Origin of the sequence: Mesorhizobium sp. LNHC221B00, assembly GCF_000502935.1 — a bacterium.
Taxonomy (GTDB): Bacteria; Pseudomonadota; Alphaproteobacteria; order Rhizobiales; family Rhizobiaceae; genus Mesorhizobium; species Mesorhizobium opportunistum.
On record NZ_AYWR01000005.1, the window covers coordinates 172,461 to 230,131 of the forward strand.

The window sequence follows — 57,671 nt, forward strand, 5'->3', positions numbered from 1 at the left end:
CCCCCCATCTGCCGACATTGCGCTCTGCATCGATCTGGTCGAGTGCTTGCCCGGCCTCATCGAGCTTGTCGCCCGACAGGACGGGAACAGCGAGCTGGAGCGCCTCGCATTCGAGCAATTCGCGCACCGCGTAGATCTCTGTGATTTCGGCACTGTCCATTCGGGCGACATGTGCGCCCTTGGTCGGGTGAATGGACACGATGCCCTCGGCCTCCAACTGGCGAAGGGCATCACGGATCGGCATGCGACTGAACCCGAACCGTTCGGCCAGATCGTCCTGGCGCAGTGCGGTGCCTGCCTTCAGGGATCCGCTGGCTATGGCTTCGCGCAGGACATTGGCGACCTGCTCCGCCACCGTTTGCGGTCTCTCGATCAGGCCTTCCACAAATCCGCGCAAACGATGCTCCCGCTTCATCCGATATCCAGCCTAATGGAAAACCGCTTTTGCGGATATAAGTATCCTCGTGTACAGGATAGCTAGCCTGGCTTCACGGTGGCTTCGGAAGCGGCATCGTGGCGCGCGCCTATACCGCGGCGGGTCGCCCACTGGCCGGGGTCGGTACAGCGCTTGCCGGCTCCGTATACCGCATACGCATGCGCAGGAACGGCGCTTCGATGCAGGTGTAGCTGAGATAGCCGATCGGAATCGTCGCCATGAAGCACAGGCCGGACCAGAGGCAGGCAACATAGAAATTGCTTATGTTCATGACGTTCGTATTTATGAACGCCGCCAGTTGCATGACGAAGAACAGATGCAGGAGATAGATCGAATAGCTGTAGGCTCCGGCCTTCTCAAGGATCTTGAACGGCAGGCTTGTGCGATTCCTCGAAAAGCTGGTGTCGTAGTAGGCGATGCCGAAAGCATAGGCCGCGGCCTCCAGGGTCGGCAGGATGATCCATATCGGATGCGGCGACGGATAATGCTCCAACTGATAAAATCCGCCGGCGGCATCGAACCACCAGAAGAAGACCGAGAATGCGACGAGAACGGCTAGCGCCAGCCAGTGCCGATCCTTCGCATAGGCACGGAGTTGAAAAGCAAGAATGCCGGCCAAAAACTGGTCCACGTGGCCTATGATGGTCCAGGCTGCCGCCGACTGCACCTCGCCGATGTGCACATAGAGCGCCCACCTCAGCAAAATCGCTCCCGCGATGAACAGCAAGGGCGCGAACGGAAACCGCCTGGACGCCATCAGCAGGAACGGCAGCAAAATGTAGAAGTGGGCTTCCACGGTTATCGACCAGCCGCCATTCGGAAGGGTGGGAAAAATCAACCCTTTTCCGACATCGGTGAAGTACTCGCCCAGAGGCTGACCTGCGAGATCCCTGCGGCAAGCCTCGATGGCTATTACGGCCAGCAGAAGCGGAAGCAGCCTCAGCGCCCGGTTGGCAAAGAAGGGCAGGTAGCTGACCTGTTTTCCATCAAGAAGCTTGGCGAACAGGTAGCCGGAGAGCGCCATGAACAGTGAAACGCCGGTGATCCCTTCATCCAGAAGGCTGAAGATTGGCAGAGCCGGCACAAAGCCATAGGGGACCGGCCCATCGGGAGACTGGTGAAGAAAATGCCAGGTGAAGACCAGAAAAGCCGCCAGACCGCGAATATGGTCCAGCGCCGGATAATGTTCTCCAGTCGAAGACTTCATTGATTCAGACCAACCGCCCTGCGCCCTGGACGATCGTCGCCGCATTGCCTTGCCTGTACCTGAGCCAGCAACGGCACCGCAGCAAGTATACCTCGCCCACGACTCCTATTTTGCCAGCCTCCCGTTAATTTAGACTTCTTACTTTTTGGGGAAATTTACCCCGACGCGGATCGGCGACCGAGCAGCCGCCGACCGAAATCGTCGATGTACGACGGCTCTTCAGCCGGGGCTTCCCGCAATGTGCGGACCGTCGCGGTCTACATGTTGTCTGAGCACAATCGCTTTGCTCAATCGACCCGCACGGCCACGACGGCGGCACAGTCGCCGGCCTTGACAAGCCCGGGAAAATGCCGCGCCGCCAGCATGCCGGACATCTTCGCCCTGATCTCCTGCGGGGCGACACCGGTGCGGCCGACGGGATGGATGCGGGCCAGCACGGCCCCCTTCTCCACCGGCTCGCCGAGATCGACCATGGTTTCGACCATGCCGTCGTCCTCGGCGAAGGAGAAGCAATCGCCCGAGGGCATGTCCAACCACTGTGTCTGGCTCTTCTCGACCGCACCATCGACAATGCCGGCGTGACGCAGCACATTGAGGACGCCGCGTCGCGCGATGCCCACGGTTTGTGCGCGCGAGGTGCCGCCGCCGCCAAGCTCGGTGCTGACGAAGACCTTGCCCATCTCCTCGGCCGCTGTGTCGTACATGCCGACGGCATCGATCTCGATCATGCGCATCGAGAAGGGGGCGGAAAACGCGGCCACCGCGTCGAAAGCTTTCTGCTCCAGCGCCTTGTCGGGCAGAGTGTGCGCGGCGCAAAATGGCACGAAATCGAGCGTCTTGCCGCCGGAATGAAAGTCGAAGACGATGTCCGCGCGAGGAAGCAGCTCCCGTTGAAAATAGTCGGCGATCTTCTCGGTCACCGTGCCGTCCGGCCGGCCGGGAAAGCTGCGGTTCATGTTGCCCTTGTCGATCGGCGAGGTGCGCGTGCCGGCGCGAAAGGCCGGGTAATTCATCGCCGGCACGATGATCACCGTGCCGCTGACGGTTTTCGGGTCGAGCGTCCTGGCGAGATCGTACAGCGCCAGCGGACCCTCATATTCGTCGCCATGGTTGCCTCCGGTCAGCAGGGCCGTCGGTCCCTTGCCGTGGCGGATGACGCAGATCGGGATCATCACCGAACCCCAGGCCGAATCGTCGCGGCTGTAGGGCAGGCGCAGAAAGCCATGCTGGACGCCGTCGCGATCGAAATCGACGGTCGGCGCGATCGGAGAAGGGCGAAGACTGGACATCGGTTTCAATCCTTCACCACCAGCTTGCGCGGCACATTGGCCAGGCACTCTACACCGGTTTCGGTGATCAGGATGGATTCGGTGATCTCCAGTCCCATCGTTTCAAGCCAGAGGCCGGTCATGAAATGGAAGGTCATGCCGGGCTTGAGCTCGGTGCGGTCGCCAGGGCGCAGGCTCATGGTGCGTTCGCCCCAGTCCGGCGGATAGGAAAGACCGATCGAGTAGCCGGTGCGATTATCTTTGACGATGCCGTATTTCTTCAGGACGGCGAAGAAGGCATTGGCGATGTCCTCGCAGGCATTGCCGGGCTTGGCGGCAGCGAGGCCGGCTTCCATACCTTCCAGCGTCGCCTTCTCGGCATCGAGGAATTCCTGCGTCGGCTTGCCGAGGAAGACGGTGCGCGACAACGGGCAGTGATAGCGGTTGTAGCAGCCGGCGATCTCGAAGAAGGTGCCCTCGCCCCGCTTCATCGGCTGGTCGTCCCAGGTCAGATGCGGCGCCGAGGCGTCGGCGCCCGACGGCAGCAGCGGTACGATGGCCGGGTAGTCGCCGCCAATACCGTCGACACCGCGCGTGCCGGCATCATAGATCTCGGCGACGAGATCGCATTTGCGCATGCCGACTTCTATCTTGTCGACAATGCGGTGGTGCATGGCTTCGACAATGCGGGCGGCCTTGCGCATATAGTCGATTTCGGTCGGGCTTTTCACCGCGCGCTGCCAGTTGACCAGGGCGGTGGCGTCGACGAAGCGGGCATTGGGCAGATGCTTCTGCAGCGCGGCAAAGGCGGCGGCGGAGAACCAGTAATTGTCCATCTCGACGCCGATGGTGAGCTTGCCCCAGCCGCGATCGGCAAGCACTCCGGACATGAAATCCATCGGGTGCCGCTCGGTCGACTGCACGTAGTGGTCGGCATAGCCGACGATGTTGTCATGGGCGAGATAGGCGGTGCGCTTGGCGCCATTGGCATCCTGGCCGCGGCCATACCAGACCGGCTCGCCAGATGGCGGCACGATGACCGCCTGATGCACATAGAAAGACCAGCCGTCGTAGCCGGTCAGCCAGGCCATGTTGGACGGGTCACTGACGATCAAGAGATCGACGCCCTTTGCCTCCATGGCTTTCCGGGTCTTGGCGAGGCGTTCCGCAAATTCGCCGCGCGAGAATTTCAGGTTTGGTTGCATTGTTCTTGATCCTCGTTTGTTGGGCCTGGAGCCTGTTTCAACGTCGTTGAATCCGGCTCCAGGTAACTTTTTGTTCGAGCACGATCTTCTCGGAGAACCGGCTTCCGCTTTTCCGGATCCATGCTCCTGCGGCCAGCATCAGCTTTCGAAAATGGTGCCGGATTTGGCCGCCCGCGCCCGGTCGCGGGCGAGCGTGGCGATCGCCGTGTCCTGCACGCCGGTGCCGGTCAGGTCGGCAATGGTGATGTCGCTGGCTGAGCGACGGCCGTGCATTGCGCCTGCGATGATCTGGCCAAGCTCGGTCACCTCGGCATCGGCGGCCATCACGCCCGCCGCGATGGCATGGTGGAGCTCGCCAAGCCGCCGTGTCTGGCGCGCGCTGTCGGCGACATAGAGATCGGCCATGCGCAGGATCGCCGGTGCGATCTCGTTCTTGTGCTCGGCGTCCGAACCCATGGCGGTGATGTGCTGGCCGGCGGAAAGGAAGCCCGCCTTGATCAACGGCTCGGTCGAGGGCGTGGTGGTGACGATGATGTCGGCGCCGGCAGCGGCCTCGGCCGGGTCGGGTTCGGCACGAACGACAATGCCGAGTTTCTCACTCAAGGCGGCCGCGGTCGCCACTGCCTTGGCGGCATCGCGCGCCCAGATGCGCGCCTCGGTGATCGGCCGCACGAGCTTGAGCGCTTCGAGTTGCAGTCCGGCTTGCACGCCGGCGCCGAAGATCGCGGCGACAGATGCATCGGGACGCGACAGATGCTTGGCCGCGACCGCGCCGGCGGCTGCCGTGCGGACATCGGTGAGATAGCCATTGTCGAGCAGTAGCGCTTCGACCAGACCGGTCCTGGCCGACAGCAGCACCATCATGCCGTTGACGGAGGGCAGGCCGAGCTTCGGATTGTCGAAGAAACCGGGGCTGATCTTGATGGCGAAGCCGTCAATGCCGGGCACATAGGCGGTCTTCACGTCGACCTCGCCGCGATGCTCGGGGATGTCGAGGCGTAGGATCGGCGGCATCGCCACCGGCAAGGTGGCGAGCGCGCGAAAAGCATTCTCGACGCAGGCGACGGCGTCGAGATCCAGCATCACGATCTGGCGCAGTTCTTTCTCGGTGAGGATCGTCATGCGGCTCATGCGGCGCGCTCCACCATTGCGTCACCGCAGATGATCTTGCGGTGCGTGTCCATGTCGATGTTGCGGCCGGAAAGCAGAACAAGCACCGGCCCGTTCGGCTTGACCTTGCCGGCGAGCAGAGCAGCGATACCGACCGCGCCGGCGCCTTCGACGATCTCACGCTCCCGCGCATAGGCATGGCGGATGCCCTCGGCGATTTCGTCTTCGCCAAGCAAGATCACATCGTCCAGCAGGTCGCGGCACATGGCGAAGGTCAGCCGGTTGTCGAGGCCGATGCCGCCGCCGAGCGAATCCGCCAGCGTCGGCAATTCCTCCACCGGCACCGGCCGACCGGCATCCAGGCTCGCCTTCATCGCCGCGCCGCGTGCCATCGAAACACCGATCACTTTCGTACCTGGGCTGACTCCCTTGACGGCCGCGGCGATGCCCGAGGCCAGGCCGCCACCGGAGAGCTGTACGAGGACGAGAGCGGCATCCGGAACCTGGTCGATCATCTCCAGCCCCAGCGTGCCTTGCCCGGCGATGATCGCGGGATGGTCGAAGGGCGGAAGCATGACCAGTCCCTCTTGCGCCACCAGCCGCTCGACCTCCTGCTGGGCGTCGTCCTGGCTGTTGCCGATAATGCGGACCTCCGCGCCAAGCCGGCGGATTTCGTGGAGCTTGTTGCCGGGCACCAGCCGTGACATGCAGATCACCGCACGCATGCCTTCGAGCTTCGCGGCATGTGCCAGCGCGCGGCCGTGATTGCCGGTCGAGGCCGCGACGACGCCGCGCGCTTTCTCCGCGGCACTTAGCGAAGCGATGGCATTCGAAGCGCCGCGCAGCTTGAAGCTGCCGGTGATCTGGCGGTGCTCGAGCTTGAGGTGAACCGGCACACCCAGTTGTTCGGAGAGACCCGGCGAACGCACGGTCGCCGTGCGCTCGACCTTGCCGGCAATGCGCTCACGCGCGGCACGGATATCTGCGAGAGTGACTGTCGCCATGATCGTCAATCGCGGGGCAAGGGCAGCGTCATCAGACGGCCGAATTCGGGATGGGCTGTCTCATCACCGCAAAGGCGCAGGCAGTTCCAGGCACTCGCCTGGTTGCTGGTCACCACTGGGCGGCCGATCGCCTGTTCCATGCCGGTGACCGCGAGCGCACCGCGCAGCGCCGTGCAGGAGACGAACAGTGCGTCCGCCCGCGCGTGCGTTGCTTCGCGCGCGAGCTCGACAAGCGCTGCCGGGGGGATACGGGCCATCTCACGATCGTCCTCGAAGCCGAGACAGGTGAAGCTGGCGATCTCGAAGCCACGGGCGGCGAAATAAGCCGCCATGGGCCTGGAGGTTTCGACCGTGTAGGGCGTGAGGATACTGATCCGGCGCGCGCCGAACGCGTGCAGCCCGCGCACGCCAGCCATCGGCGGCGTGACGATGGGAACGCCGGGCTTGGCGGCCTGGATCGCCACCTCGATCTCGGCATCACCGATCACCACCGAGGCTGAGGTGCAGGAATAGCAGATGGCGTCGAGCGGCTCGTCGGGCAGGATCAATGCCGCGCCCGCCGTCAGCGCCGGCTGCATCTTGCGCAGGTTCTCCGGCGTTGTCGGATTGGCGTAGGGAATGCGCGCGACATAGACTCCGATGCGCTCGCTCGCCACCATGCGGCGAAAATCCGGCTCACTGGTGTGATCCGTGGCCAGGATGATGAGACCGACGCGGCGCGCCATCGGGCGGTCTTCAAGCGTCGGCCGGTTGGGCGCGACCTTGATCTCGGGTAAGGGCTTCATCAATTATCTCTCGATCTTGCCGTAGCGACGTTCCAGCCAGCGCAGCAGGATAACCGAGCAAAGACTGATGGCGAGGAAGAAAGCGCCAACCAGCGTGATCGGCTCGATATAGCGATAGTAGGTGTTGGCGACGCTTTTCGCCTGGTTCATCAGTTCCAGCACGGTGATCGCCGACAGGAGAGGCGTTTCCTTGAACATGGCGATGAAATAGTTGGCCAGTGCCGGGATCATCGGCGGGATGGCCTGCGGAATGATGATATGGCTCCAGGTCTGCCTGCCGCTGAGATTGCACGCCTTGGCGGCCTCCCACTGGCCACGCGGCACATTGTCGATGCCGGCGCGGTAGACCTCGGCCGTGTAGGTGCCGTAGTGCAGCCCGAGCCCGATGACACCGGCGACGAGCGGCGGCAGCAGGATGCCGATGTCAGGCAGCACGTAGAAGATGAAGTAGAGTTGCACGAGAAGCGGCGTGCCGCGGATGAATTCGGCCGCCCAACCGACGGTGCGGGACAATGCCTTGTTGGGCGAGCGGCGCGCCAGCGCGATGCCGAGCCCGACGATCGCCGCCAGCACCGAGCCGAGCAGCGTCGCAAGGATGGTGATCTTCACCCCCTGGATCAGCGTCGGCAGGATCTGCCGGACAAAATCCCAATCCCATTCCATCAGAAAACCCCGGCCATCAGCGAACCCCGGCCATCAGACGCGCACTCCGTCGAGGCCGCGCGCCATGCGGCGCTCCAGCGAGCGCACGCCCAAAGAGATGAGCAGCGCCAGGATGAAATAGATGATCAGGATGGTGGTGAAGGGCACCATCGTGTTGCCGGTCTGGGCGCGCACCACCTGCGCCTGGAAGGTCAGGTCGGCAAGCGAGATCAGCGAGACGACCGATGTGGCCTTGAGCAGTTCGATGGCGTTGTTGCCGAAGGTCGGCAGCATCACCAGAAATGCCTGGGGCAGGATAACGTGGCGCAAGCCTTGCCAGCGGCCGAGATTGAGCGCGATGCAGGCCTCATGCTGTTCGCGGCCGATCGACTGTACGGCGCCGCGCACAACTTCGGCGGCATAGGCGCCGACATTCAGGCCGAGCGCCAGCACGCCCGCCTGCAGCGGGGTCAGTTCGAAACCCACCAGCGGCAGCACGAAATAAGCGAAGAACAACTGCACGAAGATCGAGGTGCCGCGAAAGAATTCGATATAGGCGGTGGCCAGTGCGCGCAGCGCAAAGAAGCGTGACAGCCGCCCAAGGCCGGCAAGAAAGGCCATGACCAGGGCAAGCACCGACCCCATCAGCGTCAGCTCGATGGTGACAAGCGCTCCCTGCAATATCAGGCCGAAATAGCCGGACCACTGGGTCATTAGGGTTCCAACGTTAGCGGTTAGCTTCCTTCTCCCTGTTTCACGGGGAGAAGATGCCGGCAGGCAGATGAGGGGCAGCGCGAACTTACGAAGGCATGGCGCCGCCCCTCATCCGTCACTTCAGGCCACCTTCTCCCCGTGGACGGGGAGAAGGAAAAAGTGCGCCCTACTTCGCCGCGCAGAGCTTGTCGCGTGTCGTCGACATCGCGGCCGCGGCCGAGAAGCCATAGGGCTCGATGATCTTGGCGAATTCGCCCGACTTCTTCATCTTGGCGAGCTCGACGTCGAAGGCATCGCGCAGCGCCTCGTCACCCTTCTTGAAGGCGGCGCCATCGCAATAGACCGGAGCACCCTGCACCGGCGCGATGACTTCGAGGCTAGGATCGTTGGCTTTCTTCATCAGGTCGTTGATCGACAGAACCGGCAGCGAATAGGCGTCGATGCGGCCGTCCTGCACCATCTTCAGGCCGCTCTGGCCATCCGGGACGACAATGACGCGTTCGCGCGGAACGCCGGCGTTGAGCGCCAGCTTCTCTTCGGTGCCGCCACCGGGAGCGCCGATCGTTGCGGACGTGTCCTTGGCGACGTCTTCGTAGCTCTTGAAGCCTTTCGGATTGCCTTTCTTCACCAGCATCGCTTCGGCGTCGCACAGCACCGGCTCGGAATAGGCGACCGCGGCGCAGCGCTCCGGCTTCATGAACAGACCAGCGGTGACGACATCGAAGCGGCCGGCCTGCAGGCCGGGGATCATGGCGCCATATTCCGAGATCGAGGCGACGATGTCGCCAACGCCGAGACGCTTGAAGATCTCGCGCGCCACGTCGGGCGCGGCACCCGAAACCTTGCCATCGGCGGCGACGGCCGTATAGGGCGGCTCATTGGCGATGGCGACACGGGCGAAGCCCTGCGACTTGAGCTGCTCGAGCTTGCTGTCGTCGGCCGAACCCGCGGTCGAGGCCGCCAGCACCGCGGTCAGCGCAAGGCCGGCGACGCCGGCCAGAATGCCAAGTTTCTTCATTGTTCCCAACTCCTTGTTTCGTTTTCTTGGTTTGGCTGCGGCAGCAGCGCCGCCGGTTTCTGGTTGATTTCGGGACGGCTTCACAGTCCCGGGCATAACGGTCAGACGCGATGTCCGGCCGCGATGATCTTCTTCAGGAAGCCTTGCGTGCGCTCCTGTTTGGGATGGCGGAAAATCTCATCGGGCTTGCCCTCCTCGACTATTCTGCCGCGATCGAAGAACAGCACCCGGTCGGCGAAATCGTGGGCGAAACCCATTTCGTGCGTAACCAGAAGCATCGTCATGTCGGTCTCGGCGCAGAGCCGCCACAGGACGTTGAGCACCTCCTCGACCAGTTCCGGATCCAGCGCCGACGTCACTTCGTCGAACAGCATGATCTTCGGCTGCAAAGCGAGTGCGCGGGCGATCGCCACACGCTGCTTCTGGCCCCCGGACAGTTGCGCCGGCATGGCCTTGGCCTTGTCGGCCATGCCGACCATATCGAGCAGTTCCATCGCCCGCTTCTCGGCGGCGGCGCGCGGCGTGCCCTTGGTCAGCATCGGCGCCAGCGTCACATTGTCGATGACGCTCTTGTGCGGAAACAGGTTGAAGAGCTGGAAGACCATGCCGATCTTCTGGCGCATCCGGGTCAGATGCCGTTCGTCGGCGGGCAGCAGCTGACCGTTGCGTTCCATGTGGTAGAGTTGTTCGCCCTCGATCTGGATGTGGCCGCCGTCGATGCGTTCCAGGGTCATCAGGATGCGCAGGATCGTCGTCTTGCCCGAGCCGGAAGGCCCGATCAGCGCCAGCTTCTCGCGCGGCATGACCTGCATCGACAGGCCGTCCAGCACCTTGAAGGTGCCGAAGCTCTTCGAAATGGCATCGACCTTGATGATGGGTATGGATGCGGACAAATGAATTTCCCCGTGTTGGAGAAGCCTGTGCCCCTAACGATGCGGAACGCGCCAAATCATGTCAATCAGGAAAATAATATCATGACAATTATTCCGATTGCGCATGTTTTCCGGTCAGTCGAGGCTGATTTTTGTGCACGTCATCGTCCCAAAACGGCTCGCCTCTTTAGGCGACGTGCTCAGATTGCAAGCAGCAGATGCTCCGGATCGCCAAGCAACAGCTTGGTGACAACGCCGAGGCCGGCGCGCAGTTCCCCTTCCGTGGTAGAACCCAGTGAGATACGCACCGCCGGATGCCACGGCGCATCCGAAATGCGGAAGGATGTACCCGGCGCAATCGCGACGCCTCGCAGCCGCGCCTGGGCGACAAAGCTTTCCTCGGCCCGATCGGCCGGCAGTTCCAGCCAGATGTGCAGCCCGTCATGCCGGGCACGATATTCGACCCCAGCCAAGACCTCCGCCGCGATATCCAGCCGCCGCCGCAACGCCGCACGCTGCCAGCGGACGAGCTCAATCGCCGTGCCGTCGGTCACCCATTTGGTGGCGATCTCGGCCACCAGCGGCGTCGCCATCCAGTTCGACACCAGATGCCGGTTGGCAACGGCGGCGACATAGCGGTCGGGCGCGGCGAGATAGCCGATGCGCAGGCCGGGCACGGTGATCTTGGTGAAGGAGGTGACGTAAAGCGTGCGTTCCGGGGCGAAAGCGGCGACCGGCGGCGGCCGATCCTCGACCAGCGGACCCAGCACATCATTCTCGATGATGGCGATGTCGTGCTTGCGGGCGACCGCAGCGATCTCCTCTCGCCGCCGCGCGTCCATCAGGGTCGCCGTCGGGTTGATCACCGAGGGCTGCACGAACACCGCGCGGATGTCGGAGAGCCGACAGGCTTCGTCCAGCGCTTCGGGAATCAGGCCATTGCCGTCGATGGGCAGGCCTTCGAGGTTGAAGCCGAGATAGCGCGCCAGCGGCACCAGCGTGTGGTGGCCGATCGCCTCCGTGGCAACCGTCGAGCCCGGCGGCGCAACGCTCATCAGCGCCACGGTCATGCCGGCGGTGGCGCCATTGGTCAGGCTGATGTTCTGCGGCGAGACATCGAGGCCGCATAGCTTCAGCCATTCGACCGCCACCGCACGGTGGCGTGGAAACACCATGTTGGGCCGGAACGACAGCGCCGAACTCGACGGCAGATTCTCGGCCAGCCATCCCAGCGCCTGCTTCAGCCGTTCCAGATGCATCGGCTCGCAGACCGGCTTCAGGATCGAGAGGTCGATGACCTCGCCGAGGCGTTCGGGCAGATAGGGCGGCTCCGGTTCTCGGCGCTGCGTCTGGACGAAACTGCCACGGCCGATCTCGCCCGAGATCAGGCCGCGCCGGATCAATTCCTCATAGGCGCGGCTGACCGTCTGCACCGAGAGCTTGAGATCGTCGGCCAGCCGGCGATGCGTCGGCAGCCGGGAGCCATTGGCCAGGCGCCCGTCATGAATGGCGCGCGCGAACTGGTCGGCCAGCGACTGATAGGCCGGCCGCCGGATGAGCGCGGGATCGGGTTGCCACAATGTCATGACTTATTAGAGATCGAAATCAGTGCAATTGACAATCGAAATAATGCGCCGTCATGGTACTGGCGACGAAAAAGTGGGCCGTGATGACTGCTGCGAAACTCGACGCGATCGATCTCAAAATCCTCGACGCCATCCAGCGCGACGGCCGCATCACCAAGCTGGCCCTGGCCGAGCAGGTCGGCCTGTCGCCGACGCCATGCTGGATGCGGCTGCGCAAGCTGGAGAAGGCGGGCATCGTCTCGGGCTATCATGCCCGGATCGCCATGCGTGTCGTGGCGCCCGTCGCGACCGTGCTGATGGAGGTGACGCTGGCCAGCCATCGCCAAGCCGATTTCGATCGCTTCGAACGCGTCATCCGCGACATACCGGAGATCGTCGCCTGCTGGTCGGTGGGCGGCGGCGTCGACTATGTTGTGAAGGTCATGGCGCGTGACATCGATGCCTATCAGCGGCTGGTCGACGGCCTGCTGGAGCGCGAGATCGGCATCGACCGCTACTTCACCTACATCGTCACCAAGACGGTGAAGGAGGAAATCGTTCTCCCCGTGGCCGACCTGCTGCCGGCGTCGTCATAGGCCGGACAGATTGTCTGCCAAGGCGGCAGAATAGAGAGACTCTCTCTCCTTCAAGGCATGCAAACAGCCTCTCTGTCTCCCGCTGGCAGGTAGTCTTTCCGCATAGTCCGAACCGGGAGGCCTCGATCATGTCCGCGCATTTCGCCCGCTCGCATCGCCACGAAGCGCTTGATCGCCTCGCCGACCGCCGGCTGCTGCGCGAGCTCGCCTATGTCGAGGGGCACTGGACGGCGAGCGAAGCCGCTGAAAGCTTTGAAGTCACCGATCCGGCCACCGGCGCGACGGTCGCGTTTGTCGCCGCGCTTGATGCGCAGCAAACGACAAAGGCAATCGATGCCGCCGCGCGTGCCTTCCCCGCCTGGCGTTCGCTGCTGCCGCAGGAGCGGTCCAATATCTTAAGAAAATGGTTCGAGCTGATCATCGCCGCGAAAGACGATCTTGCCCTGCTGATGACGCTGGAACAGGGCAAGCCGCTGCGGGAGTCGATTGGTGAAATCGACTATGCCGCCTCCTTCGTCGAGTGGTATGCCGAGGAAGCAAAACGCCTCAACGCGGAAAGCGTCACCAGCCACCTGCCGAACGCGGAAATGATGGTGCGGCGCGAACCGCTTGGCGTCGTCGGCGTCGTCACGCCGTGGAATTTCCCGTCGGCCATGCTGACCCGCAAGGCGGCGGCAGCACTTGCCGCCGGCTGCACCATCGTTGCGCATCCGTCCTCGGAGACGCCGCTGTCGGCGCTGGCGCTGTCGGAACTCGGCGAGCGCGCCGGCCTGCCCGCCGGCGTCTTCAACATCATCACCGGCAAGGCCGCGACGATTGTCGGCCGCATGTGCGAGGATCCACGCGTTCGCGCCATGAGCTTCACCGGTTCGACCGAGATCGGCAGGCTGATCGCCGCACAGAGTGCGCCGACGATGAAGCGCCTGGTGATGGAGCTTGGCGGCCACGCGCCGCTGATCGTCTTTGCCGATGCCAATCTGGACAAGGCGGTGAGCATCGCCATCGACGCCAAATTCGCCACTTCGGGCCAGGATTGCCTGGCCGCGAACCGCATCTATGTCCAGCGCCCGATCCATGATCGCTTCTGCGCCGCCTTCGCCAGGCGCATCGAAACATTGCGGACCGGCAACGGCCTTATTCAGGAAACCGACATCGGGCCATTGATGCATGAGCGCGCCGTCACCAAGGTCGAGGAGCAGGTCGCCGATGCCATCGCCCACGGCGCGCGCTGCCTTGTCGGCGGCAAGCGCCATCGGGCCGGGCCGCTGTTCTACCAGCCGACATTGCTGGCCGATGTGCCCGACGAGGCGCTGATCATGCGCGAGGAAACCTTCGGCCCGGTTGCCGCCGTCACACCTTTCGACAGCGAGGACGAGGTGATCGCCCGCGCCAATGCCACCGAATACGGCCTCGTCGCCTATGTCGTGACCGAGAACGGCGCCCGCCAGCAGCGCATGGGCCGCGCGCTCGACTACGGCATGATTGCCGTCAACCGCGTCAAGATTACCGGCGCGCCAATCCCGTTCGGCGGCGTCAAGCAATCCGGCATCGGCCGCGAGGGCTCGCGCCACGGGCTCGAAGCTTTCACCGATCTGAAATATCTCTGCCTGGACGTTGCATAAGATGTATCGATATTCAGGTGATGCCGGCCTGCAAATGGCCTGGCCTGAATCTCAACACATCTTAAGTCGCGTCCAGCCATCCCTTAAGGAGTAAAAAAATGCTCGATCAGTCCAACGAACTCGCCGCCTGGGATCGCGATCACTTCTTCCATCCGTCGACGCATATGGGCACGCACGCGCGGGGCGAATCGCCGACGCGCATCATGGCCGGCGGCGAAGGGGTCACCGTTTGGGACAACAATGGCAGGAAGAGCATCGATGCCTTCGCCGGCCTCTATTGCGTCAATGTCGGCTATGGCCGGCAGAAGATCGCCGATGCCATCGCCACCCAGGCCAAGAATCTTGCCTATTACCACGCCTATGTCGGGCACGGAACCGAGGCCTCGATCACGCTGTCCAAGATGATCATCGACCGCGCGCCCAAGGGCATGTCGAGGGTCTATTTCGGCCTCTCCGGTTCGGATGCCAACGAAACCAACATCAAGCTGATCTGGTACTACAACAATGTGCTTGGCCGGCCGGAGAAGAAGAAGATCATCTCGCGCTGGCGTGGTTATCACGGCTCGGGCGTGATGACCGGATCGCTGACCGGGCTTGATCTCTTCCACAACGCCTTCGACCTGCCGCGCGCGCCGATCCTGCACACCGAAGCGCCCTACTACTTCCGCCGCGCCGACCGCTCGATGAGCGAGGAGCAGTTCTCGCAACATTGCGCCGACAAGCTCGAGGAGATGATCCTGGCCGAAGGCCCCGAGACCGTCGCCGCCTTCATCGGCGAGCCGATCCTCGGCACCGGCGGCATCGTGCCGCCGCCCGCCGGCTATTGGGAAAAGATCCAGGCCGTGCTGAAAAAGCACGACGTGCTTCTGGTCGCGGATGAAGTGGTGACGGGCTTCGGCCGATTGGGCACCATGTTCGGTTCCGACCATTACGGCATCAAGCCCGATCTGATCACCATCGCCAAGGGCCTGACCTCGGCCTATGCGCCGCTGTCGGGCGTCATCGTCGCCGACAAGATGTGGCAGGTGCTGGTGCAGGGTTCCGACAAGCTCGGCTCGCTCGGCCATGGCTGGACCTATTCGGCGCATCCGATCTGCGTAGCCGCCGGCGTCGCCAATCTCGAACTGATCGACGAGATGGACCTGGTGACGAATGCCCGCGAGACCGGCGCCTATTTCCGTGCCGAACTGGCCAAGGCCGTCGGCGGCCACAAAAATGTCGGCGACGTGCGCGGCGACGGCATGCTGGCGGCGGTCGAGTTCGTCGCCGACAGGGACGACCGGGTGTTCTTCGACGCCTCGCAGAAGATCGGTCCGCAGGTGGCGACGGCACTTGCCGCCAGCGGCGTCATCGGCCGTGCGATGCCACAGGGCGATATTCTCGGCTTCGCGCCGCCGCTCTGCCTGACCCGCGAAGAAGCCGACGTCGTCGTCTCCAAGACCGCCGATGCGGTGAACAGCGTTTTTTCCAATCTGTGAAATCGACCATGAATGCCATGACCAGAACCCTTCCCGCCACCATGGCCGCCGTGCTGCTCACCGGGCACGGCGGACCGGAAAAGCTCGTCTACCGCACCGATGTGAAAGTGCCCGCCCCCGCCCCCGGCGAAGTGCTGGTGAAAGTCAGCGCCTGCGGGATGAACAACACCGATGTCTGGGTGCGCCAGGGCGCCTATGGCACGGAAGAGGACGCCGCCGCCGTGTCGACCTGGCGGCGCCAGGGCAACACGCTGACCTTTCCGCGTGTCCAGGGCACCGACACGGTGGGCATCGTCGCTGCCGTCGGCGAAGGCGTCTCGCCGGATCGTGTCGGTGAACGGGTGATGGTCGATTTTTCCATCTACAACCGCGACGACGATTCACTGGCCGACATCGACTATATGGGACACGGCCGCGATGGCGGTTACGCCGAATACCAGACCGTGCCGGCCGAAAATGCGCATGTCGTCGATACGGAGATGAGCGATGTCGAACTCGCCACCTTCTGCTGCGCCTACCTTACCGGCGAACAGATGCTGGAACGCGCCGGCCTGAAAGCCGGCGAGCGCGTGCTAGTCACGGGCGCCTCGGGCGGCGTCGGCTCCGGCATCGTGCAGTTGGCACGGGCGCGCGGCGCCATCCCGTATGCCGTCGTCGGCAAAGGCAAGGAGCAGGCGGTGCGCGACATCGGCGCCGAGGCCGTCATCACCCGTGGCGTCGCCAACCTGCCGCAAGCCGTGGCCGAGGCGACCGGCGGCAAGCCGATCGACGTGGTGGCCGACCTCGTCGGCGGCGCGACCTTCAACGACCTGCTGCGCATCCTGAGGCCCGAGGGCCGCTATACCACCGCAGGCGCGATCGCCGGTCCGGTCGTGCAGCTCGATCTCAGGACCATGTACCTCAAGCAGCTGCAACTGCACGGCTCGAGCCAGGGCACGCGCGCCGATTTTCGCCGCATCGTCGGATATATCGAGGCGAAAAAGATCCGGCCGCTGGTCGGCGGCGTCTACAGGCTGTCCGATTTCCATCGCGCGCAGGCCGATTTCATCGCCAAGGATTTCGTCGGCAAGCTGGTGGTGGTGCCCGACGCGGTCGCGGAGCAATCGGCGTAGCTCCCGAAATCCAGGCATCCTCGCTTCTGCCGTCCTCCTACCGCTGCCATAACGGGAATGGCTTGCAGTCCAGCCTGCAAGCCGTCACAAACAGTGACGCCCGCCGCGCCGCTGGTCCGGGCCTCCGGTCACAGGATACAGGCGAGAATGACAGCCCGAATGATAGTGCTCGATGCCAAGCCGCTCGGCGTCGCGGATGTCGCCGAGATCGCACGCCGCAACGCCCGGCTCATGCTGGGCGAGGAGGCGATGCGCCGCATCCGGGCGAGCCGCGCCCTCATCGAGCATCTGACGCAGCTCGGCAAGCCGATGTACGGCGTCACCACGGGCCTGGGCGCCTGTGTCGACACACCGCTGGCGCAGGCCGACCTGATCGCGTTCCAGCACAGCGTGCCACTCAGCCACAGCATGGGCATCGGGCCCGCCCTGCCGACCGAGGCGGTGCGGGCGATGATCACCGCGCGCATCTCAGGCATGGCGGCCGGCGGCACCGGCACCTCCGAGCGCGTGGTGATGGGCCTTGTGGCGGCGCTTAACGCCGGCGTCCATCCGGTGATCCCCACCTGGGGATCGATCGGGGCGGCGGACCTTGCCCATCTCGGCCATATGGCAAGGGCGCTGGGCGGCGACGGCGAAGCGGAATTCCGGGGCAGGATCATGCCGTCCGCCGAGGCGCTGGCACTGGCCGGGCTCGAACCGCTCGACCTGCGCGAGAAGGACGGCCACGCCATCATCGTCGCCAACAGCCTGTCGACCGGAACGGCCTGCCTGTGCCTCGAGGATGTCGGGCATCTCATCGACTGGGCGCTGGCAGCGGTCGCCCTCAACTATGAGGCGTTCCGTTCTTCCCTCACCGCGATCGACGAGCATGCGCTGGCCGCACGGCCGGCCTTCGGCCAGCGCGAGATCGGTGCCCGGCTGCGCAAGGAACTGGCGGGAAGCGGCCTGTGGAAGGACAAGGCGGCACGGCGCCTCCAGGATCCGCTCAGCTATCGCTGCGTGCCCCAGGTCTGGGGTGGCCTGCTCCACGCGTTCGAGCAGGCGCGGCTGGCGACCGAGATCGAACTGACCCACTCAGGCGACAATCCTGTGATCCTGGCCGCGGGCGAGCGGGTGATCTCGAACGGCAATTTCGATCTCACGGCGATGACGCTGGCCTGGGAACAGCTTGGCCAGGCGCTGGCGCATTGCGCGGTCGGCATCGCCAACCGCGGCATGAAGCTGATGTCGCCGATAACTGCCGAACTGCCGCGCTTCCTGTCGGCCAGGGGCGGCAGCCGCCAGGGCTATGCCGAACTGCAGAAGCCGCTGGCCGCGCTGGAAGCCGAGATCCGCCATCTGGCCAATCCGATGTCGCTCAGCCCGCTTGCCGTATCTGACGGCATCGAAGACCAGTCGTCGATGGCGCCGCGGGTGGTGGCCAAGACCGCCGAGATCGTCAAGCGCATGCGCTATCTGGTTGCGATGGAGCTGATCTTCGCGGCGACGGGCGTGGAGTTGCGCGGCGTCGTCGACAGCATGGGCGAAGGGCCGCAGCGGACCTTTGCCGCGGTGCGCGCGCTCGTCAGCCCGCTCGATGACGATCGCGAGGATGAGCGCCGACATGACCCGGGTCGCGCGCATGGTGGCTGGTCCCCGGTACTGAGCCGGCGGTCGAGCTCGTCGTGGTTTTGAACGCGGCACCGGCAGATCGAGACTATTGGTACGGCCCGCGGAGATTCAGGTTCTCCGCCAGGAGGCAGAACCGGTCGATCAGCCGGACAAGCTCTTCGCCTTGTTCGGCCACGATCGTGCCGCGCTCGGCAGGTGCGACGTCCGAGAGGGCCTGCCACAAGCGGCTTTGCCGGTCACAGACATCCGCCAGTTCGGAGCATTCGCCAGAGGTCAGTTTCAAGATGTGATCCGCCGTCACCGGCCCGATGCCAGGAGGCGTCGTCGCTCCAAGGGAAAGATAGCCGGGTGGCACGGTGCCTTTTGCGTTGGTCACCGATTTGCGGCAGATGACGTCGAACAACTGGTCGACGGCCTGCTTGGCGCCGGCGACGCGCGAGGGATGGTCCGTATCGGCCGCCGCATGCGGCAGAAGTTCAAGCTTGCCGGCATGCTTCCCGACGAGATCGAGATAAGGCAGCATCGGGCCTGAGAGACTTCCGGTGGAAGCATCGCTGAACAGGTCGGCGTCGATTGCGGCATGGCGGATCCGGCCGGACGACAAGGCGTCATCGAGAGCCTCAACGTCGACAAGCTCGCCACGATCATAATTGACCAGCACCGCGCCACTGTTCATGCGGCGCAAGACATCAGCGCCGACGAGGCCGGCATTGACGTAGCGGCCGGTGTGCGCATCCTGTTTGCCCAAACCGACATGAACGCTGAGCACATCGGCGCCTTCAGCCGCATCGCAGAGGTCTGGCGCGAAGGCAAAGCCCTCGGCTTCCACCCAGTCCCGGTGCCGCGGCCGTGCGTGGATCACCACGCGCATGCCGAAGGCGCGGGCGAGCTTGGCGACCTCGCGGCCGATATTGCCGTAACCGATGATCGCGATTGTCTTGCCTTCGAGCTTCTCGGTTGGGAAATCGCGCAGTTCCCTGCCGGTGTCGAAGGCACCGCGCGCTACCCGCTCATGAAGCGTGTCGACCGGGAGGTCCGGCAGCACTTTCAGGATCGCCTTCATCACCATCTGCGCCGTGGCACGGCTGTTGATGCCGGGTGTGTTCATAAGCACTGCCGTGCCGCCCTCGCCGCTGCCGCCACCCCAGGAGCGCGAGCCCATATTGCCGGTGCCGGCACCGATCCGCACGCCGGCCAGCGGAAAAACGGTTTCCGCGGGAAGGAAAGTCGCGGCGGCGATGACGGCGTCATAGCGCCCGTCGCCGGCGGCCTCGATCAGCTCTTCGCGCGTGCTGAGGTCCGGCTGGTAGAAGAAATGCACGCGGCCATGCTCAAGACCCGCTTTGTCGCCAAGCGCGCCTGCGTGGAAGCGGCCGCCCTTGGCTTCGATATGGGCGCGCACTTCGCCCGCGTCCGGCTTACCGTCGGGACCGAAGCGCAGGCCGACCAGATCGCAGATCAGCATGGCGTAGGCGCGTTGCGGATCGATTGGGTTCGTGGCCTGTGTATTCGCGTTCGCTGTCACGTCGTTTCCCCATGCAAGAACGGAAAGGCCTGCCGTTACAGCGGCACGCTCTCAATCAGAACCTATCCGCCCGGAAGGGCCTCAGATCGATCGCTGGCGGCAAACCCGCGGCTAGCTGCGACACGATCTAGAGGCTGGGTCCCAATTCGATCGCGCTGCCGTCGCTGAACCGGGATTGGCGGAACCTGTGAAGACTGTGTCCCGGCTCGTTTCCCTGGACGAGGTCTGACACGACGCGGCCCATTCCGGGTCCGATGCCGAAGCCGTGACCACTCATCCCGGTGGCGATAACGAGACCCGGAATTTCGACGGCACGATCAACTATGGGCACGACATCCGGCATCGCATCGATCATGCCCGCCCAGCTCGCCTTGAGCGGCACTGTCTTGAACTGCGGGAAAAGTGCGGTGAATTCGCGGTCGATATCGCGCAGCGCGGAGGCTTTGGGGGCGGGATTGAGGATACGCATCCGTTCGAACGGGCTTTCCTCGTCCGCGTTCCATTTGCGCGGGGTCGACCAGCTGTCCGGATAGCCTCGCGGCGCCGCCGGCAGGTAGCGGATGCCAAGAGGATTGGCCATCAGGGCGGGAACATATTTGCGCGCGTGACGAAACGCGTCAGGCCCGACATAGAGTTGACTGGAGCCTCCCGATGCCAGCGTGTAGCCGCCATCCTGCCTGCGCCGGAATGCGATATGCTCGTCGGCGACGGCACCCGAATGGATTTCAGGCATGGGTTGGGTCGCGGCGACCGTCGACCTGACGCTGAGCTGCGGGATCGAGACGCCATGTGCGCGCAGGAAGAGCGACGTCCACGCACCACTCGCGACGACGGCGTTCGAGGTGGCGATACGACCCTGCTCGGTCCAGACACCGCTGATGCGCCCCGCCGAAATATCGAGCATCCGCGCAGCACAATTCTCGATGATGGTGACGCCCTGCCGGGCGGCCAGGCGAGCAAGTGCCGGCACCGCTACCCAGGGCTCGGCGCGCATGTCCGATGGGGTGATCATCGCGCCCTTGAAGGGACGCGACATGGAAGGGATCAGCTTGGCCGTCTCGCCCTGGTCAAGCAGACGCGTGTCGACGCCATGCATCTCGGCGATCTTCAGGAACTTGGCGAAACCGGCCATCTCCTTGTCGGTTCGCGCGAGATAGGTAACGCCCGTTTGCTTCAACCCGATGTCTTCGCCGCATTCTTCGGCCAGTTGACGCCAGAGCCGTTGCGCTTCGATCACGATCGGCAGTTCATCGGCATCTCGACCCTGCTGCCGGATCCAGCCCCAGTTCCGCGACGATTGCTCGCCGGCAATGCGCCCCTTTTCCAGCAATGTCACCGAAATGTTCCGTCGCGCCAGGAACAAAGCCGTCGTCACGCCGATGATGCCGCCGCCAATGATCACAACCTCCGGATCCTTCGGCAACGGCGCCTGAAACTGGATCGGCATGGCTTCGGTGAAAGGAAAACGTGTCAAAGAATACGATCCTCCTGGTATTCCACGGCGGTGGCTGGCCCTTGGTGGCCTTGGCCGCTTGCGTGGAATGTCGGCGATACCCTGACCGAACTGATAGTCCGTCATGGCTGGGCCGGGCTGGAGAATCTGCGTGCCAATGCAATAAAGTTGTTGATGCAGATGGGATCCAATCGCGGCGCCGCTTCAGGCATAGTGCGATGCCGCCATTGGCCCCTTGAACGGTCAAGTCGGACACGCGTAACATCGCACCATCAGAACTGAGTCTGTTTCATTCGTCCGGGCTAATGTCCGGATTAGACTGGATATTTTCCTTGCTTACGGATGCAACCAGCAGCGCGGCGAAGCGCGGCAAGTCGTTTGGCCATGTGGCGGAAGCCTCCTGGGGCAAGGGCCTCAGCACGCTGCTGCGTATCGTGCGCATGACGCTGCGCCATCCCTGGCAAGTCGCCATCACCCTGGTCTCGACCTTCATCGCCGCGACGCTGCAACTCTTCATCCCACGCCTCTTGGGACGCGCCATCGACCAGGCGCGGGGCGTGATGGCCGCGGGCGCCGGCGCGGCGGCGGAGCAGGCGCTGTGGAACACGGCGCTGACGCTGCTCGTGGTCAGTATCCTGCGCGGGCTCTTCACCATGGCGCAGAACTACTATGGCGAGGCCGTCGGCCACCGGACCGGCTATGAATTGCGCCTGGCATTCTACGAGAAGATCCAGCGCCTGAGCTTCTCTTTTCACGACAAGGTCCATACCGGCGATCTGATCACGCTCGGTCTGCTCGATCTCGACGGCGTGCGCATGTTCTTTTCCACCGGCATTCTGCGCGTGGTGCTGCTCAGTGTGCTGATCGGCGTCGGCGCCTATCTCCTGATCAGCACCGATCTCGTGCTCGGGCTGCTCAGCCTGAGCTTCGTGCCGTTCGTCGCCTGGCGCTCATCGGTGACGCAACTGGCGCTGCGCAGCACCTGGCTGACGCTGCAGGAGCGTCTGTCGGTGCTGAGCCGAGTGATGGACGAGAACCTCGGCGGCATCCGCGTCGTGCGTGCCTTCGCGGCGCAGCGGCACGAGCTCAAAAAATTCGACCGTGCCAAGCAGGATGCGCTGGACCTCGCCAATAAGCGCGTCGACATCCGCGTCAGCAACACCAGCGCCATGAACTTTTCCTTCCTCGCCGCCATGGGCCTAGTGCTCTGGTTCGGCGGCCAGAAGGTGATCGCAGGCCAGATCAGCGTCGGCACGCTGGCCCAGTTCCTCACCTTCATGACCATTTTGCAGATGCCGGTGCGCCAGCTCGGCCTGATGGTCAACTCGTTCGCGCGCGCCTCGACCTGCGGCACGCGGCTGTTCGAACTGCTCGACGCCGAACTCGATATCAAGGACGCGCCCGGCGCCACGGATCTTGTCGTCACCGAGGGCGTGCTGCGCTTCGATGATGTCGGCTTCCGTTACGAGGGCTCAGGCGGCCGGCCGACACTGTCGGGCATTTCGTTCGAAGCCAGGTGCGGCGAAACCATCGGCATTGTCGGCCCGCCGGGTAGCGGCAAGTCGACCATCGCGCATCTGATCCCGCGCTTCTACGACGTCACATCGGGCGCGATCACCATCGACGGCCAGGACATCCGCAAGGTCACGCTGCAATCATTGCGCAAGGCGGTCGGCGTCGTGCAGCAGGACGCGTTCCTGTTCACCACCTCGATCGAGAACAACATCGCCTATGGCAATCCGTGGGCGCGCGAGACCCGCATCGGGCAGGCAGCCGAATATGCCCAGTTGCACAACTACATCATCGGGCTCCCCGCCGGCTACACCACGGTCGTCGGCGAACGCGGCGCATCGCTTTCCGGCGGCCAACGGCAGCGCCTGACCATCGCGCGCAGCCTGATGCTGCGGCCCTCGATTCTGGTCTTCGACGATTCGACCGCTGCAATCGATGCTGGCACCGAGCAGCGGATACGGGCGGCGATGAAGCGCTTCGCCAGGGATCGAGTGACGCTGATCATCTCGCATCGGCTGAGTTCGCTGATGCATGCCGACCAGATCCTGTTCGTCGAAGGGGGCCGGATCGTCGAGCGCGGCACGCATGAGGAGCTGCTGGCGCAAGGTGGACGCTATCGCGCGCTTTACGACCTGCAATTGCGGCCCGACGAGGACCGACCCGTGGCGAGAGCAATTCCAGGAAAAGTGGAAACCGGTTTTCCCGGGAAAAGCGCGTAGCGCTTTCCCTTGGGAGTTGCGTCAAAACTAAAGAGATAGAGCCGCGTGATGTCGAAACACATCGACGATGAGAAGGAAGACACCAGCGGGCGGCCAACCAAGGCCGTCGTCGGGTCGCATCGCGACGAGGAAGAGGTTTTCGGCAAGGCTTACGATCCGCGCATCATCAGGCGTATCTGGAGCTTCGTCAGGCCGTATCGGGGCCGGATTTTCATCTCGGTCGCCGCTGTGCTGGTGTTCACGCTGACGCAGCTCGCGATCCCGCTGGTCATCCGCTACGCCATCGACCACGGCATGGCCGCGGGCAAGCTCGACCGCTCGGTGATGATCTCGGCGACAGGCGTCTTCGCGGTGATCATCCTCATCAACTATGCCGCCAGCCATGTGCAGGAAAGCGTCGTCGGCAAGGTGGCCGAGAACGTGCTGTCCGATTTGCGCCGCGCCATGTTCAGCCACCTGCAGCGCGTCTCGCTGAGCTTCATGGACAAGACCGAGGTTGGCCGCCTGATGTCGCGCCTGCAGGGCGACGTCAATTCGATGCAGGAGTTCCTCGAAACATCCGTGATGTCGGTGGGCGACATCGTGCTCTTGTTCGGTATCGTCTGCGTGCTTTTGTGGCTCGACTTCCGGCTCGGGCTCTTGACGCTATCGACCATGCCGGTGCTGTTCATCGTGCGCCTGTTCTGGCTGCCGCGCGCGAAGGTCGCCTTCATGGCGGCGCACGAGACCAACTCGATCGCCAACGGGGCGCTCGCCGAAGGCATCCATGGCGTGCGCACCGTGCAGAGCCTCGAGCGCCAGCATGTCAATTTCGACCTCTACGACGAGAAGGTGCTGGCCAATCTCAATGCCCATCTGCGCTCGGCCAAATACGCGCAGGTGATGGTGCCGATCGTCGATACGCTGACCGGCATCGCCATGGCGACGGTCATCGTCGTCGGCGGTTCGATGGTGTTGTCGCACAGCCTCAACGTCGGCGTCATGGTGGCGTTCCTGTTCTACATCCAGCGTTTCTTCGATCCGATCCGCTCGCTCACCATGCAGTACAGCGTCATGCAGCGCGCCATGGCTTCGGGCCAGCGCATCTCCGAAGTGCTCGACGTACCGGTGGATGTCAGCGACAAGGAAAATGCCGTGACGCTGTCGCGCGACATGGACGGTTCGGTCGAGTTCAGGAACGTCACCTTCGGCTACCGGCCTAACCAGCCGGTGCTGAAGAATATCTCCTTCCGCGTCAATCCGGACGAGACCGTCGCTCTTGTCGGCCCGACCGGATCGGGCAAGTCGAGTTCCATGGCGCTGGTGCACCGTTTCTACGATGTCTGGTCCGGCGAGGTCCTCGTCGGCGGGCACGACGTGCGCGACCTGACGCAGGACTCGCTCGGCGACCAGGTGGCCATGGTGCTGCAGGAGCCGTTCTTGTTTTCCGGCACCGTGCTGGAGAACATCCGCTATCACAAGACCGGCGCGACCCGCGAGGAAGTGGTGCGCGCGGCACAAGCCGTCGGCGCGCACGACTTCATCGAGCACCTGCCCAATGGCTACGACACCGAACTCGAGCAGCGCGGCGGCAATCTCTCGCTCGGCCAGCGCCAGCTGATCAGTTTTGCACGCGCACTAGTGGCCGACGCCGAGATCCTGGTGCTCGACGAGGCCACGGCCAGCATCGATTCCTACACCGAGATGCTGATCCAGAAGGCGCTGATCAAGCTGCTGGAAGGCCGCACCGGGCTGGTCATCGCCCACCGTCTGGCCACCATACGCGGCGCCGACCGCATCATCGTCCTGCAAAATGGCGAGATCGTCGAAAGCGGCAACCACGAACAGCTGATGCGGAAGAAAGGCCTCTACGCCCGCCTCTACAACATGAACTACGCTTCGTTCGACGACATTTCCGAGGAGGAGATGAGAATGGACGCGGCTATCGGCAAAGCGACCTGAGGGTTGCGGCAGAGCCCGACAGGAATGGAGAGCAGCGGGATGATCGCTCTCAGCAGTTGCCCAGGGACACAATGCATCCGGCGAATCCCTGTCCCGATTTTGTGAAGGAACGCATCGGGTGCGGAGGCCGTTTTCTGGTCATGCATGTCTCGCATGAACAGGAGGCATCCTCATGAAACGGCAGATCATGCTCACCGGTGTCATCATCTTGGCGGCCGCGAGCGCGATTTCATTCAGTTCCATCGCCGATGCCGCGGTCAGGCACCGTACGGTCAGGCACCATTTTGTCCGCACCACAACTCATCATGGTGACAGGCATCGGCACGCCGTTCACCGCGAATATGTGGTGGTTGGCGACGGTTTGGCTGGCGACAACTCGGCCGGCGACAATGGCGGGATGGACAGCTACTACAATGGCTACGGCAGCTATCGTGGGTATGTCGGCGGCTTCTGCGGAACCATTGCATGGACGCTCGGCATATGCAGTCCCCATGGCCCTTGAGTCCTGACCGCTGAGCGGATCGGCAAAGTGCAGCGCGCGGATGCTACGCCATTTCGGGGCGTCTTGACGCCTCGCGGATGGCCTTGTGCACGCCGCGCTGCAAATCCATGAAAGCCGGAGTTTCCATCACCTCTTCCCGGCGCGGACGCTCGATGTCGACGTTGAAGGTCTGCATGATGCGTCCCGGGCCGATCCCCATGACGACGATGCGGTCCGACAGATAGACGGCCTCCTCGACGTCATGCGTGACGAAGAGCACGGTGAGCCGATGCTCCTCCCATATCTGGGTCAGCAGTTCCTGCATCTGGTGCCGGGTCAAGGCGTCCAGCGCGCCAAAGGGCTCGTCCATCAAAAGCATCTTGGGCCGATAGGAAAGCGCGCGCGCAATGGCGACGCGCTGCTTCATGCCGCCCGACAGCTCCGATGGATAGCGCTCGGCGCTGTCCGACAGCTTGACCAGATCGAGATGCTCGAGCGCGATCTCGCGGCAGGCCGCGCGATCGTAACCCGCGGCCTTGAGGGCAAACTCGATGTTCTGCCGCGCCGTCAGCCAGGGAAGCAGCGTGTAGGACTGGAAGACGACGCCACGATCGAGACCCGGCTGCAGGATCGGTGCGCCATCGATGCTGAGATCGCCGGCGTCGAAGTCCTGCAGCCCGGCCACGATCGACAGCAGCGTGCTCTTGCCGCAGCCCGATGTGCCGACGAGAGAAACGAATTCGTTGTCGGCAAGATCGAGGTTGATGTCGCGCAGCACTTCGGTGCGCCGCTCTCCCGTGCCGAAGCTCTTGTGGAGACCGGCGATGCGCAATTTGGGAGGGTTCATCGGCCGTTCCTCACTGCGAGTGGCCATCTTGCCTGAACAGCACCTTTTCCAGTGCCTTCATGACCTGGTCGGTTATGAGGCCGAGCACGCCGAGCAGCAGGATGTAGCCGATGATGGTGTTTGTCTGGAAATAACGCTGCGACACGGTGATGCGATAGCCGAGGCCAGATGTCGCCGCGACGAGTTCAGCCAACACCAGCCAGGTCCATGCCCAGCCCAGGCTGATGCGCAGCGTATCCCAGATGCCGGGCAAGGCACTGGGAACGACGATGCGCGTCAGGATCTTTCGGTCCGGCAGGCCGAGCGTGCGGCCGAGGCCGATGAAATCGGCTGGCACCCGCTTCACATTGTCCATGATCATCAGCACCTGCTGGAAGAAGGTGCCGATGAAGATGATCAGGAATTTCTGCGTATCGCCGGTGCCCGCCCACAGGATGGAAAGCGGCACGAAAGCGACGACCGGCATGTAGCGGATGAAATCCACCAGCGGCTCGATGGCCGCTTCCCATGAGCGGAAACTGCCGATCAGCACGCCGATCGGTATGGACAGTGCCGAGGCGATGAGGAAACCGATGGAAATACGGTACATCGAGGCCCTGAGGTCCAGCCACAACGTACCCTCGGTCGCGAGCTTGGCGATCTGGGTCGCGACACTGCCGGGCGACGGCAGGAAGATGGGCTTTACCCATTCCAGTCCGGTCGCCGCCCACCAGGCAAGGCCGAGCCCGACAAAGACGGCCACCGCGATCATCAGGAAACGCGACCTGGCGATCGGCACCCCGATCCCGGAGGATCGGCGACGCCTTGCCTGTTTCGTGACCGGTCCCGGTGCGGAGCGAGCCGGGGCCGTCTTCGCGGAGGGCTGTGCGGACATCTGCGTCACCACCGCGATCCGGCCGTCGTCATTCCGCCGCCTTGACGAAGGACGGGTCGATCATCTGCTCCGGCGTCACGTCGGCCTGCAGCAGCTTGGCGTTCTTGGCCGCCGCCTCGACATCGGCGAACGTCTTGCTGGTGAAGTCGCCGGTGAGCGCCGTCTTGTTTTCGGCGAGCGAATAGTAACGCACGCCATCAAAGGCGGTGTTGAGATCCTTGACGTCCGAACCGACGGCCTTGGCGATGATAGCGCGGCCACCAGGCGTGTCGGCCTTGTAGTCCTTCAGTGCCGCATCCCAGGTTTTGATCATGGCCAGCACCTGGCCGGGCCGTGACTTGATCACCTCGTCGCGCACCACCAGCACGTCGCTGATCAGGCCGGGATCCTCGCCGGCGGTGAACAGGAGCTTGACGTCCTTGTTCTGCGCCATGGCGACAGTGAGGTATGGCTCGTAGGTGACCGCGACCGGCACCTGGCCCGCGATCAAGGCACCACCGGCGTCGGCGGCTGGCATTGGAACTGGCTGGATATCGGCGACCGACATGCCGTTCCTGGAGAGCGCGTATTTGAGCAGGATGTCGCTCGTCGTGCCTTCTTCGAAGGCGACCTGCTTGCCTTTGAGGTCGGCGATGGAGGTGACGTCCTTGCCGGCGATGATGGCGTCGGCCGTCATGGAGACATCGAGCAGCAAAACGATCTTCACCGGCAGGCCGGCGGCAACCATGCCCATCGCCGTGTGGGTGGCGATGTTGGCGGCGTCGAGCTGGCCGCTGGCGAGCGCGGCATTGATGTCCTTGTCCTCGGCGAAATTGACGATCTGAACGTCCGACAGCCCATTCGCCTTGAACAGGCCCTTGGCGTCGGCGACATGCCACTGGCCATAGCCGAGCCAGGGCTCGATGCCGATCTTGAACGATCCGGCCTCGGGCGTCGTGGGAATGGCCGCATCGGCCGCGTGGGCTGCCGGGGCGGCAGCGATCCCGATGGCGGCGGCCATCACGAGCGCGCGAAATTGTCCTGCTAGCTTATGCATCTGAGTTCCCCTTGATGATCAGACCGCTCTTTTACCAGGCGTCCGGTCTGGTGAGACTGCGGGGTCTGCTCTTGCGGCACTGTGCCTCGGCGTCTTGCCCGCCACTTCATGGTGAAGTGCGAGGATATTTCAGCGTTAGCGGAAGCGGATGTCAAGGCTAAAATACATACATGCATATACAAGTTGGAGTGACTCAAATTTTCGACGTGGCTAGGCCTTCCGCCCGCATCCCCCGCAACCATCACTCATGCTCTTTCAGGATCGATCCGGTCGAGGAAATCGCTCACCCGATCGGCTCCGGTGTCAGGCTCGCTGCCGACCATGACCGCAACCGAAAAGGCGATCAGGGAGGAGACCGGCGTGTGACTGCGCGCACCGGCCCGCAGGTTCATGACCAGGATCGGCGACAGGAAGAGCCCTGAGCGCAGCACCGATCGCCAATCCGCCGGGAGCATGCCGCGCCGCTTGAGTTCCAGCAGCAATGGCCGCCACAGCGCGGTCGCCTTGACCTCCAGCAAGTCGCGGCGGATCGGGCTCAGATCCCAGTCCGTGTCGACATGGAGCAGGTTCCCGTCCAGCCGCGCTTGCGCGCGAAAAGCCTCGGTCGCGATGGCCGGATCGTAGAGCCAGAACGGATGGGCGAAGATGTTGTGGAACGTCGCCTTCACTTCCGCCAGCAGCGTCGGGATATGCGAGCCGGCAAAGGCGGGATCGAAGAAGGACAGTACCGCCCTCCCCGTTTTCTTGGTGTACCAGACATTGGCGTTGTGGGCGTCACCGTGCGCGACCACGCCGCCGGCATCGGCAAGCCGATCCGGCCGCAAGCGCGCGGCCGCGGCATCGAAAAGCTCACCGATGCCCTTGGTGTAAAGCTGGCCGTTGATGACGAACTTCAGCCGCGAAAACCGGTCCCAGTCGAGTTCCGCGCCGGGAAAGGCAAACGACTTGCCGACATAGAAATCGGCCAGCCGGCCGCCTGGGGATGCGCGTGTATCCGGGTCGATCAGCCGCTCATAAAACAGCCGGTGGATAGGCTCCGCCGCCACCTCCGCGACGGTCACGGGATGCAGCGTCTCGAGATAGACCTCGAGCAACCTTGCGGACAGGTCGCGCTCGGCAAGGACCGCCTGTCGCCTTTTCTCGGGATCATCTTCGGCATCCAGCGCGAACAGCACGTCCGAAAATCTCGGATCCGTGCGGCGGCGATAGACAAGGATCTGTTCGCCCGGCTGGGCCGACATATGGACGGGCTGGTCGACCGGCAGGCCGGCGCGCGACAGGATCTCGGCCCGGTAATACTCACCGGTCATGCCTTCCTCCCGTTCCTCCTGATGGAACTTGAAGAAGTAGGCCTCGCCATCGCTATCGAAGAAACCGTTCAAAGAATTGAGGCTGTATTTGTCCACGTTTATGCGGACATTGCCGGGGTTCATCCCGAACAGATCGCCCAGCAATGCCGATAGCGCTTGCTGCGCCGCCGCGGCATCATGCTGCGCGAGAGCCCGGATTCGCGCCGTGCGGCTCTGTGGCTGCGTCATCCGCCGTCCCTGCCAGCCAGGCCGTCCACCAGAGGCAAAGCCACTTTCATCAATACATGTATATACATTTACAGCGAACGCTCCGCGGCTTGTGCTTTCTCGTTGACGTCAGTTGGTTCTGGAGGGGGAATAGCGGCTGCCGAGCGAATAGCGGCTGCCGGCGTAGGTTAGCTTGCTGATCGTGGCGACGACCGCGCCCGTCCACGTGCGGCGGTGCAGGAGAAGGCAACAGCTGCCGACATCGATGCCCAGATGCCGCGCCGTCTCCTTGTCGGCCGGAATCGCGGAGATGATGTGCTCGACCTCGGTCACCGGGGTCTTTTGCATGAGGTAGTCATAGGTCGCCGTCTTGGTGAAATCCTGCTTGTCGTAGTCTGGGATCAGGCTCGGATTGACGAAGCGCTCTTCCAATTGCACCGGCAGGTCGTTCTCGAAATTGACGACCACCGAATGATAGATCGAGACCCGCTTTGGAAACTCGAACGACAGCGCGAGCTCCTTCGACGGCATGATCGTTTCGAGGACGAGAACCTCGGAGCGATGCCTGTTGCCACGCTCGACGATCTCTGCCGCGATGTTGTTGATCTCGATCAGCGTCGACTGCGGCCGAGGCGGCGCGATGAACGTGCCGACACCTTGCAATCGGATCAGGAATCCCGCCGCGGTCAGCTCCCGCAAGGCCCGGTGAACCGTCATTCGCGACACACCAAGCGAAACCACCAACTCATTCTCGGACGGCAGCTTGCGATCCTTGCCCCACCGGCCCGTTCCGATGTTGGTCAGGATATAATCCTTCACCTTCTCGTAGAGCGGGCTCGCCGTATCGGGCAAATCGATCATGTCAAAATCCTTTCCGCCAATTTATCGGAAATCAAAGCGGGCTCAACAGGTTGCCGCATGCGGATGATCGTTTTCAAGCCATCGCTGCGCCCCGCCAACAGCCGTTCATAAGCAGCCGGAACCTCGTCCAGGCCGATCTCGCGATCGATCAGGGCGAGCAGCGGTTCGCTGAGTTCACCCAGCATCCGCACCGCGTCGGGCATTTCGTCGGCGAAGGCATGGCATCCCAGCAAAGCGATCTCGCGTTCGACCAGAAGGTTGGGATCGATGTCGAGGCGACCATGGAAGATACCGACCATCGCCACCGCGCTGCCGGAATCGAGCACGCCGAGCAACTGGTTGAATGCGGCGATGCTGCCCGTCGCCTCGACGGCCGCCAGCAGCGGGGCATTGGCGGTTGCCGCGGCGATGGCATCGCGGTCGAGATCGACGATCGTGGCTCCAGTCACCTGGGCCACACGGGTGCAGCGGGCCTGGTTGCGGTCGGCGACAAGCACCGTGCCGGCGAAGGTTCGCGACAGCAGCAGCGCGGCAAGACCGCCGATCGGCCCGCAGCCGACGACAAGCACCGAGCCCGTCGTCTTTGGCAGGCGCCGCACCGCGTGCAGCGCCACCGCAAGCGGCTCGGCCATCGCGGCAACCCGCTCGTCAAGGTCGGCATCGATGACATGCAGCAGACGTGCGGGCAACATGGCCTGTTCGGCAAAACCGCCGTCGCAGATTTCTCCGACGAAACCCAGCGACCCGCAGAGATGCCGACTGCCGGCGCGGCATTGCGCGCAGTCCCCGCACCAGAACCGGGAATCGGCAACCACCCTGTCGCCAACGGCGACGGTATCGACGCCCTCGCCGATGGCGATCACCGTGCCGGTCAACTCATGTCCGGCCGTCGATGGCGAGCGGCTTATCCACTGCCCGGTGCGGAAATTGTGCAAGTCCGAACCGCAGATGCCGGCGGCATCGACCCTGAGCTTCACCCAGCCGGCATCCGGAATCCCTGGCGTGGCGATATTCTCGACGCGCAGATCGCCGGGGCCATAAAGTCGTGCCGCCTTCATCGCGATCGCCTCCGTTCAGCCGGCGAGGTAGCGGTCGCGGATCTCCGAGACCGCGTTTTCATGCGAGCTGAAACCCTCGTAGCGGGCGAGCCTGCGGGCGTGTTGCGCCAGTTCCGGATAGGCGGCCGAGGTGACATAGCCAACCGACGAGCGTTTGACGAAATCCGTCACCGAGAGCGGCCCATAGGTTCGCGCCCAGCGGCTGGTCGGCAGCACCGCGTTCGGCCCGAGGACGAAGTTGGCAAGCGTCACCGGCGTATGCGGCCCCATCAGGATTTCAGCCGCCTCGGTGATGTGCCCGAGATGCGCGAACGGCTCCTTCGACAGGATTTCCAGATGTTCGGGCGCATAGTCATTGATGAAGCGGTAGCTGTCTTCCAGCGACGTGGTCAGCACGATGCCGCCGCGCTTGCCGGTCAGCACCGCGCGCGAGAATTCGACGCGTTGTTCAGTCATCCGCGACCAATGTTCAGGAAGTGCCGCAAGCGCTGCCTCGGCCACCTTGCGGCTGTGGGTCACCAGATAGGCCGAGGAATCCGGCCCATGCTCGGCCTCGATCAACAGATCGAGCGCGGCAAGGCCGCCGTCGACGCTGTCATCGGCAAAGATAATGGCTTCCGACGGGCCGGCAGGCAGGCCGGTGTTGATGATCGAGGACAGGACGCTCTTGGCCGCCACCACCCAGGGGCTGCCGGGGCCGACGATCTTGAGTGCCGGCTGCACGGTCTCGGTGCCGTAGGTGACGGCGGCGACCGCTTGCGCGCCGCCGCATTTGTAGACGGTGCTCACCCCTGCGAGGCGAGCGGCGACCAGGGTCGCAGCGTCCACCGAACCATCCGATGTCGGCGGCGTCACGATCGCGATCCGCGGCACGCCGGCGATGACAGCCGGTACCGATGTCATCATCGTCACCGAGGGAAATGCACCCTTGCCGCGCGGTACGTAAAGCGCCACGGAGGCGATCGGCGTGTACCGGTCGCCGGCATAGGCGCCCGGCCGGACCTCCTTGAGCCACATCGTTTCCGGCTTCTGCTCCTCATGGAAGCGCCTGATGTTGTCGATGCCGAAGCCGATGCTTTCCACGACATCCTTTTCGACCTTGTCGAATGCCGCGTCGAACTCGGCTTCCGACACCTTCAGCCCGCCTTCGGCCACATTGGCCTTGTCGAGCTCCCTGGCGAAGCGGATCAGGGCGGCGTCGCCCTCGTCCTTGACGGCCTGGATGATCGGGCGGACCTTTTCGACGAAGACCGACAGATCGCCCTCGGCGCGTTTCAGAAGGCCGGCCCGCTGGGTGGCATCGAGCGATGACAGATCGTGGAAGCTGACGTCGGACATGGAAATTTCCTTCTGTTGGAACGCAACGTGCCGGCCGGTCACATTGCGGAAGACTTTGATTTCGAACCTATAGCGGGCTGCCTCAGATCGATGCGAGGAAGCCGCCATCCACCGGAATGGATTGGCCGGTGATGTAGGCTGCAGCATCCGAGGCAAGGAACACGGCGACGCCGTGCAAGTCGTGGAGATCGCCGAAACGGTGCTGCGGGATCTTGGCCAACATCGACTGCCGCCACGCCTCGCTGCTGTAGAACACATCCGTCATCGCCGTCCTGAAGTAGCCCGGGGCAATGGCATTGACCCTGATGCCCAGATCCGCCCACTCCGCTGCCAGCGCCCGCGTCATGCCGAGCAGGCCCGACTTGGACGAGCCGTATGGGACCGCGGTCGGAATGCCGACTTCGGATGTCAGCGAGCATAGATTGATGATGGCGCCGGGCCGTCCGGCGTCGCGCATCTCCCGCGCCGCCGCCTGGGCGCAGAAGAAGGCGCCCTTGAGGTTGGTATCGACGATCCGGTCCCAGAGTGCCTCGTCGACATCGAGCGACGGCCGTACTTCTTCCATCCCGGCATTGTTGACGAGAATGTCGAGACCGTCCAGCAGGCTAGCAGCCTCGGCAGTGGCCGCCCGGCAGCGGCCGACATCGGTGACATCGAGGGCGACGGCATGCGCAACGCCGCCGGCCGCGCGGATGGCCGCAGTCGTCTCATCGAGGGAGGCCAGGCTGCGCGCCGTGACCGCGACGTCGGCGCCGGCCGCGCTCAACGCCTCGGCGATGCTGCGCCCGATACCGCGGCTGGCACCGGTGACAAGCGCTTTCCTGCCGGCGAGGTCGAAGAGAGAAGCATTGCGCATGTGATCCTCCTGGGCAGCCTCGGCTCCGAAGCTAACAGGCCTTAGGTTACATATACAAGCATATACAAACCATTTCGGCTAGGCTATTTGTGACGTCGTCCACCAGTGCACTCCGCAGGGCGACCGGCTTCCACGGGGAGAGGATGCAGCGAAATCTGGCTTTTGAGAACCCGCCGATGACGACACATATGTGCGTGTCAGCATCGGCTCTCCGTCGGAGAACGACCACTTCATGGAGCGCTCTCGCAACTGTTGTGATTTCCCGAAAGCCATGCTGAATTGTCCCGCGCCCGGCTCGATTTCGCGGGCCTGCCGTTCCTCATGGAATTTCTCGCGGGCGCAGTCACGCCACCAAGCCCATAAGAGCCCGCAATATGCCCGAGAGCAGCCCGCCCAGGAGCCTCTACCGCGAAACGGCAGGCGGCACCGGTAGTTATCCGACGCTCGCCGGCGCGCAGCGGGCAAGGGTCGCCATTATCGGCGGCGGCTTCACAGGCCTTTCGACCGCCTTGCATCTGGCGGAAGCCGGCGACGACGTTGCCGTGATCGAGGCTCAGCAGCCGGGTTGGGGCGCTTCGGGCAGAAATGGCGGCCAGGTCAATCCCGGCCTCAAATACGATCCCGACACGATCGAGGCGATGTTCGGCCCGGAACTGGGGCCGCGGATGATCGATTTCTCCTATGGCGCGCCGGATTTCACCTTCGGCCTCATCAAACGCCTGTCGATCGCCTGCGAGGCGCGGCAGAACGGCACCATACGCGCGGCCATCCGGCCGAAGCCGGCAGCCGCCGTACGGGCCACGGCCGCGCAATGCGCGCGGCGAGGCATGCCGGTCGACATGCTGGACGCAAAGGCGATGGCGGCACGCACCGGAACCGACAGATATACATCCGGCATGTTCGACGCCCGCGGCGGTGATCTCCATCCGTTGAAATACAGCCTTGGTCTGGCAGCCGCAGCGCAGAGCGCCGGTGCGCGGATTTTTGGCGGCAGCGAAGTCCTCGCGCTGAACAGGCAAGCCGGGCGATGGGTTCTCAAAACCGCCAACGGCACCGTCAGCGCGGAGAAGGTGCTTGTCGCGACCAACGGCTATACAGGCGCCCTGTGGCCGGGCCTGGAGCAGTCCCTGGTTCCGGTGTTCAGCGCGATCGCGGCGACCGAACCGCTTCCGCCGCCGCTCGCGGCCGCGATCCTTCCGCAAAGGCCGGTGCTTTACGAAGCCGGCAACATCACCGTGTACTACCGCATCGATGCCGACGGGCGCCTTCTCATGGGCGGCCGGGGACCGATGAAGCCCATTGGCGATGCCTCCGCCATTCGCTATCTCACCGACTATGCGATGCGGCTCTGGCCGGCGCTTGCCGGGGTGCGCTGGACACATGGCTGGAACGGCCGGGTCGCGATCACCAAGGACCATCTCCTGCACGTTCACGAGCCGGAGGACGGCATCCTGATCTGCCTTGGCTACAACGGCCGTGGCGTCGCCATGGCCTCGGCGATGGGCGCTGCCCTGGCGCGGCGCCTGCGCGGCGATGAGACGTCGCCGTTTCCCATGCCGATATCGCCGCTCAAGCCAATCCGGTTTCACCGCTTCTGGCCGCTCGGCGTGAAGGCGGCGATCCTTTCGGGGCGACTGAAGGACCGGTTCGGCCTCTGACGCCAAGAGTTCGCCCGGCCTGACGGCCCGGGACCGCGACCTGCCCCGGACTGCGGGCGTTTTTGGTCCGCGCCCTTTTCGTATTCGAACGCGAAGCCAGCCATTTTCGCTCGGTAGCGCTACCGCGTGGCCGACCAAATTATAGGCACACTTGCCGATTAACAAAAATCATAACAGGCGACCAAGATCATATGACCATCAACGATCTTGGTCCCGAGGTTGCCCCTCGGCATTGGCGAAAAGGAGAGCCAGATGCCCGTTCAGCAGAGAGTGACCCATCGTTCGAAACAATCTCGGGGATAATCCCTAGGACAATCTCTGGGCATGCCATCTCAGATGGTCTTCCATGAATGTCGAGATGAAGAAATACGAGTGATCGTAGCCGTCTTGCATGCGCAGGGTCAGCGCAATGCCGGCCTTCGCGCAGGCCGCTTCCAGGAGCCAGGGCCTCAGCCCGTCATTGAGAAATCCGTCCGACGTTCCCTGATCGACGAAAAACTCCGGGAAGCGGTGGCCATCCTCGATGAGCGAGGTGGCATCGTAGCCACGCCATGATGTCTCATCCGCGCCGAGATATTTTTCGAAGGCCGGCCTCGACCAGCCGGCGGTGGCTGGCTGCACGATCGGCGCAAACGCCGAACAGCTTTTGAAGCGTCCTGGATTTTTCAGCGCAATCGTCAGCGCACCGTGGCCACCCATCGAGTGGCCAAAGATTGCCTGACGCTTCATGTCGGTCGGAAACTCCCGCGCGATCAGGGCCGGCAACTCCTTGGTAATGTAGGAGTACATGCGATAGTTCTTCGCATAGGGCTCCTGCGTTGCATCGAGGTAGAAGCCGGCGCCGCAGCCAAACTGCCAATTGTCCTTCTCGTCAGGGATGTCGGCGCCGCGAGGACTGGTGTCGGGACAGACGACGATCAGGCCAAGCTCGGCGGCCATCCGCCTGTATTCCCCCTTGTCCATCGCATTGGCATGCGTACAGGTGAGGCCGGAGAGATACCATACGACGGGGCAAGGCTTTTCACGGGCCTGGGGCGGCACGAAGACGGCAAAAATCATGTCGCAGGAGCAGGCATCCGAGGCGTGGGAATAGACGCCCTGCACACCGCCGTGCGACTTCGCAACGGAGATGGTCTTCATCTGGTCCGACATGTATTTCTTCTCCACCATTGGAAAACGTCGTTACGGCCGCCTGTCTACGGCATCGCTCGGGATCACGGCAACCTTGATGGATTGGATCATGCTTTGGCGCCGTTCCAGCCCAGGGAACCGAAGCCTACATGCGGTGGCGGCGCATGCATGCCGCTCCCAAGCGCCGAGACCGACGGATCGCGCGGCGTCCACAGGCTAGGTGTCGACAAATTATCGCATGGTCCTCATGACAAACGGCTGGTCATCTCGAGCGCAGCAATTTCTGCGCGATGGACCAGGCCTGTTCGACATGATGCCGGGCGGCGGCCTCGGCCTTGTCGGGGTCGCGCGACTTGATGGCGGCCATGATCGCGGTCATTTCGGCTATCGCCGGTTCCCGGCGATCGGTCGAACTTATGGTCATCGAGCGCAGTTGATTGATGCGAACATTCAACCCCTGCACGATCTGCTAAGCCGCCTTGACGATGCGGAATCCTTCAACCTCCTTGACCACCGGCAAGCCCTTCCAGCGTTCGGAATCGTGAAGAATGATCAGCCGGTCAAGATTGCCGCCGATCTCGGTATTGATGCGGTCGATGGTCTTGAGCTGGTCCCACACGCTGCCTACGGCATTGTTGAGCGGCTGATAGACGCCGTCGTGCTTGGCAAACCCGTTCTATGCCCGCATCGTCACCGCGGCCAAGGCGGCGGTCGCCGCCTGGGGCTACTCGCTTGTGCTGTTCAACAGCGATGAAAAGCCCGACATCGAAAGACGCATTCTTTCGCGCATTCGAACACTAGGGTGCGATGGGTCGGTGGTCGTTCCGGTGGGACCCGAAAGCCATTACCAGCGGCGGGATTTCCAGGGGACGCCTGTGGTCCTGCTCGGCCGTTCGATCGGCGACGCCGGCGTCGACAACCGTCACCATCGACAATCTGTCGGCCGGCAAGCAGGCGACCAACTACCTCCTGGACCTTGGCCACCGCCATATCGGTTCGATTACCGGGCCCATGCAATTGACGACCGGCAGCGGCCGGCTGCAAGGCATGCTCGAAGCGATGGCGGCGCGCGGGCTTGCCCCGAAAACCGGGCATGTCCGTTCCGGCGAGTTCCGCGAAGACACCGCCTATTCGGTCGCGCGCGATCTGCTCGGACAGCCGGACCGACCAACCGCCCTCTACGTCGCCAATGGCGTCATGGCCATCGGGGTCATGCGGGCCGTTGCCGATCTTGGGCTGCGCTGCCCCGGGGATGTTTCGATCGCCTCGACCGACACGGTCGCAGGAGCAGGCGGGCTGAAGCCGCGCCTTACCCGTACCGAGCATCCGGTTACCGACATGACCAATGAGGCACTGCGCATGCTGGTCGACCGCATCGAAGGCAAGGTCGCCCACCCTGCCCGCAACGTGGTTTTCCAGCCGGCGCTAGTGGTTGGAGAAAGCTGCTCGCCACTCAAGCTCCCAACGCATTGATCGGAGCCGGAACAATTCCGATGCGGGCAGTCAGCGGATTGTCGCCCGCCGATGACTGACACTGACGATCAGCCGAGAGACAGTTCCTTCGTCTGATGTCTCAGCACGAGGCCGACCGCGCCCAGCAATGCATCGTTCTGGGTGTGCTTGCCAACGATGATCCGGGTGCGCAGGGCCGGAGCGATATCGCGGGACTTGATGAGCGTGTGGCGTTCATAGGACGCGATCAGCGGCGTCAACAGAATGTCGCCCGCCAAGGCCATGTGGCCCGCGATTATGATAAGCGGCGGATTGAGCACCGATCCGATCAAGCCGAGACCCCGGCCGGCGATCTCGGCGGTATCCTCGATCATCCGCAAGGCCCTGATGTCGCCCTGCTCGGCCATCGTGATGACATCGTCCATCGTGACTTGCCGCCGCACGATACGCGAAATCTGTTCCAGTGGCCGGGCAAAACTCGCATAGAGCTCCAGGCATCCACGATTGCCGCACCGGCAAAGATCGCCGCCGGGGTCGATGCTGATATGCCCGAATTCGCCGGCGCCACCGGCGATGCCCGTCACCAGCCGGCCATGCTGGACAATGGCCCCACCGACGCCCAGATCGATCTTGAACAGCACGAAATCATCTTGGCCGACGGCCGCACCCCACATCAGCTCCGCAATGGCCGAGCAGTTGCTTTCGTTGTCGGCGAAGATCGGCCGCTCCAGGACAGGCCCGAACACATCTCGTATGTTGACGCCGGCCCATGTTGGAACGATGCTCGCGCGCAGCACCACTCCATCGCGGCTGACAGGGCCGGAGACGGAAACCCCAACCCCCAGGAGCCCCGCCACCGGCAGACCGTTTTCCTCGTAAGATCGGGCAATTGCCGATTTGGCCATCTGGGCCGCCTGTTGCGGCTGGTAGTCCAGAGCCATGGGGATAGTTTGTTCGGCAATGACGGAATGTGAGACATCGGCAACGATGAGCCGCATCTCCTGGAGACCCAGGTGAATTCCGACGCAGGTGCCCGCTGTCGGATTGAGCGTCAGGGCCGCCGCTGGTCTGCCGATACCCCTGATCCCATCGCGGCTGGCCGGAGCTTCGATCACCATCCCCGACTTTCTCAAGCCATTGAGCGCGGTTGAGACAGTAGAGCGCGCCAGACCGGTGACGTGCGTGATCTGCGACGCGGAGAGTACGCCGCGCTCACTCAAGCATCGCACGATCATGCTCTCCGGCGACGCGGACGGTCTGCCGATCAGCCAGGTCCTAAGCGAAGGTTTTGTCATGGATCAACATAAACATCGTTGACTGATAGCGCCAATATGTCATCTTGGAAAGAACTCGAGATTAACGCATCTCGCCGGCGGCGGATTCAAACCGCGGCCATAAGCGGTCGATACGAACCGTGCAACACCATATGGGAGTGAAACGATGAAATCCGTCATGACCGCCCTCGCGGCCGCCACTGTGTGCACCTTTTTCGCGGGGGCAGCCTTAGCCGAGCCCAAGACGAACCTGCTACACCAATGGGCGACCGGATCGGACGCCCAGGCGATCGCCAAGCTCGGCGAGATGTTCACCGCCAAGGGCGGCAAATGGGAACAGACGTCGATCGCCGGTCACACGGCCAATACCCTGGCCAAGCTGCGTGCCGACGTGATCGCCGGCAATGCGCCGCCTGCCGTGCAGCTCAAAGGCCCGGAAATCGCCGAGTGGAACGAGACCGGCATGACCGCCGATCTCGACGAGCTGGCGGCCTCGGAAGGATGGGAGAAAGTGGTGGCGCCGGAATTGCTTCCGGTGATGAAGCCGACGGGCAAATGGGTCGCGGCTCCCATGAACATCCACCGCATCAACTGGCTCTGGGCCTCGCCGAAGGTCATGCAGGCGGCCGGCGTGGCGGAAATGCCCAAGACCTGGGCCGAGTTCAACGCAGCCTGCGACAAGATCGTCGCCTCAGGCAAGATCTGCATCTCGCATTCGACCGCCGACTGGACGGATTCGACCGTGTTCGAAGTCGTGCTCTATGGCCAGGACATCGACCTCTATCGCAAGGCCTTCGTCGAAGGCGATGTCGAATCCATGCGCAGCCCGGGGATGGTCAAGGCCTTCGAGCAGATGCGCCTGATGACGACCAAATACATGGATCCGGGCATGGTTGGCCGCGACTGGGATTCGATGTCGGCGCTCGTCGGCAAGGGCGACGCGGCGTTCCACATCATGGGCGACTGGACGATCGGCCTGCTGACCGCCGCCGGCTTCAAGGAAGGCACCGACTATGTCTGCGCCCAGGCGCCGACCGATTGGGGCAAACCCGGCTTCATCCTCAACTCCGACTCGGTCGTGTTCTTCAAGCAGAAGGACCAGGATTACATCGACGGCCAGAAACTGCTTGCCAGCCTGATCCTGTCGCCCGATTTCCAGACGGTCTTCAACCAGGCCAAGGGCTCGATCCCCGCGCGCCTGGATATCGATCTGTCGAAGGGCTTCAATCCGTGCCAGCAGCTCTCGCAGAAGGACCTGCAGGCTTCGATCAAGGACGGCACGCTGGTCCGCTCGATGGCGCACAACATGACCATCCCGCAGAAGATGCGCGGCGCGATCATGGACTCCATTACCGAGTTCGTGGCGACGCCCGACATGTCAGCCGAGGACGGCGCCAATGCCATGGCCGACGCGGCGGAAGCACAGAAGTAGGCGGGAACGGCCGGGCGCAATAGCTATCAGCACCCGGCCATCCTAGTCCCGCGCTCCAGATGTCAAATCACGACCTGATCCTATCGGTCCCAGCGCCCGCCCGCCCCTGGCGGCAGCGGCTGGGTTCGGCGATGCCCCTGCTGGTGCTCTGCCCCTCCCTCGTGGCGAGCTTCGTCTACGTCTTCGTGTTCACCGGCTGGACGCTCTACATCTCGCTCTCGAACTCCTCGCTGCTTCCGACCTATGGCTTCGTCGGCCTGGACAATTACGCGTCACTGTGGGCGAACCGGCGCTGGAACATCGCCTACAACAACCTCTTTTTCTTCAGCGGGTTCTACATAGTCGGCTCGATGGCCGTGGGACTGCTGCTGGCGATCCTGATCGACCAGCGGGTGCGAGGCGAAGCGGTCTGGCGGACGATCTTCCTTTATCCACTGGCCGTCTCCTTCATCGTCACCGGCACGGTCTGGAGCTGGCTCTACAACCCAACCGACGGTATCCAGGCGATGGTGCGCGGATTGGGCTGGACGAATTTCAGTTTCGCACTCGCCAGCGATCGGCACTACGCGATCTACGCGGTGATCATCACCGGTGTCTGGCAGTCCTCGGGCTTTGCCATGGCGCTCTTCCTGGCCGGTCTGCGCTCGGTGGATTCGGACCTTGTCAAGGCCGCCCAGATCGACGGCGCATCGACCTTCCGCATCTATCGCAAAGTGCTTCTGCCGACGATTGCGCCGATCTTCCTGGCGGTCGCCGTCATCCAGATCCAGTTCGCCATCAAGACTTTCGACCTCGTGGCGGCCCTCACCAAAGGGGGGCCAGGGATCTCGACCACGTTCCCCGCCATCTACGTCTATGACCTGATGTTCCAACGTGGCCAGATCGGCGAAGGTGCGGCGGCAGCCATCATGATGCTTGCCGCTCTGGCCGTGGTGCTGGTGCCCTATTCATTCTGGGTGGTCTGGCGACGGCGCAAGGAAGCCGGTCATGGCTGACGCAGCGTTGGACCGGTCGCACGATCATCGCGCCGCCGCAGTCGCGACGCGGAGGCATTTCCTCACCCGCTTCGTCATCTATGGGCTGCTGGTTGTCTTCGCGGCGATCTACCTGGTCCCGTTGCTGGTCGTGGTGCTGAATTCATTCCGCGATCAGCAAGAGATCGCGCGCAACGGGCTGATCTCGCTGCCGCGCAGCTTCCGCCTCGAAGCCTGGGGGCAGGCCTGGAGCACCTATTGCATCGGCGGCACCTGCGAGGGCATGCAGCGCAACTTCTACAACTCCCTGAAAATGACGATCCCGGCGACGATCATCTCGACGGCGGTCGGCGCGATGAACGGTTACATCTTGTCGAAATGGCGCTTCAAGGGTTCGGAAGCACTGTTCACCTGCATGTTGCTTGGTGTCTTCATACCGGGCCAGATCTCGTTGATGCCCTGGGCGTTCATCCTCGGCAATCTGGGCCTCAGCAATTCGACCTACGGGCTCATCGTCATCCACGTCATCCAGGGCATTTCGTTCACCACCCTGTTCTGCCGCAACTACTATGTCAGCATCCCCGACGATCTCATCAAGGCGGCGCGCATCGATGGCGCAGGCTTCTGGCGCATCTTCCGCAAGATCATTCTCCCGCTCTCCTCACCGATCCTGATCGTCACGGTGATCTGGCAGTTCACCGGCATCTGGAACGAATATCTGTTCGGTGTCGTCTTCACCTCCGGGCAGCAACAGCCGATCACGGCCGCGCTCGTCGCGCTGACGGCAAGCGGCACGAATGTACGCGCCTACGATGTCATGAGTGCCGCCGTGCTGATCGGCGCGCTGCCGCCGCTGCTGATCTATCTCTTCGGCGGCAAGTATTTCGTCCGCGGCCTGACCCAGGGTGCGATCAAATGAGGCGCGATCAAATGAGCGGAGCCTGTCTCATGTCGCCGATCGCTCCGACCGGCAAGAAGGGCTTCGCATGTCGACATTGACCATCCGATCCCTGCGCAAGAACTTCGGCGCGGTCGAGGTGCTGAAGGGCATTGATCTCGAGGCGCAGAACGGCGAGTTCATTGCGCTGGTCGGACCATCCGGATGCGGCAAGTCCACCCTGCTCGCGATGATCGCCGGGCTGGAAACCGTAACCTCCGGCGAGATCCGCATCGACGGCCGGCTGGTCAATTCGGTTGCGCCGAAGGACCGCGACATCGCCATGGTGTTCCAGTCCTACGCGCTTTACCCGACGATGACGGTGCGCGAGAACATCACCTTCGGCATGGAAAGCCGCCACGTACCGAAGCCGCAGCAGGACGAGGCCGTCAAGCGGGTTGCAGCTTTCCTGCAGATCGAACCGCTGCTTGGGCGCAAGCCCGGACAGCTTTCGGGCGGCCAGCGCCAGCGCGTCGCGATGGGCCGGGCGCTGGTGCGTGATCCGAAACTGTTCCTGTTCGACGAGCCGCTCTCCAATCTCGACGCCAAGCTGCGCGTCGACATGCGTACCGAAATCAAGAAGCTGCATCACCGCGTCGGCAAGACGACGGTCTATGTCACACACGATCAGGTCGAGGCGATGACGCTCGCCTCGCGCATCGCCGTGATGCATCAGGGCGAGGTCCAGCAATTCGATGAGCCGGCCACGATCTACAACCGTCCGGCCAACATGTTCGTCGCGGGCTTCATGGGTTCGCCGGCGATGAACTTCCTGCCGGCCGAACTGAGCCTGGAAGGCGGTCGCCCCACTGTTGCCTTGCAGACCGCCGGCGGCAAGCCGGCCAGCCTGTCGATCATCCAGACGCTTGCCGCCGGTACGCCGCGACAACTGGTGCTCGGCATCCGCCCGGAGCACATCTACCGGTTTGATCCCGATCTTCAGCGTCGCAAGCCAGGCATCGCGCCAATCGATGCCGTGGTCGAACTGGTCGAGCCGACAGGTGCGGAGACCATGGCCGTTCTGCGTCTGGGCGGCAAGGAGATCACCGGTCGTTTCGACCCCGACAGCACGCCACGGATGGGTGAGACGGTGACGCTCGGTATCGACATGGCGCGTGCGTGCTTGTTCGACCCGACGACCCAACGCCTGATCTGACCAACGCCTGATCTGAAATGAGCTCCGCATTGCCCTTTGCCACTTATCCGAGCCTGGCCGACCGTGTCGTGCTGATCACCGGCGGCGCGTCGGGCATCGGCGCCGACACGGTCCGCGCCTTCGCCGCCAATGGCGCGCGCGTCGCGTTTCTCGATCTGCAGCAGAAGGCGGGCGATGATCTCGCGCGAGAACTCGCCGCCGCACCGCACGCGCCACTATTCCTGCGCTGCGACGTGACCGATATTCCCGCTCTCCAGGCTGCGATCGGCACGGTGCGCGACCGCCTCGGATCTGTCGCGGTGCTGGTCAACAACGCCGCCGACGACAATCGCCATCCAGTTGCCGACGTGACGCAGGAGTACTGGGACCACGCCCAGGACGTGAACCTCAGGCACCACTTTTTTGCCGCGCAAGCCGTGCATCCGCACATGAAGGAGTTGGGCTTTGGTTCGATCGTCAATTTTTCCTCGATCGCCTGGCGTTTCGGCGCTGCGGAGATGGCGCCCTATGCGACGGCCAAGGCTGCGGTGGTCGGGTTGACGTTCGCGCTGGCGCGGGCGTTTGGCCCCGACAACATCCGCGTCAACGCCATCGAGCCGGGTGCCGTCATCACCGACCGGCAACGGCAGCTTTGGTTCAAGACGGAGGCGTCGGTCGACCAGGTCGTGCAGCGGCAGATGATCCGCCGCGTTCTGCTCGGCGCAGAGGTCGCGCGCGCGGTGCTGTTCCTTGCCGCCGACGACAGCCGGATGATCACCAAGCAGTCGATAACCGTGGATGCCGGCCTGCGATGACCGCAAAACCCGAACCAAAGGATCGCTCCATGCTCGAGGTCGGCCTGAACCCCTACGGCCTGACCTATCATCTCGGCCTTCAGGCCCGCGGCACGCCACGCGCCAATCCCGAGCCGGCAGGGCTGGAAGGTTTCATTGCGCTCGCGACCGAACTCGGCGCCCGGGTGCTGGAAATCTGGGTGCCATGGCTGGCGGAACTTTCCGACGACGCGGTGATCGCGCTGCGCGAAAGGCTCGCCGGCCTTGGGATCACACCGATCGTCAGCGGCGGCTTGCTGGTGGGCGAACCGCTCGACGCGGCATTTCGGGCCGCACGCCTGCTGCGGGCCAAGATCATCCGAACGGCGCTGACGCCGGTTCTATGTGGCGACCGCAACGCTGCCGGCGAGAAATGGAGCGAGTTCGCCGGCATCATTCGAGACAGATTGAAGGAATGGGGTCCCCGCGCGTCTGCCGAAGGCCATGTCCTTGCGATCGAGAACCACCAGGACTTCACCAGCGGGGAAATCGTCGATTTCTGCGCACTCGGCGGCGAAGGCGTCGGTGTCACCTTCGACACCGGCAACACATTCCCGGTCGGCGAAGCGCCGCTCGATTTTGCGCAGCGGATCGCTCCTTATGTCCGCCATGTCCACCTCAAGGACTACCGCGTGCAGTTCACGACCGAAGGCTACCGGCTGATCCGTTGCGCCATCGGCGATGGCGCGGTGCCGTTTGCCGACATGTTCGCAATTCTGGGCCAACACCACGATCGCATGACCGCCGTTCTCGAACCGGGGGCATTGGAGGCGCGGCATGTCCGCTTTCTAAGCGACGACTGGTGGCACGGCTATCCGCCGAAGACGGCACGGGAATTTGCCGCCTGCCTGCGGGCAGCGCAGCGCAATCGGCTACCCGACGATGCCGACTACCGTACCCCTTGGGAACGCGAAGACGACGGTTCCCTGGTTTCCTATGAGCTCGACATGATCCGGCGCAGCGCCGCCAACATGCGCAACCTGGTTTGATGAAAGTGGAGAATATCTGATGACGGCACGTGAACTCGATGGATTGACCGCCTTCGTAACCGGCTCCGGCCGTGGCCTCGGTCGCGTGATGGCCGAGCGTCTGGCGGAATTGGGCGCCAATGTCGCGATCCATGACATGGACGAAACGGCGCCGGCCAAATACGGCGAGTTCGCCAATCTCGGCGAGGTGGTCGAGCGATTGAAGCGGCATGGGACGAAGGTCACGTCGGTGACCGGCAACATTGGCGACCAGAAGGCGGTGGCCGAGATGAAGCGCAAGATCGAGGCCGATCTCGGCGACGTGCATGTGCTGGTCAATTGCGCCGGCGGCGACATCGGCGCCAAGGGCGGCAAGCCGAACCCGAACAACGCCCTCGACATCGAACTGGACGACATCCGCGTGCTCACCGAGAACAATCTGATTGGCACGATGCTGGTCTGCCAGGCCTTCGTGCCCCCCATGAAGCAGCGCGGCGGCGGCTCCGTCATCAACATCGCGTCGGCGGCGGCACATCTCGGCTGTTCGCCCGAGGTCGTCTACTCGACGTTGAAGGCGGCGGTCGTGCATTACACGCGCTGCCTCGCCAAGGAACTGATCGACGATGGCGTGCGCATCAATGCGGTCAGCCCCGGCGCCACCAAGACGGCACGGTTCCAGGCGACCCGTGTGGTCGATCCGGAGCGCATGGATTCGAGCAGGAAATCGCTGAACCGGTATGCGGAGCCGGAAGAGATCGCCGAGGCGGTGGCTTTTCTTGCCGGTCCGCGCGCGCGCTTCATCAACGGCCAGGTCATCCGCGTCGATGGCGGTTTCACTATCTTTCCAGGTTGAATGGGCTTTCCAGGCTGAATGGGCTTCCAGGCTGCATGGGCTTTCCAGGTTGAATCGGCTGCCGACTGACCTGAACCCCATCGAGCGCGCCCACCAAATGGTGGTGCTCAACCTCACCTGCGAGAGTCTGCTTCAGGTATGGACAGCCCCGCGAGAAGCGGAGCGTACGCGGCGAGCCTGCCGGACACGAACTCCGTGAAGAGCCGCACGCGCTTCGTCTTGCGTGTCTCACCCTGGGTGAGAAGCCAGAGCGTTCCGTACAAATGCAGCTCGGTGCCCGGCACCCTCACCAGGAGGGGGTCGGCATCCCCGACGAAGCACGGCAGTGTCGTGATCCCGAGCCCTTGCCGTACAGCAACGATCTGCGCTGCGGCGTCCGTCGTCCTGAAGGGAACCCCCGTCGTGCGAAGCTCACCCTCGCTGGCCCAATCCGGAATTCCATGAATGCTTATGACGATCCACCGGATGGGATCAGAGGCGCCCGCACGCCATGCGGCTAGTCGATCGCGAGACATATAGACGGCCCCGAACAGCTCCGGGCCCTTCAGGCCGTGAAGATTGAGCGGCAGGGTTTTTCGGTCGTAGACGACGCGGATCGCCACGTCGGCCTCTCGGTTGGTCAGATTTGCCAGCTCGCCGGACGACAAGACGTCCATCTCGATGTCCGGATGCAGACGCGCGAACTCGGCGAAATCCGGCATGAGCAGGTGTGTCGCGAGGGTCGGAGCCAATGTCACCCGCAGGAGCCCGCGCACGCTCTGATCGCGCCCGAAGACGCGTGTCTCCAACTGGTGCGACGACGCTTCCATCTGGTTCGCGAGCTCGAGCACCTCCTCGCCCGCAGCCGTCAGGCGGTAGCCCGAAGGCCGCTTTTCGAACATCCGCGCCCCGAGGCGTTCCTCGAGCTGTGCAACGCGTCGCAGCACCGTCGAGTGGTTCACACCGAGGCGCTCGCCGGCAGCCCGCACCGAGCCTCCGCGCGCCACGGCCAGAAAATAGCGAACGTCATCCCAGTCGATCATGGTGCGATCCCGCACCGCGCGGTGCGCCTTCCAAAGCCCGTATCCAATGCAGTCGTACAGCAGTGTGGGCGGTCATCATAGCTTATGTCGACCAGCGCGGCCCAATTCCGAACGGCGACACCGATCATCGCGACTGGCGGCGGTCGCCCGGCCGGATCGATTTTGCACCACCGATGTGCGCACTTCCGCACTCAAAGCCTGACCCCTACAGGCCTATTTCCAGGCTCTCGGGGTTCTTCCCGAACGATCAAAGGCAGAGCCTGAAAGGAAAAGTCATGGGAAAGCTAAACGGTAAGGTTGCAGTCATCACGGGTGGCGCTACCGGCATCGGCCGCGCCGCGGCAAAGCGCTTCATCGAGGAGGGCGCCTTCGTCTTCATCTTCGGCCGCCGGCAGAAAACGCTCGACGCGGCTCTGGCCGAACTCGGGCCCAATGCCCGCGCGGTGACGGGCTCGGTCTCGGATGAGGCCGACCTCGACCGACTCTACGCGACGGTGAAGGCCGAGCGCGGAACGCTCGACATCGTCTTCGCCAATGCCGGGGCGGGAAGCCAGCTTGCGCTCGGCGAGATCACCGCCGAGCACATCGACGAAACCTTCGACACCAATGTGAAGGGTACGATCTTCACTGTCCAGAAGGCGCTGCCGCTGATGGGCCAGGGCGGTTCGATAATCCTGACCGGATCGAGCGCCGGCACCACGGGCGCCCCGGCAATGAGCGCCTACAGCGCGAGCAAGGCGGCGGTGCGCAACCTCGCTCGGACCTGGGCGGAGGATCTGAAGGGCACCGGCATACGGGTAAACGTGCTGTCCCCCGGCGCGACAGCGACCGAACTCGCGAAGGAAGCGCTCGGTGAGGAGGGCCAGAAGGTCTTCGCCTCGATGACTCCGCTCCAGCGCATGGCCGATCCAGCGGAGATCGGGGCCGTGGCCGCCTTTCTCGCGTCGTCGGACAGCAGCTTCATGACCGCCAGCGAGGTCGCCGTCGACGGCGGCCTTGCGCAACTCTGACGCGCCACGCCCGGCCGGTCACTCCATTCAATCAACCAGCGCCGGAATCAAATACCAACACGGAACGGAGAAGTATTATGAGCTATGCGATTGTAGGATTCGGTAAGATAGGCCAGGCCCTCGCCCACGCCTGCGCCCGTAAAAACATCGAGGTGGCCGTCGCGAGCCGCCGTCCGCCCGAGGCGTTGGCGGCACAGACCCGGGCGATCGGACCCACGGTCGTCGCCAAGTCGCTGCGGGATGCACTCGAGGCCGACACAATCTTCCTGGCGGTCCCGTTCGGAGAGCATCGCGAGGTCGCGAAGGCCCTGCCGAATTGGGAAGGCAAGACGGTCATCGACGCGACGAACGCGTTTCCAGTGCCTGAAGAGCTGGGCAGTCTCCCGTCCTCCGCCTACGTCGCGAAGGCGTTCACCGGCGCCAAGCTCGTCAAAGGGTTCAATCACCTGATTGCGGCCACCCTGGCTGCCGATCCGATCGTCGAGGGCGGGCACCGGGTCGTCTTTCTGTCTGCTGACGATGAGGACGCGATCGCTCCCGTGGCGGCCTTGGCCAAACAACTCGGGTTCGCACCCGTCAAGCTGGGAAAGCTCAACGAGGGTGGCGCGCTGGTGCACGCACGCGGCCGCACTTGGGGCCAGCTCATCTTCCAGGACCTGTTCAAGATGGAACAGTGATCGATGTATGACCACGTGATTTGGCCCGAGCGATATGACCCGAAAACGTCGGCTATTTACGCACTCAACGACATTGACGTGAAGGCGCCGCCTGAAGTGGTCTGGAAGCTGCTGGTCGATGTCGAGAATTGGTCGAGCTACTTTCCCGCCGAGGATCAGGTCAAGATCCTGGGCGGCAAACCGGAACTGGCGCTTGAAACCAGATACACCCGGGTGACGGTTGGCTTTCCGATGAGTCTGGTCGTGACGGAGTGCGAACCCTTCCGCAGGCTGGCATGGTCGACAACAGTCGATGGCGACGTTACCGGATCGAGCGCGTACCACGGCTGGGTCATCACTCCTACAGCCGATGGCTGCCATGTGCTGACCGAAGAAACGCAGCAGGGTCCTTGGTTCCTTGAGGAACTCGGGCGCAAGCATCCCGGTGCACTCTACCGTTATCACCAGGAATGGGTCGAAAGCCTTGCCCGCGCAGCGGAGGCGGAAGTCGCGAACAAGGCGGATTGACGTGCTTGTCCTGAGGCGTCGCCGCGTCGCCTGGGCCCCGACGCTTCGACCGAACAAAGCTGGGCCTGCCTTCGTCCAAATATTGTCGGTATTCAACTGCGACGGGCGATTCTAGCCTGGATCGGCGGATGATCACCACCTACCATTGGAGATGAATGATATGAATATTGAACTCAAGGGCCGCAAGGCGATTGTCACCGGATCGACCGCCGGTATCGGCCGCGCGACGGCGGAGGGGCTGGCCCGTGCCGGCGCATCGGTCGTCGTCAACGGCCGTGGGAATACCCGGGTCGACGAGGCGGTGCGGCAGATGCGGCAGGCCTTTCCCGGAAGCGACATCTCAGGCATCGCCGCCGATCTTGCGACAGCGGAGGGTGCCGAGGCCTTGATCGCGCAGGCGCCGGACGCCGATATCCTTGTGAACAACGTTGGTACGGCTCACATCCGGAGCTACAATGGCGTCGAGGACATCGCGAAAATCCCCGACGAGGACTGGCTCGGCCTCTTCCAGTTGAACGTGATGAGTGGCGTACGCGTGGCCCGTCATTACCTGCCGCGGATGGTAGCGAAAGGCTGGGGGCGTGTCGTGTTTGTAAGTAGCGAGTCCGCGGTCAACATCCCCAAGGAAATGCTTGACTACGGCATGACCAAGACAGCTCAACTCGCGATCTCGCGCGGGCTTGCCGAGGCGGTCGCGGGCACGGGCGTCACTGTCAACGCCGTCTTGCCGGGTCCTACCCGCTCCGAGATCCTGGGCGACTTCATGGCGAAGCAAGCTGACGCAAACGGGATCACGCAGCAGGAAGCCGAGCAGGGCTTCCTGAAGGCAATGCGTCCAACCACCCTTATCCAACGCTTCTCGACCCCCGACGAGGTGGCCAACATGATCATCTATGCATGCTCGGAGCAGGCTTCGGCGACAACCGGCGCGGCTTTACGGGTGGATGGCGGCGTGGTCCGTTTCGTCGCGTAGCTGCCGAGAAGATTATGGGTCAATGGCGCCGACCAGCGGACGGTCGACGCCATTGGGTGAGCCTCCGTTGAGTTTTTCCCTGCCCGGTGTCTTAAGGCCGACCCGGTGTCTTCAGGCCGAATACTGGCCGTGATCTTCACCTGTTTCTCGACATACCCTGCAATAGAGCAATTCCAGGAAAAGTGTGATACGGTTTTCCGTCCGGAATTGCGTAAAAACAAAGGGATAGAGCGGTTCGCCGTTTCCGTGAAACGGTGACTTGCTCGTACGGAAAACCGCTCACACTTTTCCTGGGATTGCTCTAATCCGTCTGGATCCAGATCGCCTTTGTCTCCAGATACTCATGCAGATGCTCGACGCCGCCCTCGCGGCCATAGCCCGACATCTTCATGCCGCCGAAGGGCACCGCAGGGTCGATGGCGTGGTACATGTTGACCCAGACCGAGCCGGCCTTGACGCGGCGGGCGAGCTTGTGCGCGGTGCCGAGATGGGTGGTGAAGATGCCGGCGGCCAGGCCGTAGGGTGTCGCATTGGCGCGGGCGACGGCTTCATCCAGCGTGTCGAAAGGCATCGCCGAGATGACCGGACCGAAAATCTCTTCCCGCGCGATGGTCATCTTGTCCGACACCGCGCCGAAGACGGTTGGCGCGATGAAGTTGCCGCCATCGAAGAGCGCGCCCGTCAGCCGCGAGCCGCCAGCGACCAGTTCGGCGCCCTCGTCGCTGCCGACCTTGATGTAGCCCTCGACCTTGCCGGCCTGCCTGGCGTTGATCAGCGGCCCGATCTCCGTCTCTGCCTCGATGCCGTGGCCGACGCGCAGCCTGCCGGCAAATTCGGCGACCCGGCGCACGAACTCGTCATGGATCTCGCGCGCCACGAACAGCCGCGAGCCGGCAATGCAGATCTGACCCGAATGAACGAACACCGCCATGGCCGCGACCGGGACAGCCTTGTCGATATCGGCGTCGCGGCAGACAATGATCGGCGATTTGCCGCCGAGCTCGAGCGAAACGCGCTTGAGGTTGGCGACACCGGCGCGGGCGATCGCCTGGCCGGTCAGCGTCGAGCCGGTGAAGACGATCTTGTTGACATCGGGATGTTCGGCGAGCCGCGCGCCAGCCTCGGCTCCCGTGCCGGTGACGATGTTGACGACGCCGTCGGGCACGCCGGCTTCCTGCATCAGCCGCGCGATCAGCAGCGGCGTCAGCGACGCATCCTCCGACGGTTTCAACACGATGGTGCAGCCGGTGGCGAGCGCTGGTGCGATCTTCCAGATCGACGCGGCGGTCGGAGCGTTCCAGGGAATGATCGCGCCGACGACGCCCACCGGTTCTCGCCGGGTGAAAGTGACGACCTCGCCGGGAATGGAATTGTCGATGGCCTCGCCATGCAGCGCGGTGGCCATGCCGGCATAGAAGCGTAGCATGCCGATGACGCGGCGCCGGTTGGCGAGCGTGCGCGTGATCGGCAGTCCCATGTCGAGCGTGTCGGAAACACTGAGCTCTTCCCAATGCGTCTCGAAGAGATCGGCGATGCGCAAAAGCACGCACTGCCGTTCATAGGGCGAGAATGTCGACCACGGACCTTCGAACGCCATGCGCGCGGCGGCCACAGCCGCGTCGACATCGGCGGCCGAGCCGCGCGGCACCGTCGCCAGCACCTCGCCGGTCGCTGGGTTCAGCGCCTGCATCTCCTGACCGGATTGCGCCGCGACCCACTTGCCGCCAATGAACATCGGCCGGAATTCGCCACGGTAGAGCGTCGCGGCCTTCGCCCTCGGGTCGAAGTTCAGCGTCATCTTTTCCTCCTCGCAATTCCGACGCGACTATTACTCCCGGCGCGGGCGAGCTCAAACAAGGAAAGCTAAAAGGGCGTTCAGATAATCGGACTGTGCAACGCGCGTGTCTTCCCCGATGGTTCCGGCAACGGAGGAATAGATATGAGACTTGCTGGGAAGGTCGCCATCGTCACCGGTGGCGGGTCTGGATTTGGCCGTGGCATCGTCAAGAAATTCGTGCTCGGCCTTCGGCGGTCTCGACATACTGGTCAACAATGCCGGCGTGGCGCAGCCGCCCTTGCCGCTCGAGACGATGGACGACGAGATGTTCGACCGGATCGCCAACGTCAACATGCGCTCGATCTAAAACGGCGCCCGTGCGGTGGTCCCGCATTTCAAATCCATCAAAGCAATCGAGCTAGCTCCCCGTGCCTTCCTTCGCGCCGGAAGCGGTCTTGAATGTCAGGGTACATTTGTGGGTGCCTTTTCGACCATCATCGCCGCGCGATGATGGCTATGGCGCCGCGACTGCGGCCGTGAGCATTTCCGACAACTCCAAATGCCTCGCCTTGACGGGCTTCCGGCCACGTTTCGCAATGTGGATAGCCGCCCAAGCGAAGTTTGCTCCCGATCAATGAACGCGATTCGTTCTGTTGATAGGCTTCCTCGATGGGGCAGCCATTGGATGGCAATGGCAGGCAAGAGATCTGTCCTTCTGCTCCTTTCGACGAATTGACTAAGTGCCGATCGAACCGCAGACCGGATCAGACCGGGAGGAAATTCATCAGGGTTGGAGGATAAGTATGGGAGAAGATCTATCCGGTCATCATGCCGACCGCATCCAGGCGGCGATTGCGTCGGACGCGGCGGCGAAGTCCGCCCTGGTTGCCTCCTGGCGACGGTCTTCCAATTTGCATCGGCTCGAACCAGCCGATTGCAGCCCTCCACATTATCTGACGGAGGCCGAACTGGCGCAGGCCCGGCAACGGATCGAACCTCTCCTTCGTGCTGCCCAAGCCAGTCTCGACCGTCTCTATCTCGCGGTAGGCGGCGTCGGATGCTGTGTCCTGCTCGCCGATCGCGACGGCGTGCCGGTCGAACGGCGTGGCGCGCCTGTCGATGATGAGACGTTTCATTCCTGGGGTTTGTGGACTGGCTCCGTCTGGAATGAGGAAAGCCAGGGCACCAATGGGATCGGCACCTGCCTGGTCGAACGCCGGGCGTTGACGATCCACCGTGACCAGCATTTCCACACGCGCAACACCCTGCTCAGCTGCACCACAGCCCCGATCCACGACCATGAGGGAAACCTCGTGGCCGCGCTTGACGTGTCCTCCTGCCGGGCCGATCTGACCGAAGCGTTTGTCAATCTCATCTCGATGGCTGTCGTCGACGCGGCGCGCCGGATCGAAAGCGAAAACTTCAAGATGGCATTCCCGAAGGCACGAATTCTGCTTGCGCCGGTGACCGACAAGGGTTCGGGCGCGCTGATCGCCATCGACGCGGACGATCTCGTGGTCGGCGCTACCCGTTCGGCCCGCCTGGCGCTTGGCATTACACAGCAGTGCCTCGACAAACCAATGCCCGCCGCCGATCTGCTCGGCTGGGCTGAGATTGGCCCTAAGGTTCTTGCTGAGGCAGAGCGCGGGGCCCTCCAGCGTGCGCTCGCGCGGGCTGACGGAAATGTCTCGGCCGCGGCGCAGGCGCTTGGCATCAGCCGCGCGACGCTTCACCGCAAACTCAACCGCCTGGATGTCCATCGGCCTCACTGAAACGCCGAGATCCCGTGACTGTCGCAATTCTGCGACACATCCTGCCCAGCCGCGGCGACCGGTGCGGTGACAACCACAGGCGGAAACCGCAAGTCTCTCCCGAAGCGTCGCATCCCGCGACGCCAGCTTTGGGAGGAAGACACATGAACAAGGTTGAATTCTCACGCCCGGTCAAGGCGCCCTTCGACAAGCGCTATGGCAATTTCATCGGTGGCAAATGGGCCGAGCCCCGCTCCGGCCGCTATTTCGAGAACTTCTCGCCGGTGAATGGCCAGCTGCTGTGCGAAGTAGCGCGCTCGGACGGCCAGGACATCGAGGCGGCCCTGGACGCCGCGCATGCCGCCAAGGACGCCTGGGCGCGCACCAGCGTCGCCGAGCGCTCCCTCATCCTCAACCGCATCGCCGATCGAATGGAGGAAAACCTCGATCTCCTCGCATGCGCCGAAACCTGGGACAACGGAAAGCCGATCCGCGAAACGACCGCGGCCGACCTGCCTTTGGCCATCGACCATTTCCGCTATTTCGCCGGCGCGGTGCGTGGCCAGGAAGGCAGCCTCTCCCAGATCGACGACGATACCGTCGCCTATCATTTCCATGAGCCGCTCGGCGTGGTCGGCCAGATCATCCCGTGGAACTTCCCGTTGCTGATGGCATGCTGGAAACTTGCTCCCGCGCTTGCCGCCGGCAATTGCGTCGTCCTGAAACCTGCCGAGCAGACCCCGGCTGCCATCCTGCTCTGGGCCGATCTCATCGGCGACCTCTTGCCGCCGGGCGTGCTCAACATCGTCAACGGCTTTGGCCTCGAGGCCGGCAAGCCGCTGGCCTCGTCGCCGCGGATTGCCAAGATCGCCTTTACCGGGGAGACGACGACGGGCCGGCTGATCATGCAGTATGCCAGCCAGAACCTGATCCCGGTGACGCTCGAGCTCGGCGGCAAGTCACCCAATATTTTCTTTAGGGATGTCGTCGCCGAAGACGACGATTTCTTTGACAAGGCGATCGAAGGCTTCGTCATGTTCGCGCTGAACCAAGGTGAGGTGTGCACCTGCCCGAGCCGCGCGCTCATCCATGAATCGATTTACGACAGGTTCATGGAACGCGCCCTCAAGCGCGTCGAGTCGATCGTGCAGGGCGATCCGCTCGATCCGGCAACGATGATCGGGGCCCAGGCTTCGTCCGAGCAGATGGAAAAGATCCTGTCCTATATCGATATCGGCCGCCAGGAAGGAGCCGAGTTGCTGACGGGTGGGCAGCGCAATCTTCTGCCCGGCGACCTGGCCGGCGGCTACTACGTCCAACCCACGGTGTTCAAGGGCCACAACAAGATGCGCATCTTCCAGGAGGAGATTTTCGGGCCGGTGGTTTCGGTCACGACCTTCAAGGACGACGACGAAGCGCTCAGCATAGCCAACGATACGCTCTACGGCCTGGGTGCCGGCGTCTGGACACGCGATGCCAACCGCGCCTATCGCTTCGGCCGCGCGATCCAGGCTGGCCGCGTCTGGACCAACTGCTACCATGCCTATCCCGCGCATGCGGCTTTCGGCGGCTACAAGCAGTCCGGCATCGGCCGAGAGACCCACAAGATGATGCTCGACCACTACCAGCAGACGAAGAACATGCTGGTCAGCTACAGCCCGAAGAAGCTCGGCTTCTTCTGATCGCCTCATTGGATCAAAGGCGCGGCTCCGCAGGGGGCCGCGCCCCAGGCTGGAAATCGAAAACCCATGCATGCCAAGGTCACGGCAACGCCGGCAGCGCTTGAACTGATCGCGGAGATCGTCGCCGAGCACGGTCCGGTGCTGTTCCATCAATCCGGCGGCTGCTGCGACGGCTCTTCGCCCATGTGCTATCCGCTGGACGGATTCATCGTCGGCGACCACGATGTCCTGCTCGGCCATATCGGTGACGCGCCGTTCTACATCGGCGCCTCGCAATTCGAAGCCTGGAAGCATACCGATCTCATTATCGATGTGGTGCCAGGCCGCGGCGGCATGTTCTCGCTGGATAATGGAAGGGAGAAGCGTTTCCTGACGCGGTCGACGATCTGCGCTGTTCAGACCGGGATATAGACATTTCACATGACTTGCCGGCCCGGGAGCATTCCTGACGCAGCCGATGTTCAGACCGCCACGGAATGCCTCGCCTTGCCGGTTTCGAAATATTTGTCGAACTTCGCCGCGACGCTTCTGACAAAGGGGCGGCTTTCGACCGGCACGACGAAGCGGTCACCGTGAAGTTCAAGCAACCGGGCAGGATCAAGAAGGGCGGTGGAACTCGCTTTGCCGAGAAGCCTTTGGCCAGCCTCGCCAAAGCGCTCAACCAGGTCGATCGCTGAAAAGCCGGAATCGCACATCAGCCGCTCGATGATCCAACCGCGAGCGCGGTCGTCGTCGGAAAAAGCAATTCCGCGAACCGAAGCCAACCCACCGTCATCCACCATGCGGCCATACTCGGCGGTCGTAGGCATGTTCTGTACATAGCCTTGCCGGAATTGGCTGATGGATGACGGGCCGAGGCCGATCAAGGTTTCGCAGCGATCCTCGGTGTAGCCCTGAAAGTTGCGACGCAACATCCCCGCATGCGCGGCAAGCGCCAGCGCATCGCCCGGTTTGGCGAAATGGTCGAGCCCGATTGCTTCGTATCCTTGGTCGAGTATGGCGCGAGCTGCCAGCTGCGATTGGGCAAACCGCTCCTCCGGGCCTGGCAACCAGGCCTCGTCGATCATGGTCTGATGTTTCTTGAACCATGGCACATGGGCATAGCCAAAAAGGGCGATCCGGTCGGGCTCGAGCGTCAGCGCCTGCATGACAGTGGACAAGACGCTCTCCCTGGTCTGGTGCGGCAAGCCGTAGAGCAGGTCCAGGTTGACCGACTCGACGCCGCGTGTCCGAACGCCGTCGACGACTGTCTTGGTCTGCAAGAAGGTCTGTTCGCGATTGATGGCCTTCTGCACCTTCGGATCGAAATCCTGGACCCCGAGGCTGGCCCTCGTCATGCCGATTTCGGCAAGCGCGTCGAGG

The 57,671-nt window shown here is 63.4% G+C and carries 53 protein-coding genes and 2 pseudogenes (2 of these 55 cut by a window edge); 26 read left to right on the forward strand and 29 right to left on the reverse strand.

Features of this window, described 5'->3' with window-relative positions; all coding sequences use genetic code 11:
* From X741_RS157690 to X741_RS157635, 12 genes are all read right to left on the reverse strand, one after another.
* Positions 1–397 carry the 5' portion of a GntR family transcriptional regulator gene (locus X741_RS157690; RefSeq protein ID WP_245272675.1) on the reverse strand. It extends 284 nt beyond the left edge of the window, so the window shows 397 of its 681 coding nt (coding positions 1–397); the start codon lies at positions 395–397; the stop codon falls past the left edge of the window.
* Positions 398–524: 127 nt separating this feature from the next.
* Positions 525–1,643 carry an acyltransferase gene (locus X741_RS157685; protein WP_023777122.1) on the reverse strand — a complete coding sequence of 373 codons (1,119 nt, stop codon included), beginning with the start codon at positions 1,641–1,643 and terminating at the stop codon, positions 525–527.
* Between the two features lie 287 nt (positions 1,644–1,930).
* The gene (gene doeB, locus X741_RS157680) at positions 1,931–2,932 is read right to left on the reverse strand and encodes a N(2)-acetyl-L-2,4-diaminobutanoate deacetylase DoeB (RefSeq protein WP_023777123.1); all 1,002 of its coding nucleotides are present in this window, start codon (positions 2,930–2,932) and stop codon (positions 1,931–1,933) included.
* A gap of 5 nt (positions 2,933–2,937) precedes the next feature.
* On the reverse strand, positions 2,938–4,116 hold the full coding sequence (gene doeA / locus X741_RS157675) for an ectoine hydrolase DoeA (RefSeq protein ID WP_023777124.1): 1,179 nt from the start codon (positions 4,114–4,116) through the stop codon (positions 2,938–2,940).
* A gap of 138 nt (positions 4,117–4,254) precedes the next feature.
* Positions 4,255–5,247: an ectoine utilization protein EutC gene (gene eutC / locus X741_RS157670; protein WP_023777125.1), complete on the reverse strand. Its 993-nt coding sequence runs from the start codon at positions 5,245–5,247 to the stop codon at positions 4,255–4,257.
* On the reverse strand, positions 5,244–6,230 hold the full coding sequence (eutB, locus tag X741_RS157665) for a hydroxyectoine utilization dehydratase EutB (protein ID WP_023777126.1): 987 nt from the start codon (positions 6,228–6,230) through the stop codon (positions 5,244–5,246). The genes eutC and eutB overlap by 4 nt, the downstream gene beginning before the upstream one ends.
* A 5-nt stretch (positions 6,231–6,235) precedes the next feature.
* Complete coding sequence (gene eutA, locus X741_RS157660) at positions 6,236–7,015, reverse strand: ectoine utilization protein EutA (RefSeq protein ID WP_023777127.1); 780 nt, start codon at positions 7,013–7,015, stop codon at positions 6,236–6,238.
* Between the two features lie 3 nt (positions 7,016–7,018).
* Positions 7,019–7,678, reverse strand: a complete 660-nt coding sequence (ehuD, locus tag X741_RS157655) for an ectoine/hydroxyectoine ABC transporter permease subunit EhuD (protein WP_013896966.1) — start codon at positions 7,676–7,678, stop codon at positions 7,019–7,021.
* A gap of 33 nt (positions 7,679–7,711) precedes the next feature.
* Positions 7,712–8,371, reverse strand: coding sequence for an ectoine/hydroxyectoine ABC transporter permease subunit EhuC (gene ehuC, locus X741_RS157650; RefSeq protein WP_023777128.1), 660 nt, complete (start codon positions 8,369–8,371; stop codon positions 7,712–7,714).
* Positions 8,372–8,537: 166 nt separating this feature from the next.
* Complete coding sequence (gene ehuB, locus X741_RS157645; RefSeq protein WP_023777129.1) at positions 8,538–9,389, reverse strand: ectoine/hydroxyectoine ABC transporter substrate-binding protein EhuB; 852 nt, start codon at positions 9,387–9,389, stop codon at positions 8,538–8,540.
* A gap of 101 nt (positions 9,390–9,490) precedes the next feature.
* Complete coding sequence (gene ehuA / locus X741_RS157640; RefSeq protein ID WP_023764691.1) at positions 9,491–10,282, reverse strand: ectoine/hydroxyectoine ABC transporter ATP-binding protein EhuA; 792 nt, start codon at positions 10,280–10,282, stop codon at positions 9,491–9,493.
* A gap of 179 nt (positions 10,283–10,461) precedes the next feature.
* Positions 10,462–11,847, reverse strand: a complete 1,386-nt coding sequence (locus X741_RS157635) for a PLP-dependent aminotransferase family protein (RefSeq protein WP_023764690.1) — start codon at positions 11,845–11,847, stop codon at positions 10,462–10,464.
* 83 nt (positions 11,848–11,930) lie between these two features.
* Here X741_RS157635 and X741_RS157630 point away from each other — a divergent pair, with 83 nt between their 5' ends.
* The 5 genes and pseudogenes from X741_RS157630 to hutH all read left to right on the forward strand — a co-directional run bounded on the left by X741_RS157630 (position 11,931) and on the right by hutH (position 18,279).
* Positions 11,931–12,422, forward strand: a complete 492-nt coding sequence (locus X741_RS157630; RefSeq protein WP_023764689.1) for an Lrp/AsnC family transcriptional regulator — start codon at positions 11,931–11,933, stop codon at positions 12,420–12,422.
* Positions 12,423–12,550: 128 nt separating this feature from the next.
* Positions 12,551–14,044, forward strand: a complete 1,494-nt coding sequence (locus X741_RS157625) for an NAD-dependent succinate-semialdehyde dehydrogenase (RefSeq protein WP_023777130.1) — start codon at positions 12,551–12,553, stop codon at positions 14,042–14,044.
* Positions 14,045–14,142: 98 nt separating this feature from the next.
* The gene (locus X741_RS157620) at positions 14,143–15,522 is read left to right on the forward strand and encodes an aspartate aminotransferase family protein (RefSeq protein WP_023777131.1); all 1,380 of its coding nucleotides are present in this window, start codon (positions 14,143–14,145) and stop codon (positions 15,520–15,522) included.
* 8 nt (positions 15,523–15,530) lie between these two features.
* Entirely contained in the window at positions 15,531–16,634 is a 1,104-nt protein-coding gene (locus X741_RS157615; RefSeq protein WP_023777132.1) for an alcohol dehydrogenase family protein, read from the forward strand.
* Positions 16,635–16,781: 147 nt separating this feature from the next.
* Positions 16,782–18,279: pseudogene (hutH, locus tag X741_RS21370) on the forward strand (histidine ammonia-lyase).
* 51 nt (positions 18,280–18,330) lie between these two features.
* Here hutH and X741_RS157610 read toward each other — a convergent pair.
* Positions 18,331–19,770: a 2-hydroxyacid dehydrogenase gene (locus X741_RS157610; RefSeq protein WP_023777134.1), complete on the reverse strand. Its 1,440-nt coding sequence runs from the start codon at positions 19,768–19,770 to the stop codon at positions 18,331–18,333.
* Positions 19,771–19,897: 127 nt separating this feature from the next.
* Entirely contained in the window at positions 19,898–21,244 is a 1,347-nt protein-coding gene (locus X741_RS157605) for an FAD-binding oxidoreductase (protein ID WP_023777135.1), read from the reverse strand.
* Between the two features lie 311 nt (positions 21,245–21,555).
* Here X741_RS157605 and X741_RS157600 point away from each other — a divergent pair, with 311 nt between their 5' ends.
* The 3 genes from X741_RS157600 to X741_RS157590 all read left to right on the forward strand — a co-directional run bounded on the left by X741_RS157600 (position 21,556) and on the right by X741_RS157590 (position 25,897).
* On the forward strand, positions 21,556–23,454 hold the full coding sequence (locus X741_RS157600; protein WP_023777136.1) for an ABC transporter ATP-binding protein: 1,899 nt from the start codon (positions 21,556–21,558) through the stop codon (positions 23,452–23,454).
* Between the two features lie 48 nt (positions 23,455–23,502).
* A complete protein-coding gene (locus X741_RS157595) occupies positions 23,503–25,395 on the forward strand; it encodes an ABC transporter ATP-binding protein (protein WP_023777137.1) in 1,893 nt (630 codons plus the stop codon).
* Between the two features lie 172 nt (positions 25,396–25,567).
* A complete protein-coding gene (locus tag X741_RS157590; protein ID WP_023777138.1) occupies positions 25,568–25,897 on the forward strand; it encodes a hypothetical protein in 330 nt (109 codons plus the stop codon).
* A gap of 43 nt (positions 25,898–25,940) precedes the next feature.
* On the opposite strand, the gene X741_RS157585 is transcribed toward X741_RS157590, so the two are convergent.
* From X741_RS157585 to X741_RS157550, 8 genes are all read right to left on the reverse strand, one after another.
* Positions 25,941–26,723: an ABC transporter ATP-binding protein gene (locus tag X741_RS157585; RefSeq protein WP_023764680.1), complete on the reverse strand. Its 783-nt coding sequence runs from the start codon at positions 26,721–26,723 to the stop codon at positions 25,941–25,943.
* 10 nt (positions 26,724–26,733) lie between these two features.
* Complete coding sequence (locus X741_RS157580; RefSeq protein ID WP_198023944.1) at positions 26,734–27,501, reverse strand: ABC transporter permease; 768 nt, start codon at positions 27,499–27,501, stop codon at positions 26,734–26,736.
* 124 nt (positions 27,502–27,625) lie between these two features.
* Complete coding sequence (locus X741_RS157575) at positions 27,626–28,633, reverse strand: ABC transporter substrate-binding protein (protein ID WP_023777140.1); 1,008 nt, start codon at positions 28,631–28,633, stop codon at positions 27,626–27,628.
* Positions 28,634–28,878: 245 nt separating this feature from the next.
* On the reverse strand, positions 28,879–30,171 hold the full coding sequence (locus X741_RS157570; RefSeq protein WP_023777141.1) for a hypothetical protein: 1,293 nt from the start codon (positions 30,169–30,171) through the stop codon (positions 28,879–28,881).
* Between the two features lie 108 nt (positions 30,172–30,279).
* Complete coding sequence (hutC, locus tag X741_RS157565) at positions 30,280–31,011, reverse strand: histidine utilization repressor (RefSeq protein ID WP_013896990.1); 732 nt, start codon at positions 31,009–31,011, stop codon at positions 30,280–30,282.
* The gene (locus X741_RS157560) at positions 31,008–32,069 is read right to left on the reverse strand and encodes a zinc-binding dehydrogenase (protein ID WP_023777142.1); all 1,062 of its coding nucleotides are present in this window, start codon (positions 32,067–32,069) and stop codon (positions 31,008–31,010) included. The genes hutC and X741_RS157560 overlap by 4 nt, the downstream gene beginning before the upstream one ends.
* A gap of 15 nt (positions 32,070–32,084) precedes the next feature.
* Positions 32,085–33,407 (reverse strand): histidinol dehydrogenase, encoded by a 1,323-nt coding sequence (hisD, locus tag X741_RS157555; protein WP_023777143.1) that lies wholly within the window; start codon positions 33,405–33,407, stop codon positions 32,085–32,087.
* Positions 33,408–33,489: 82 nt separating this feature from the next.
* Positions 33,490–34,263: a glucose 1-dehydrogenase gene (locus X741_RS157550; protein WP_023777144.1), complete on the reverse strand. Its 774-nt coding sequence runs from the start codon at positions 34,261–34,263 to the stop codon at positions 33,490–33,492.
* Between the two features lie 374 nt (positions 34,264–34,637).
* On the opposite strand from X741_RS157550, the gene X741_RS157545 reads away from it, so the two are divergent.
* Positions 34,638–35,921: an FAD-binding oxidoreductase gene (locus tag X741_RS157545; protein WP_023777145.1), complete on the forward strand. Its 1,284-nt coding sequence runs from the start codon at positions 34,638–34,640 to the stop codon at positions 35,919–35,921.
* A gap of 306 nt (positions 35,922–36,227) precedes the next feature.
* Here X741_RS157545 and fghA read toward each other — a convergent pair whose 3' ends face one another.
* The 3 genes from fghA to X741_RS1000000168095 form a co-directional block, all read right to left on the reverse strand.
* Positions 36,228–37,073, reverse strand: coding sequence for an S-formylglutathione hydrolase (gene fghA / locus X741_RS157540; protein WP_031249913.1), 846 nt, complete (start codon positions 37,071–37,073; stop codon positions 36,228–36,230).
* A gap of 241 nt (positions 37,074–37,314) precedes the next feature.
* Positions 37,315–37,476, reverse strand: coding sequence for an FCD domain-containing protein (locus X741_RS157535; RefSeq protein ID WP_245272676.1), 162 nt, complete (start codon positions 37,474–37,476; stop codon positions 37,315–37,317).
* Between the two features lie 45 nt (positions 37,477–37,521).
* Entirely contained in the window at positions 37,522–37,671 is a 150-nt protein-coding gene (locus X741_RS1000000168095) for a hypothetical protein (RefSeq protein ID WP_023764669.1), read from the reverse strand.
* A 43-nt stretch (positions 37,672–37,714) separates the two neighbouring features.
* Between X741_RS1000000168095 and X741_RS1000000171440 the strand changes: the two are divergent.
* Together X741_RS1000000171440 and X741_RS21285 are read left to right on the forward strand one after the other, a co-directional pair.
* Positions 37,715–37,906 (forward strand): annotated as a pseudogene (locus tag X741_RS1000000171440) (LacI family transcriptional regulator); the annotation flags it as partial.
* Positions 37,860–38,525, forward strand: a complete 666-nt coding sequence (locus X741_RS21285; RefSeq protein WP_023777148.1) for a substrate-binding domain-containing protein — start codon at positions 37,860–37,862, stop codon at positions 38,523–38,525. The pseudogene X741_RS1000000171440 and the gene X741_RS21285, both read left to right, overlap by 47 nt.
* Before the next feature lie 68 nt (positions 38,526–38,593).
* Here X741_RS21285 and X741_RS157530 read toward each other — a convergent pair whose 3' ends face one another.
* Entirely contained in the window at positions 38,594–39,799 is a 1,206-nt protein-coding gene (locus X741_RS157530; protein ID WP_084018422.1) for an ROK family transcriptional regulator, read from the reverse strand.
* A gap of 145 nt (positions 39,800–39,944) precedes the next feature.
* Here X741_RS157530 and X741_RS157525 point away from each other — a divergent pair, with 145 nt between their 5' ends.
* From X741_RS157525 to X741_RS157495, 7 genes are all read left to right on the forward strand, one after another.
* Positions 39,945–41,210, forward strand: a complete 1,266-nt coding sequence (locus tag X741_RS157525; RefSeq protein WP_023777151.1) for an ABC transporter substrate-binding protein — start codon at positions 39,945–39,947, stop codon at positions 41,208–41,210.
* A 59-nt stretch (positions 41,211–41,269) separates the two neighbouring features.
* Complete coding sequence (locus tag X741_RS157520; protein WP_023777152.1) at positions 41,270–42,205, forward strand: sugar ABC transporter permease; 936 nt, start codon at positions 41,270–41,272, stop codon at positions 42,203–42,205.
* Positions 42,198–43,103, forward strand: coding sequence for a carbohydrate ABC transporter permease (locus X741_RS157515; RefSeq protein ID WP_023777153.1), 906 nt, complete (start codon positions 42,198–42,200; stop codon positions 43,101–43,103). The genes X741_RS157520 and X741_RS157515 overlap by 8 nt, the downstream gene beginning before the upstream one ends.
* Positions 43,104–43,170: 67 nt before the next feature.
* Positions 43,171–44,277: a sn-glycerol-3-phosphate ABC transporter ATP-binding protein UgpC gene (gene ugpC, locus X741_RS157510; protein ID WP_023777154.1), complete on the forward strand. Its 1,107-nt coding sequence runs from the start codon at positions 43,171–43,173 to the stop codon at positions 44,275–44,277.
* Between the two features lie 17 nt (positions 44,278–44,294).
* Positions 44,295–45,071: an SDR family oxidoreductase gene (locus X741_RS157505; RefSeq protein WP_023777155.1), complete on the forward strand. Its 777-nt coding sequence runs from the start codon at positions 44,295–44,297 to the stop codon at positions 45,069–45,071.
* Between the two features lie 29 nt (positions 45,072–45,100).
* Positions 45,101–46,078 carry a sugar phosphate isomerase/epimerase gene (locus X741_RS157500; protein ID WP_031249915.1) on the forward strand — a complete coding sequence of 326 codons (978 nt, stop codon included), beginning with the start codon at positions 45,101–45,103 and terminating at the stop codon, positions 46,076–46,078.
* A gap of 19 nt (positions 46,079–46,097) precedes the next feature.
* Complete coding sequence (locus X741_RS157495; RefSeq protein ID WP_023777157.1) at positions 46,098–46,910, forward strand: SDR family oxidoreductase; 813 nt, start codon at positions 46,098–46,100, stop codon at positions 46,908–46,910.
* 113 nt (positions 46,911–47,023) lie between these two features.
* Here the strand turns inward: X741_RS157495 and X741_RS157490 are convergent, their stop codons facing one another.
* Entirely contained in the window at positions 47,024–47,932 is a 909-nt protein-coding gene (locus X741_RS157490; RefSeq protein WP_023777158.1) for a LysR family transcriptional regulator, read from the reverse strand.
* Between the two features lie 275 nt (positions 47,933–48,207).
* Between X741_RS157490 and X741_RS157485 the strand changes: the two genes are divergently transcribed.
* From X741_RS157485 to X741_RS157470, 4 genes are all read left to right on the forward strand, one after another.
* Positions 48,208–48,942, forward strand: a complete 735-nt coding sequence (locus X741_RS157485) for an SDR family oxidoreductase (RefSeq protein WP_023777159.1) — start codon at positions 48,208–48,210, stop codon at positions 48,940–48,942.
* Positions 48,943–49,019: 77 nt separating this feature from the next.
* Entirely contained in the window at positions 49,020–49,619 is a 600-nt protein-coding gene (locus X741_RS157480) for an NAD(P)-binding domain-containing protein (protein WP_023777160.1), read from the forward strand.
* 3 nt (positions 49,620–49,622) lie between these two features.
* On the forward strand, positions 49,623–50,126 hold the full coding sequence (locus tag X741_RS157475; protein WP_023777161.1) for an SRPBCC domain-containing protein: 504 nt from the start codon (positions 49,623–49,625) through the stop codon (positions 50,124–50,126).
* 160 nt (positions 50,127–50,286) lie between these two features.
* The gene (locus X741_RS157470) at positions 50,287–51,099 is read left to right on the forward strand and encodes an SDR family oxidoreductase (protein WP_023777162.1); all 813 of its coding nucleotides are present in this window, start codon (positions 50,287–50,289) and stop codon (positions 51,097–51,099) included.
* A gap of 301 nt (positions 51,100–51,400) precedes the next feature.
* Here the strand turns inward: X741_RS157470 and X741_RS157465 are convergent, their stop codons facing one another.
* Positions 51,401–52,897: an aldehyde dehydrogenase family protein gene (locus X741_RS157465; RefSeq protein ID WP_023777163.1), complete on the reverse strand. Its 1,497-nt coding sequence runs from the start codon at positions 52,895–52,897 to the stop codon at positions 51,401–51,403.
* A gap of 196 nt (positions 52,898–53,093) precedes the next feature.
* Between X741_RS157465 and X741_RS1000000168100 the strand changes: the two genes are divergently transcribed.
* From X741_RS1000000168100 to X741_RS157450, 4 genes are all read left to right on the forward strand, one after another.
* Positions 53,094–53,243, forward strand: coding sequence for an SDR family NAD(P)-dependent oxidoreductase (locus X741_RS1000000168100; protein ID WP_245272677.1), 150 nt, complete (start codon positions 53,094–53,096; stop codon positions 53,241–53,243).
* Positions 53,244–53,679: 436 nt separating this feature from the next.
* Positions 53,680–54,648 carry a GAF domain-containing protein gene (locus X741_RS157460; RefSeq protein WP_013897060.1) on the forward strand — a complete coding sequence of 323 codons (969 nt, stop codon included), beginning with the start codon at positions 53,680–53,682 and terminating at the stop codon, positions 54,646–54,648.
* Between the two features lie 143 nt (positions 54,649–54,791).
* A complete protein-coding gene (gene adh, locus X741_RS157455) occupies positions 54,792–56,309 on the forward strand; it encodes an aldehyde dehydrogenase (RefSeq protein ID WP_023777165.1) in 1,518 nt (505 codons plus the stop codon).
* A gap of 66 nt (positions 56,310–56,375) precedes the next feature.
* Positions 56,376–56,720 carry a DUF779 domain-containing protein gene (locus X741_RS157450; protein ID WP_013897062.1) on the forward strand — a complete coding sequence of 115 codons (345 nt, stop codon included), beginning with the start codon at positions 56,376–56,378 and terminating at the stop codon, positions 56,718–56,720.
* 50 nt (positions 56,721–56,770) lie between these two features.
* Here X741_RS157450 and hemN read toward each other — a convergent pair whose 3' ends face one another.
* Positions 56,771–57,671 carry the 3' portion of an oxygen-independent coproporphyrinogen III oxidase gene (gene hemN, locus X741_RS157445; protein WP_023764654.1) on the reverse strand. The gene runs 449 nt beyond the window's last position, so only the last 901 of its 1,350 coding nucleotides appear in the window; its start codon lies off the right edge, out of view — the gene reads right to left on this strand; its stop codon occupies positions 56,771–56,773.

Coding starts and splice junctions, on each gene's coding strand:
- X741_RS157495 (WP_023777157.1), top strand. CDS start 46,098: ATGACGGCACGTGAACTCGATGGATTGACCGCCTTCGTAACCGGCTCC.
- X741_RS157545 (WP_023777145.1), top strand. CDS start 34,638: ATGCCCGAGAGCAGCCCGCCCAGGAGCCTCTACCGCGAAACGGCAGGC.
- X741_RS157485 (WP_023777159.1), top strand. CDS start 48,208: ATGGGAAAGCTAAACGGTAAGGTTGCAGTCATCACGGGTGGCGCTACC.
- hisD (WP_023777143.1), bottom strand. CDS start 33,407: ATGTCCGACGTCAGCTTCCACGATCTGTCATCGCTCGATGCCACCCAG.
- X741_RS157575 (WP_023777140.1), bottom strand. CDS start 28,633: ATGCATAAGCTAGCAGGACAATTTCGCGCGCTCGTGATGGCCGCCGCC.
- X741_RS157685 (WP_023777122.1), bottom strand. CDS start 1,643: ATGAAGTCTTCGACTGGAGAACATTATCCGGCGCTGGACCATATTCGC.
- X741_RS157595 (WP_023777137.1), top strand. CDS start 23,503: ATGTCGAAACACATCGACGATGAGAAGGAAGACACCAGCGGGCGGCCA.
- X741_RS157470 (WP_023777162.1), top strand. CDS start 50,287: ATGAATATTGAACTCAAGGGCCGCAAGGCGATTGTCACCGGATCGACC.
- X741_RS157475 (WP_023777161.1), top strand. CDS start 49,623: ATGTATGACCACGTGATTTGGCCCGAGCGATATGACCCGAAAACGTCG.
- eutA (WP_023777127.1), bottom strand. CDS start 7,015: ATGAAGCCCTTACCCGAGATCAAGGTCGCGCCCAACCGGCCGACGCTT.
- X741_RS157590 (WP_023777138.1), top strand. CDS start 25,568: ATGAAACGGCAGATCATGCTCACCGGTGTCATCATCTTGGCGGCCGCG.
- X741_RS157570 (WP_023777141.1), bottom strand. CDS start 30,171: ATGACGCAGCCACAGAGCCGCACGGCGCGAATCCGGGCTCTCGCGCAG.
- ugpC (WP_023777154.1), top strand. CDS start 43,171: ATGTCGACATTGACCATCCGATCCCTGCGCAAGAACTTCGGCGCGGTC.
- X741_RS157515 (WP_023777153.1), top strand. CDS start 42,198: ATGGCTGACGCAGCGTTGGACCGGTCGCACGATCATCGCGCCGCCGCA.
- X741_RS157615 (WP_023777132.1), top strand. CDS start 15,531: ATGAATGCCATGACCAGAACCCTTCCCGCCACCATGGCCGCCGTGCTG.
- doeB (WP_023777123.1), bottom strand. CDS start 2,932: ATGTCCAGTCTTCGCCCTTCTCCGATCGCGCCGACCGTCGATTTCGAT.
- X741_RS157535 (WP_245272676.1), bottom strand. CDS start 37,476: ATGACCATAAGTTCGACCGATCGCCGGGAACCGGCGATAGCCGAAATG.
- X741_RS157585 (WP_023764680.1), bottom strand. CDS start 26,723: ATGAACCCTCCCAAATTGCGCATCGCCGGTCTCCACAAGAGCTTCGGC.
- X741_RS157630 (WP_023764689.1), top strand. CDS start 11,931: ATGACTGCTGCGAAACTCGACGCGATCGATCTCAAAATCCTCGACGCC.
- hutC (WP_013896990.1), bottom strand. CDS start 31,011: ATGATCGATTTGCCCGATACGGCGAGCCCGCTCTACGAGAAGGTGAAG.
- X741_RS157500 (WP_031249915.1), top strand. CDS start 45,101: ATGCTCGAGGTCGGCCTGAACCCCTACGGCCTGACCTATCATCTCGGC.
- eutC (WP_023777125.1), bottom strand. CDS start 5,247: ATGAGCCGCATGACGATCCTCACCGAGAAAGAACTGCGCCAGATCGTG.
- X741_RS157465 (WP_023777163.1), bottom strand. CDS start 52,897: ATGACGCTGAACTTCGACCCGAGGGCGAAGGCCGCGACGCTCTACCGT.
- X741_RS157490 (WP_023777158.1), bottom strand. CDS start 47,932: ATGATCGACTGGGATGACGTTCGCTATTTTCTGGCCGTGGCGCGCGGA.
- X741_RS157620 (WP_023777131.1), top strand. CDS start 14,143: ATGCTCGATCAGTCCAACGAACTCGCCGCCTGGGATCGCGATCACTTC.
- X741_RS157625 (WP_023777130.1), top strand. CDS start 12,551: ATGTCCGCGCATTTCGCCCGCTCGCATCGCCACGAAGCGCTTGATCGC.
- eutB (WP_023777126.1), bottom strand. CDS start 6,230: ATGGCGACAGTCACTCTCGCAGATATCCGTGCCGCGCGTGAGCGCATT.
- X741_RS157525 (WP_023777151.1), top strand. CDS start 39,945: ATGAAATCCGTCATGACCGCCCTCGCGGCCGCCACTGTGTGCACCTTT.
- X741_RS157460 (WP_013897060.1), top strand. CDS start 53,680: ATGGGAGAAGATCTATCCGGTCATCATGCCGACCGCATCCAGGCGGCG.
- X741_RS157550 (WP_023777144.1), bottom strand. CDS start 34,263: ATGCGCAATGCTTCTCTCTTCGACCTCGCCGGCAGGAAAGCGCTTGTC.
- X741_RS157520 (WP_023777152.1), top strand. CDS start 41,270: ATGTCAAATCACGACCTGATCCTATCGGTCCCAGCGCCCGCCCGCCCC.
- X741_RS157450 (WP_013897062.1), top strand. CDS start 56,376: ATGCATGCCAAGGTCACGGCAACGCCGGCAGCGCTTGAACTGATCGCG.
- adh (WP_023777165.1), top strand. CDS start 54,792: ATGAACAAGGTTGAATTCTCACGCCCGGTCAAGGCGCCCTTCGACAAG.
- X741_RS157480 (WP_023777160.1), top strand. CDS start 49,020: ATGAGCTATGCGATTGTAGGATTCGGTAAGATAGGCCAGGCCCTCGCC.
- X741_RS21285 (WP_023777148.1), top strand. CDS start 37,860: ATGGGTCGGTGGTCGTTCCGGTGGGACCCGAAAGCCATTACCAGCGGC.
- ehuC (WP_023777128.1), bottom strand. CDS start 8,371: ATGACCCAGTGGTCCGGCTATTTCGGCCTGATATTGCAGGGAGCGCTT.
- X741_RS157635 (WP_023764690.1), bottom strand. CDS start 11,847: ATGACATTGTGGCAACCCGATCCCGCGCTCATCCGGCGGCCGGCCTAT.
- doeA (WP_023777124.1), bottom strand. CDS start 4,116: ATGCAACCAAACCTGAAATTCTCGCGCGGCGAATTTGCGGAACGCCTC.
- X741_RS157530 (WP_084018422.1), bottom strand. CDS start 39,799: ATGACAAAACCTTCGCTTAGGACCTGGCTGATCGGCAGACCGTCCGCG.
- ehuB (WP_023777129.1), bottom strand. CDS start 9,389: ATGAAGAAACTTGGCATTCTGGCCGGCGTCGCCGGCCTTGCGCTGACC.
- X741_RS157505 (WP_023777155.1), top strand. CDS start 44,295: ATGAGCTCCGCATTGCCCTTTGCCACTTATCCGAGCCTGGCCGACCGT.
- ehuD (WP_013896966.1), bottom strand. CDS start 7,678: ATGGAATGGGATTGGGATTTTGTCCGGCAGATCCTGCCGACGCTGATC.
- fghA (WP_031249913.1), bottom strand. CDS start 37,073: ATGTCGGACCAGATGAAGACCATCTCCGTTGCGAAGTCGCACGGCGGT.
- X741_RS157560 (WP_023777142.1), bottom strand. CDS start 32,069: ATGAAGGCGGCACGACTTTATGGCCCCGGCGATCTGCGCGTCGAGAAT.